The organism is Nostoc sp. (genome assembly GCF_036917455.1).
Lineage (GTDB): Bacteria > Cyanobacteriota > Cyanobacteriia > Cyanobacteriales > Nostocaceae > Nostoc.
In genome coordinates this window covers 1-49,067 of the sequence record NZ_JBALDK010000142.1, presented here as the reverse complement: position 1 = coordinate 49,067, position 49,067 = coordinate 1, and the positions used below count along the sequence as shown (strand labels likewise).

The following is a 49,067-nucleotide window of genomic DNA, read 5'->3' as shown; positions in this document are numbered from 1 at the left end:
GTTGGCTTTGGCTTTCGTATCCATGATCAAATTAGCTGCCCAATGGGGATAAGTAAAATTTACCATTTTTCCCTATTCACGCAACAACGCCGTTATAAATTATGAATTAGGAACGTGGATTAAATAAAGTGTAAAAGTAGGGTGTGTTAGTAAAGAGACTACCGCACCATTCTCCGTTCCATCAGAATTGCAGGTTATTAAGTTTGCATTCCTTATTACAAGTTTCATAGTTCATAATTTACCATCAGTCGCTCCTAACTCCTAACCCGCATTTCTCACAAGCTTCAGGGGGCGGAGGGGCAGAGGGGCAGAGGGGCAGAGGGGCGGAGGGGAAAGAACTTGGTATTTGAACTCTCCTCTGCTCCCCTGCTCCCCTGCTCCCCTGCTCCCCTGCTCCCCTGCTCCCCTGCTCCCCTGCTCCCCTACTCCCCTGCACAAGGTTTTGAGAAATGTGGTGAGAAATCCGGGCTAACTCCTGTAGAGACGCGATTAATCGCGTCTCTACTCCTAACTACTTGTTCACCACTTGTAGGCGCTGAGTTACCATCGTCATCCCATTACCCCGCAGGATGACAGCAGAAACCCATTGGCTACCAGGGGTAGATGGTGCTTGTGCCGTTTTAAATAGTCCGCCAGATGTCAGTAATTCCAAATCTACAGGTGTGGGGTTGAGAAACTTATCTGCTTGGACAGATTCTTCTAGGGCCGTTCCTAGTAGAAAATCATCACCAAGTGGCTCTTGAACGATCGCATCAAAGTTATACTTCTGACCAACTCGTACTTGCTCTGGTAATTTAATATCAATTTGGGGTGGCTTACTGCCAGAGGTAAGTAGGGTGCGTTCTGTCAAAACATCTTGGCGGACGATTTTGCCGCCTTCAATGCGCTGACGCGATTTAATGGTGGCATTGAGAGACAACTTATTCCCGTTACTGGAGGGTAAGCCAGTTATCTTCGTTTCTGTTTCAGCAATAATCCCATTCCCTTCAGATTTTGAAGATAGCAGTTTGGTACTGTATTGCAGTTTGGGATATCGTTGCCAAAGTGAAGTCAAAGACTTTTCCAGAGTTTGGAAGTTTAATCCATCGCCATGAGTGAAGGAAGGGCTGTAAAATTGCAACACCCCTTTGACATCGCCCCGACTGGCAGCTGCATCAACTTGTGTCAACAGGTTTTTTAGATCGGCTGGTGCATTTTGAATACCAGCTTGGGCTAATTGCTGTGGTATCGTCGCTTGAGTGCGTTGCCAACCACTTGTTAAACCAAGGGCGATCAGGAATGAAACCAACCAAATACTGGCTGGAAATCTGAGTTGACGTTTCACTAAGGCTGTAATAATTTTAGTCATTGAGAAGAGTTTACTGATTTGATGAGAGAAAGTCAGGAAATTGTTTTATCTTAGTTAAGCTAGACGCTAAACGGTAGAGGTTTGATGGCAAACGCACCGATACGATTATTAATAGCTGCCAGTGGGACTGGTGGACATTTGTTTCCAGCGATCGCACTGGCACAAAAACTTCCAGATTATCAAATTGAATGGCTGGGAGTACCCAATCGGCTAGAAACTCAACTTGTCCCTAAAGAGTATCCCTTGAATACTATTGCAGTTGAAGGGTTTCAGCAAGGGTTTGGACTCGCCTCGATTCGCATCTTTGGCAAACTCGCCCTTTCGATTCTAGAAGTCAGACAAATTCTCAAGCAGGGAAATTTTCAAGGGGTGTTTACCACAGGGGGTTACATTGCCGGGCCAGCCGTGATTGCGGCGCGTTCCCTCGGTTTACCCGTGATTTTCCACGAATCTAACGCCTTACCCGGTAAAGTAACTCGCTTTTTTGGCCCTTGGTGCAGTGCGGTAGCCTTGGGATTTGAAGTTGCTGCTAAGTATTTGCCCCGGGCCAAAAATGTCTGTGTTGGTACTCCCGTAAGAGCGCAATTTCTGGATGGGGCAATTAATGCACCCCTAGATTTAGCCATTCCTGATGGTGTTCCTTTAATTGTCGTCTTTGGTGGCAGCCAGGGTGCAGTTGCGATTAATAAGTTGGTGCGCGAATCTGCAAAAGCTTGGTTTGATGCTGGTGCTTATGTAGTACATTTAACTGGCGATCGCGACGAGGAAGCAGATACTCTCAAACATCCACAGTACATAGTCTTACCTTTTTACAACAATATGGCAGCGTTGTTACAACGAGCAACTCTTGCCATTAGTCGTTCTGGTGCAGGTAGCTTGACAGAATTGGCAGTGTGTGGAACACCAGCGATTTTGATTCCTTACCCCTTTGCCGCAGAAGACCATCAATCTTACAATGCAGACGTATTTACTTCATCTGGTGCGGCGTTAACGTTGAAGCAATCGGAGTTGACGGCCCAAATATTGCAAACTAATGTGTTGAATTTGTTGCAGTCACCGCAAGAGTTAGCAAAGATGAGGAAAAACGCAAAAGCGATCGCAGTTCCCGATAGTGCCGAAAAATTAGCGCAATTAGTGCGTGAGGTGGTAGAAACTTAAAAAATTCAAAATTCAAAATTGAAGATAGTAAGAGACAATAGGAATTTATTCTCTAGGTTATGAATATCTTATTTAACCAAAAATTCCGCCTCACAGTAGGTTGTGCTGCCTTATTACTTGTCGGTTTAGCCAGTAGCTATCTACTATATACTCAGCCAAAAACTAAACAGCTAGCCCAACAAAATCAGTCCTTGACTCAGCCCGACTTTACCCCACTTCAATCACAGATTTCCCTCACCTCAAAGTTTCAAAATTCTTTTGTAGCTCAAAAAATATCTTCTGATGAAATTATTGGGAAGCAAAATGCTATTTTATCTCGGCCAGATTTGATATCAGCTTCTGCACCTTATTCAGTTGTCGATGAATTCAAAAAATATAAATTTAGCATTAAAGGTAGCCAGGTTGTTACCCCAGGCAAACTACCAAGTAGTAAGGTTAACTTCGATCGAGAAGATTTATTAACTGTTCTTGTTAATACTAGAAAATATTTTCAAGACCACTCCTCAGAAGATCCAGATATTCTCCGTACAGGAATGCTTGGAACTCAAGGTGTAACTGTGCCAGATGTTCTCAATACTTTGAATTTCATGATTACTGTCTTAAAGGAGGATATTGCTAATAATCGAGCTACTCGGTTACAAGATCCTAAATTTATCAATACCAATTTTCGAGTTATTAAATGGTCTGCCTACAACCCAAAGAATAAACAGCAAAAACAATTACGAATTACTAAATATGCTGTTTTCACTCATCCCGGTTCTCGCAAGAAAACCTCTACTTTTAATACACCAATTTATAGCTTAAAAGAAAACGCCGATAAAAATAAATTCTACACCAAGTATACAAAGCAAGATGTTTTGTCAGGTATTTATGAACCAGGTGGTAGAGAATTTGGAAAAGTTACCAGTCTTGCTTATCTAACTAGAAATGGCTTAGAAGAAGCAATTATGGAAGGAACAATACTGATTAATTTTACCCATGGTTATAAGGCATTTTTTAATGTAGACAGAAATAATGGAATGGCTTATATTCGCGGATTGAAGGCAACAGCACAAAAGCGTTACTGGTATTTTAGAGAAGTTGATGCTATTAAAGGCTATGGATATAAAATAGATGCAAAAATTTCGATCAAACCAGGAGTCACTTTTGCTGGAGATGTTTTGAATATCGGTTTAGGTAAAGTGGTTGTAATTGAGCATACTCAAGGTGGTCGCAAATATTTGCGAATGGGAGTCATTGCTGATACAGGAGGAGCCTTTTTACCCAATCTTTATCAACTTGATTTTTTGGCAGGTATATTTAAGAATAAACAAGAATTTGGACAAAATATCGCGCAATTGCCTGAGTATGCTACAGCATATTTTTTAATCAAGAAATAATGTATTATTTTGATAGAAAATTGAAGAAGAATTTAGGTGTCAGAATGGAATGGCACGCTTGTAAAGGGAAAATCGTTGAGGCTCTTGGGTGCAGGGGAGCAGGGGAGCAGGGGAGCAGGGGAGAAAGAAGAAGTTTTAGGTATTGCGTTCGGATATTTAGAAATTCCCCTCTGCACCCCTGCCTCTCTGCAATCCTTACGCTGCAATACTCTTCAGCTTAACTTAGTGCCATTCGTGTCAGAATGGAATCATTCACTTAACTCTGACTCTTGATTGTTCCCAGACTCCTAGAGGTAGAGTTAGAGTATGGGAACGAGAGAATTAACCTTAGGGACTTCCAGAAATTAAATTATTCAATTTTGGAGCGAAGATGATCAATTAGATTCTTCCTCCCCTGCTTCGCCTGCGCCCCCTGCCTCCCCTGCTCGCCAAAGCGATGGGATATTTTTTTAGTTGGAAGTCCCTTACTAGGCGCAGAGAACGCAGAGAGGGAAATCAGAGATTTTCACGACTCATTTAGGATTGTTATATACAGGACAATACTTGGTCTACACCGTAGCCTTACCAAAGAGAGGGATTAAAGTCAGGAATTTGTGTTCAATGGGATATGATATTAGGCAAGTTTACCTTGTGGAAAACTTGTGGAAAAACCTATGTAGTTTTCCACAAGGTAATTATACTTAATTAAGTTTTATCAGCAAAATATCAAGTTTTTCCCAGATTTATCCACAAAAAGTAAGATTTTTTGCCCACTTTAAGTTAAATTTAATCAATTTTTAGACGTTACTTAATATTTCCGACTAATTATTTAGCCGTCAACCCTAGCGATCGCAGTACAGGTTGTGGAAAACTGAAAATACATCTTCAGGATGGTTTTTGAGAACGGCTAGTGAGATTGATGCGATCGCTCAGTTGGCGGAGAGTTTGTGCTAAAGTGCGATCGCTCTGGTGAAGTTGAGTAATTTTATCGCAACTATAGATTACCGTTGTATGGTCTTTACCACCAAACTCTTCCCCAATTCTCGGTAAACTCAGAGACGTATGTTGGCGCATGAGATACATTCCTAATTGACGCGCCCAGCTAATCTCTCTTCGTCGGGAGTTACTTTTGAGGTCATCTATTGAAACATCAAAATTATCTGCCACAACCTTTAAAATCGCTTCTGGGGTAGCTGCCATTTTTTCGTTAGGCGGTTCTAAAACTGGTGTGATATTTTCCACCGTCATTGGTAAGCCCCAAATAGAAATATAAGCCACCGCCCGAATTAAAGCTCCTTCTAATTCTCGAATATTAGAAGTATAGTTAGAAGCAATATACTCAATTACATCGCGGGGAAGACGAATATTTTCATCTTCGGCTTTTTTTTGCAAAATTGCCATCCTCGTTTCTAAATCAGGCTTTTGGATATCTGCAATTAACCCCATAGAAAACCGAGAACAAAGACGTTCTTGCAAACTAGGAATCTGGTTGGGAGGGCGATCGGAAGCAATCACAACTTGCTTACCAGCTTCATGTAAAGTATTAAAAGTATAGAAAAACTCTTCTTGGGTGTATTCCTTTCCTTCTAGAAACTGAATATCATCAACTAACAAAAGATCGGCAGCTCGATAATGTTCTCGAAAACTTTGCATACTATCTTTACGAATGGCTGTAATTAAATCATTAGTAAACTGCTCCGTAGAAACATAAAATATTTTACAATCAGGCGAAATTTCCCAGCGATAATGTCCAATAGCCTGCATGAGATGAGTTTTACCTAAACCCACCCCACCGCATAAAAATAAAGGATTAAACTCTTTCCCAGGAGATTCTGCAACTGCCAAAGAAGCAGCATGAGCCATCCGATTGTTAGCACCAACTACAAAGCGCGAAAAGACATATTTAGAGTTTAATTCAGTAGTTTTCTGATTGCGATGAGAAACAGCTTTAGGAATACTACTAGAATTTTGCGATTCCCAAGAAATCTCTCGTTCACTAAAATGAGAAACCTCATCACCTTGAACCACAGTAATGTAAATTCCTACAGGATGACCGAGAATATCTTGAACTACATGAGCAATGGTATTGATGTAATACTTCTGTAACCAATTACGGGCAAATGGGTTAGGAGTGCGGATTACCAAACAATTATTTTCTAATCGCTCTGCACTAGCGGTTTTGATCCAAGTTTCAAAGGTGGGTCGGGATAGTTCAAGCTGTAGGCGCTCTAGTACCTGACTCCACAGACTTTCTATGGGAATTTCCATTATCCACCACCTTTGCTGCTAATCGTCACAATAGAAGATAAAGCATCAATTTAGCATTGACACACGCTAGACCTAGAATAAGCTTTTAAGTTGTAATCATTTTGGGACATACCCAGTAGGCAAGATCCTAACATCCACTGACTGACACGGAGAAGCAACGACACATGAAGACAACAAACCATGATTTAGCACCCAAAAAGATAGATCCCAGGGGTTTACCCCAGAGGTTCTGGATGCTCTTATATGGGGTAGCAGTGGTGTTCTTGGGAAGCTGCTCTCTTGTACCAGCTAAGACCTTTGAGACTCGACAAAGCGACACTCAAGCCCCAAAAACAATAGAATCCAATCAACCCAATCCGGGAATTGTCCCCCCGCCGATTTTATCGTCATCTGAAGACCCTAATTTTGTGGTCAAAGTAGTCCAACAAGTAGGGCCTGCGGTAGTTCGCATTGATTCTTCCCGAACAATCACTTCTCGCGTACCAGACGAATTTAACGATCCATTTTTCCGGCGATTTTTTGGAGACGCAACGCCACAGCCTAGACAACGAGTAGAGCGGGGTAGTGGCTCTGGATTTATCATTAATTCTTCTGGTCAAATTGTGACCAATTCCCATGTGGTAGATGGTGCTGATAGAGTGACTGTCACCCTCAAAGATGGTCGGACTTTTGATGGGAAAGTACTGGGTGAAGATCCGGTAACTGATGTGGCTACGATTAAAATTGACGCTAATAATCTGCCAACCCTGTCTGTGGGTAACTCCGATGCTTTGCAGCCAGGAGAAGCGGTAATAGCCATTGGCAACCCGTTAGGCTTGAATAATACCGTTACTTCTGGAATTATTAGTGCTACAGGGCGTTCTAGTAGCGATATTGGTGCTAGTGATAAGCGGGTTGATTACATCCAAACAGATGCTGCGATTAACCCTGGTAATTCTGGTGGGCCATTGCTTAATGTTCGCGGACAAGTAATAGCGATGAACACAGCTATTATCCGAGGCGCTCAAGGTTTGGGATTTGCTATCCCCATTAATACCGTGCAAAAAATCGCCCAGCAATTAATTGCTACAGGCAAAGTCGATCATCCTTATTTGGGTGTTCAGATGGTGACACTGACACCAGAAAATAAAGAAAGAATAAAAAATATAGCAGGCGATCGCTTAAATATTACAGCAGATGACGGCGTTTTGCTCGTTGAGATTGTGCCGCGATCGCCTGCTTCTGTGGCTGGACTACGAGTCGGTGATGTGATTAAAAGCATTAATAGCCAGCCTGTTACTAAAATTGAAGAAGTGCAAAAGCTAGTCGAAAATAGCAAAATCGGTACTAAGTTACCAATACAGGTGGAACGCAATGGGCAAATTGTCCAACTAGGAATCCAACCTGCTGCTTTACCAGCAAGACGTGAAGGATAAAGTTGGTCATTGGTCATTGGTCATTGGTCATTTTAAAAGTAACTGACATACTTACTCTCCTCCCCATTTTCCATTCCCAATTCCCCATTTATTAAAGGAGTTCCCCAATGAATGAATTAGCGCCAATTATTCAATTAGGCAATCCAACATTGCGCCAAAAAGCTGCTTGGGTTGAGAATATTCAAGATGAGCATATCCAAAAATTAATTGAAGACTTAATCGCCACTGTTGCCAAGGCTAACGGCGTGGGAATTGCTGCACCTCAAGTAGCACAATCCTATCGTTTATTTATTGTGGCTTCCCATCCTAATGCTAGGTATCCCAACGCGCCGGAAATGGAACCTACTGCTATGATTAATCCCAAAATCATTGCTCATTCTAGCGAACTTGTCAAAGATTGGGAAGGTTGTTTAAGTGTTCCAGGAATTAGGGGGTTAGTTCCTCGATATAAATCTATTGAAGTGGAATATACTGACTATCAAGGCAATTTACAAAGGCAAGAATTAACCGATTTTATCGCTCGGATTTTTCAACACGAGTTCGATCATCTTGAGGGTATCGTATTTGTAGATCGGATAGAAAACACTCTCGATATGATTACCGAGCAAGAATATCAACAACGAGTAGTTAACAAATAAATGGGAGTGGGCAAGAGACGCGATTAATCGCGTCTCTAACCCGGATTTCTCACCACATGTCGATTAAGCCTGCGCTTGAGCAGGGGAGCAGGGGAGCAGGGGAGCAGGGGAGCAGGGGAGCAGGGGAGCAGAGGAGAGTTCAAATACCAAGTTCTTTCCCCTCTGCCCCTCCTTCGCCTCAAGCTTGTGATAAATGCGAGTATTAGTTTTTTCTTCCCTTGCTTCCCCTGCCTCCCCTGCCTCCCCTGCCCCTCTGCCCCTCTGCCCCTCCTTCCCCTCAAGCTTGTGAGAAATGCGGGTCTAAGGAGTGGGGAGTAGTGGATCAATTACGAATTACGAATTACGAATTATTTAAGCGTGTGTTTCGCAAACTCGCTCGTCTCGCCACAATTGATATAGCTGTGTTGCTGGCATTGTCATATATAAAACGTCACCAATACTAAGGTTAGTTTCTAGTAAATCCCAGCCATGAAGGGTTTGGTTGTTTGTTTCTACATACAAAGGTACACAGTCAGATGACATTGCTACATCTTTCACCCACTGCCCACAAAAGGCGTGTGAAGCTGTGATCGCGGTTGCAAAAGCTACCCAAAGACTATCGGCTGTGATGCCATTGCCAAGGATGCGGCCCCCTAGTGCAGCAGCAGCAAAAGCTGGGGCTGCTAGTTCAGCCGGACTCAACACGGCCTCGAAGCCAAATAGCTGTTGCGCTATGCCGGCAAAATCGGGATCGCCATAATGAACAATCACCGGAATGCTAGGTGTCAAGCCTTTGGCTTTGAGGGCAATTTCTAGATTGGTAGCATCATTGCTAGTAACGGCAAGCACGGCAGAGGCAGAGTCTATATTGCTGGCTTTAAGTATTGTACGGAAGCTGGCATCGCCCTGAATGACGGGAATACCGAGTTCACGAGCGGTATTAATATATTTATTGTTAGAGTCGGGTTCAACTACTACAACTTCATATCCACTGGCGTGGAGTTGCTGGACAATTCTCACCCCAATACCACTCAAGCCACAGACAATGTAGTGATATCGTTGGGGAATTCGGGCTGCATCCCAAAATTCCTTAAAGCGGCTTCCCAAGACAAAATCGGTAAGCATTGCATACCAAATACCAATCACTACTGCTCCAACCAGCATCATCACAACGGTAAATAACTTAATACTATTAGGAGCATTTTCTACTACTTTGTCATTACCACCCGCTCCAGTAATCATGCCTACAGAAAAATATAGAGCATCGACAGGAGACAAACTCAACTCAGCCGACATATAGGTAAATGTGGCAATTAGAATAACCGCCAATAGCGCAATAGCACCCACCAAGACTGAGCGCCCGTGTTGCTGAAACAGCCTAATATTAGTCAAGACTTTCAGCAATTTTCTAATCAACGATCGCCTAGGAGAACGAATGCGGGGTTGCGTACCAACAATTAAGCGATCGCCTACTTGGATCTCTTGGCCAGATATGATACCTGATATCAAATCCATTTCACCTTTTACTGGCAAGTAATAAATCAGCATCCGCGAGCGATCTTCCCACAATTCACTCAGCTTTAGACCTTTCCATAAGTGGTTTTCATCAATGTACTCTTCGTGAATTGGCCAAGTTTGCTGAAATAATTTGATTTGTCCAATCGCTCGGTTTCCCAATGCTGCAAAGGTGAATACAGGTGCTGCTAATCCTACAACACTCATACTCAAATGGTCTGGCAAACTTTGATCTAGGCGCTCACCCAAATTTGTATTATAAAAACGGTTGATAATCCGAATCTGGGGATTCAGCACCCGTGCTTGCATCATAATAGACAAATTCAAAGCATCTTTAGATCCGGCGATGACTAAAGTGTGTGCCTGTTGAATTCCTGCTGCTGTTAGGGTAGAAGCTGCTTGTAAATCGCCAACAATCACATCTCCTGCCGTTTCGCCAGGGATAGATTGGTGATGAATACCAACAACGAAGGTTCCCTGGTGTCTCAGCAAACGAAAGGTTTTATATCCGGTACGTCCTAAGCCACAAACAATAATTCTGGGTTTCATGAAACGGCAGCATCTTTTACAGGTGGGGCTGCATTTCTAGTTATTTATCAATATTGTTGCCCACTTTGCTGAAATATAACTGTAGCTGACAACACGATTGTTTTAATTGGGAGCAGGGGGCTAGGGACTGGAGAGAAAGGCAATAAAATAATCTAGAAAAATATGGCAATTTTTGTAGGTTGTGATACGCTATCTGCTTGAGAAGTGTGGAGGAACCGAAAATGACTAAGCTGCGCGTAGGGTTACTGTTTGGCGGTCGTTCGGGAGAACATGAAGTTTCAATCAAATCAGCACAGGCGATCGCTAAAGCCTTGAGTGCAGAGCAAAATGCTAGTAAGTACGAAATACTGCCTTTTTACATCCAAAAAGATGGACGCTGGCTAGCAGAAGAAGCACCCCAAAAGGTTTTAGGAACCGGCAGTCCGTTACTAGAATCTGAACAATCAACTTCTGAGGGAAATCTGACATCCAACCCTCAAGCCCAAACCTTAAGCAAGTGGCAATCTCCCTCTCAAGTTGCCCAAGTAGATGTTTGGTTTCCCATTCTCCACGGCCCCAACGGTGAAGACGGAACAATTCAAGGGTTACTAACTTTGATGCAAGTCCCCTTTGTTGGTTCTGGGGTGTTAGGTTCAGCAATGGGAATGGATAAAATTGCCATGAAAATTGCCTTTGAGCAAGCGGGGCTACCACAGGTAAAATATAAGGCGATAACTAGAGCGCAAGTTTGGTCTAATCCTTGCGTATTTCCGAAATTGTGTGATGAAATTGAGGCCGCATTAGGTTATCCCGCTTTTGTCAAGCCCGCTAATTTGGGTTCATCAGTGGGAATTGCCAAAGTGCGATCGCGTCAAGAATTAGAAGCCGCCTTAGATAATGCTGCCAGTTACGATCGAAGACTGGTTGTCGAAGCTGGTGTCGTCGCCAGGGAAGTTGAGTGTGCCGTTTTAGGCAACGATCGACCACAAGCCTCTGTCATTGGAGAGATTAGTTATGACAGCGAGTTTTATGATTATGAAACTAAATATACAGAGGGTCGGGCAGATTTACTGATTCCTGCATCGATTCCAGATGCGATCGCCCGTAAAATTCAGGACATGGCTTTGCAAGCCTTTGTAGCTGTTGACGCTGCGGGATTAGCAAGAGTGGATTTCTTCTATGTGGAAGCGACACAAGAAGTTTTAATTAATGAAATCAATACTTTACCAGGCTTTACGGCGACGAGCATGTATCCCCAACTCTGGGCCCATAGTGGAGTCTCCTTTCCAGAATTAGTCGATCGCTTAATTCAACTTGCTCTTGAAAGGCATTCTCCTAGCTGACGGAAGAAAATAAGCAAACTAATTTCAGATTATTAGGGCAAGAAGTCACAATAAATACACAACTTTGACAAAAGTTAGCCGGATTTAGTAGCCTCTGTTTTACAAAAAAGCTACTGGAATCGGAAATTTTGTTACGGATACCTGATGCTTGACTCCTCCAGTACAATTTATTGACTAGAGGGGTACAAATCTGAAAGTAATCATGGAAAAAAGTCAGAGTGTACAGCGCGAGCCAACCCGACTCAGAAGGGCTACTCCAGAGCTGACAAACAGGAAATCGAGATTAAAACAAAGCTCGAATGTTCTGATATATCTGGTTGCACACCATCCTTGGCTATTATTAACTGGGTGTTTAGCCATGTTTTTAGGAGGTGGTGCTTTTGCCGTGTATAGCTTAGGTAATGCTGGCCCGGTAGCACAAGAAGAACCAGAAAAAATCCCAGTTATCGTTGAAGAACCCATCAGTATACCCTCTGAGAATAGCAATCCTACGCCTTTATGGATGGTGGCTGCGATCGTCCTCAGTTGTGGTGGTGGTTCCTTGCTCATTTTCAAAATGCTCAACGGGAAAAAGCAACCGCAAAAAGTCCAAAAACAGGTTAACCGCCATCAGGTACGCTTGGCACAGAGCAATTACCAAAAATTGGAACCACGCCTTCCCAAGAACCAGCCAATTTTTGTGCCACAGCCACAACTGATGACAATGCCGATGATGCAGATGCAACCGAAAGCAAAACATCTAGTTACGGTTCTACCAGCAGAACACAAACACCACTTGGATACGCGCCCAGATTCTTTGGCAGACTTGATGGATCTTCGTAAAGATAGTTCATTGTCTGCAATTTTACGTCAGTATTAAATTTTCTGTAAAGCAAAAACCTTTCAAAATAATACTTTTTGCGAATTAGGGCACGGTTCTACCGTGCCTTTACTAATTATATATTTAGCATTTATATAGCACAAGCCTTGGTGGTTAGGACATCAACAGATAATGAAACTTAGACACAAGAAGACTTTTCACCCAGTCCCCAGTCCCTTGCTATAGGGAGCAACGCGAAAAAGTGAGATCCTGGTGAAATAGGCTCTTGAGGCAGGGGGAGCAGGGGGAGCAGGGGGAGTAAAGAGGCATTTCTAGTATTTTTTACTACCGAAACAGACTGCTTCTACACTTATTTCTTTCTCTTCCCTTGCCTCCCCTGCCTCCCCTGCTTACCCATCTCACTGTTAGAGCATTGCTCCCCTTGCTATATAGCATAGGACTTAGTTACTCGATGCTAAAAAAGTAGCAGTTCATCCGGTTAAACTGATAAAGAAGAAAATATCCGATTAGGCAGTGAATAAAATAGTGCGGTTAGTTTTGACAGCAATATTGCTGGTGCTAGTTACAGCTTGTGGCAGTATTGGACTGCTACCGACTAGCGAGTTAGTGCAAAAAGCGATCGCACTTGGGCTAGAGCAAACTCAACAAAAACTTAGCCAACAGTTGGATCTAGATTTTCAAGGATTTGAAATCAAGCGGCTATCAATTACCCAGCAACAACCCCTAACCATTGAAAACTTACCAGCTTTCCGCGTTCGCGGAACTTACGACTTAATTCTGAAGCTACCAAAACGGCGCTTAACGCAACCAAAACAACCCTTTGACGTTTACCTGCAAATTCAGCAAGAAGGTAAAACTTGGCGATCGCTAATTCCAAAAAAAGGTAGTAAAAATACTCAATCAGTTTGGCGCAGTTATTTAGTTGAGTAAACCTATGTCATCAAAATACTTTTTTTCGGTTGCGTAAGAATTGCAAACCAGTAGCGTAAACACCAAATGCCAGTAAACCTGACATAAAATCGGGTTCAGGAATACTATCAGTAGATATAGAATTGATACCTACAGCAAAATCCTTATTCAAGTCTACATTATCAGCAAATGAACTATCGGCAGCACCAATAAATATAAATTTTGCATCAATGGGAACTTGTACAACAGCACCATTAAAATCTCCACGTGAGATGTAAAAAATACTATTATCTAAACATTGAGACGGAAGACAACCGTTAGTAAAAATTGCATTAATAGCGCTAGGAACTCTATCAGTTGTTGCGCCTTCATACTCTCCGCTACTTGGTAGCAATCTATTGTCAGCGCTGAAAGTAGCCCACATTGAACCAAAGTATTCGTCAGTCGGATCGCCAAAGGGTGAAAAACTGCCAAACCGTTCCAGTTTAATTGTGTCTCCTGAATTAATTCCCAAGTCTGTTAGAGAAAAAGGTACGCTATCAGGACTAAATGTATATGAAGAAATAAAACTTGCGCTGGGGTCGATATTAAATTTAGCTGCCAAAGCTTGAGCCGAATCAATTTTGAATAGTAGTACTAAGTTGAAGGCAGTTTTAGCAGTTACAATTGATAACTTGGTGAATAATTTATAAATTTTTTGATTTTTCAAAAAGGCTGACATAATAATTTCCTCCAAATTGTTAATTACTGGATTCAGGCATAAAGTTATGTATCAAGTTATAAATTAGCTATCTTACTATTTTATTTATATTTGAGAGTATATTTAAATACTTAAGTCTTGAAAATATCTTATTAGAGATAAAATTGTCAATCTACCAGGAGCTAGTTGACAGTTGATAACAATACTGAAAAACGGATTTTTATCTACGTTTTGCTTGATGAATTGAAATCTTCTTTGTAATGTGTGCTACTAGAAAAACTATCACAAGCATTTCCGTATAACTGCTGGGATACAGTCACGATCAAGATGATGGTTTCACCGGAGACAGAGCAAAATGTATATTAACTTTTTCATCAGTTCCATTGCTGGAATTGTAGTTGTGGTGTTAGCAGCTTTTGGCTTACTGCAATGGTTGCACATCCCTGCTGGTAACTTTCTTGATTGGGTGATTGGTGGTGCGAGTTTTTGGTGGCTGTTAGTAATTGTTACCGTACCGTGGAATGTGCATTTTCAAGCCAAAGAAGTCTTAGCAGAAGCAGCACAATCAACTGAGAAAGGAATTCCAGTCGATGAGAAACAAGTGAAGTATGTCACATTGTTGGCAAAGCGATCGCTCTGGATTGCCATTGCTTTCCACTTATTCTCAGCCATTGGTCTTTATACCCTTGCTGCCACTGGTATTAGTACGGTGGGATATATTAGTTCTGGCGCAGCTTTGTTATTAACAATTCTGCGTCCAGCTATTCGAGCTTATGAGTATCTATATGCACGGTTAGCGATGATTCGCCAAGAATGGAAGTATCCGCGCGAAGATATTGTTGAACTGCGCGATCGCTTCTCGATATTGGAACAAAAAATCCAGTCGTTGGAAGATCAACTCAACCCCGAACAAGCTTATTCCTTATCTGCAACTCAACAACGCTTTGCCGAAGAGACTCGCAGAGATTTAGCCCGGATTGCAGCTAATTTTGAGGAATTACGGGCGACAAATCAAACTGAACATGAGCGTTTGGCAAGAGAAGCCCGAACTGCGATCGCGCAACTTTCCACTGATGGGCAATTTCTCGATCATGTCCGCGAAATTATTCGATTTTTTAAGACTGCTTAATTATTACTTTCATAGCTAACTTAACTTTAAATTTTGGATGATGGTATTGAATATTCATTATCCAAAATTTAAAAAGTATCTCCAAAGGGGATTGTTGAGGCGTGTACCTAACTAGAACAGGAAAGGCTATAGTGAACTCACAAAACTTCAGGAGTACTCACAATGAATCAGATACAACTTACTTTAACTATTGGTTATCTGTTAATGACAGGCTATTTTTTTAGCAATTGGTTAATATTTTCTCTCCGTCATCCTGTTTCCACTCCAGAAGATAAATTTTTATCTGTTGTGATGTTTATGGTGACAACTATCTTCTGGTCTCTGATGATTCCGACATCTTGTTTAGAAATAGTTCAAAAAAAGCGAATAGACTTTAGTCAAATTATTCCTGTTCTTTTAGCAATCTTTATATTTAGTATTTCATATTATTTTACCGAATAATTCATAACTAATCTTTGCCAATTAGCATCTATATGAAGAATTATTGGCTGCCTCAGAGAAGCTAGTACCACAAGGCGGAATTCAAAATTAAAAATCCAAATTTGGCATCAGACTTAGATGTAGATACTTTAAAAAAGATAACCTCCTGGCGGATTGAACCAGGAGATTTAAAAAAAATTGATTCATCTCTACAAGCGTTGTAGCAGGCTCAAACCGTGGGTATCAGTACCACAGGTATTGAAAAGAAAGTATTCATCAGCCAGCTTTTGCACTTGTTCTGATTCCAATATGCTGGGTTTCCAAGGGTTAGGGTTGTTGTAGGCATAGAAAGTTTCCACGCCATCGATCCCTTTGTGGGATGCAGCTGGAATTAACTCAAAATGCGATCGCTTGTAACGCGCTGGATGAGCCAGAACCGCCAATCCACCAGCTTCGTGAATAGCGGCAATCACGTTACTTGCCTGATATTCTTGGCCTGTAGTTGGCCTTCTTTGCAGATAGGGTTTCATACTAGAGTGTTCTGGAGCAAAAGCATAAGCCAAAATATGAACTTCTATATCTAGAAGGTTTGCATTGATTTCTACGCCACTCCACAGATAAGGAGTTGTTGCACCAGAATTACTCCACTTCCAATCTTCTAACCAAGCAAGGGCCGCTTGATAGCCAAGAATGCCATGATGGTCAGTGATCGCTAACCCTTTTAGTCCAATTGCGATCGCCTGTTCCATCAATCCACTCGGCTTTAACCTGCCATCCGAGTAGATAGTGTGCATGTGAAAGTTGAATAACCTTGGACAACTATATGCATCAATGTTCTGGAATACTTGCTTCAAAAGTTCTGCTGAAGCAGTAGTCTGGGCCAAATTTATAGCCATAACCCCCTCTGAATAAAAATATATATTTTTAACACACTAAAACGCCCCATCTACAGATGAGAAATTTCCAACACTGTAAATTAGTATTGGTGGCTACTTTCTCAGCTTTCTCAGCAAATTTTTCAATATGTTAAGACTACGTTAGCAAATCTTAACCTCAGTAGTCATGGGTGATTTGTACTACTTTAAATGTAAGTAGCAAAAAATATTACATATAAAATTTTGTAAATCCATTCATACTATTTGTGCAAAATGACTTATTTCAAGATATTTAGGAGGATAATTTTATCTAAGAAGCCTGAGACGTAAATAGATATCACGTGTCAAAAAAAATATTACTCAGTAATTACACTATTTTTTTGATTCAGTTAAGAAATTTAGCATAGGCATAGCCCGCCGCAGGCATCGCATGAGTGAGTTTATAATAGTTATCAAAAAACTAGCGATCGCTTGCGGCTGATTATACTCCCCGCGCAATCCCAAAAGAATCCCCCTTCAAAGTTACCCCAAGTGGTTCTATCACCACCTCGCGGCTAAGGGAGGCTTCAACCTTTCCAGCAATCACAGCCGTTAACTTATGTTCTCTCGCCAGGATGACAATCCTTTCTGCATCCTCCTTTGATTCTGTATAAAATGCAAATCCGGCTCCGTAATTGAACACCGAAAGCATCGTTTCTGCCCCGCCCTCAAGATGACCCTCGACAAACGTAAATATCTCCGGTACTGGGAGCATCGTTTCGACAACATATCGGAGTGGCTTCACCGACCGCATCAGCTTTTGCCATCCATGTCCAGTGATATTCTCCATTGCGGTGGGGCGAATTCCTTCGCCAAGTACCGCCTGTACAAGCGGCGTGTAGAGATATGAAGCAGCATTCATCGCTTCCCAGAACTCCTGCCCACTTGGAAGCTTTGTTCTATACCCATCAGGAAGGGATTCAGCAAGCTTTCGCAGTGGGGTAAAGCCGTTCTCATGGGGGCCAGAACTCTCGACGAGAACAATAGTATTTCCGGCATCCAGACGCGAGCTATCAATCGGAGCAACACTAGGCGGCATAACCCCAAAAACCGAACCTGCAATGTCGAGCCGACCTGAAATCATCTTAGTTTTAAGTTGAGGAGTTTCCCCTGAGAGATAGACACACCCCACTCGTTTGCACCCTTCAACGACTCCATCCAGAAACCCATCAAGGAAAGTCGGGGTAAAAATTGTTTCAGGAGTACTTGATGGCAGATAAAGACCAAGAAGTAGAGTCTGCATCCCTGAAGTTGCTGCATCGTTTGTCAGACACGAAATGATCTTGATACCGATGTTCCACCAGAATCGCCGAAGTTCTTCTTCGGAAAGGTCATCAGGGCGGGTATCGTCTGCCGTTCCTAGTCCTTCAGGGACAAGTGTTAGAGAAATTTCTGGAGCGCCCGCTTGAATAAATGGAGCGAGGTTGAAGCTGAAAGCGTTAGCACTTGCTCCAAGACCCGATGCGGGGACGGTTCCATAGGCGCTTGCAAAGGTAAGCGTGCGTTTTGCAGCTTCGATGAAGCGTCTTTTTGCGGCATCGAGAGTATCGTAATCGACTTGATCGAGAGCTTGAGCCATCAGGTTGCGTTTTAAGTTAGGAGTAGAGACGCGATTAATCGCGTCTGTGCAAGAGTTAAAAGTTAGGAAAAGTCATAACTCCTCACTTTAAAATACCTCATCTTCAATACCGCGCCACCATTCACCCAAATTCATCAAGTCTTGGTAAATATCTTCTAATTCTTTGGTATACACATCGTTTGTAAGGGTTGTTCGACGCTCTTGCAATTTCTTGAGGCGCAGTTGTACCAATACCCAAGGTTTAGTAATGCTATTCGTCGCTTCGATGTATTGCGCTAGTTCTTTGCTATCCATATAATATTTTAATTTTTATGCTACTACTTTTAAGATACAGGAGGCAGTTAAGGCTGATGAAAAAGGTTTTTGAAAAAGTCACTACCAACCTGCATATCCCAGAAAAGAGCTTTTCCCAGAGCGATCGCTTTACTCTTATCTTTTACGTAGCCTGTATAGTCTGGCCGGGAGCAATGCTCTAACAGTGAGATGGGTAAGCAGGGGAAGCAGGGGAGGCAGGGGAGGCAGGGGAGGCAGGGGAGGCAGGGGAAGAGAAAGAAATAAGTGTAGAAGCAGTCTGTTTCGGTAGTAAAAAATACTAAAAATGCCTCTTTGCTCCCCCTGCCTCCCCTGCCTATTTCACGAGGATCTCACTTTTTCGCGTTGCTCCCAGTCTGGCCCTGGAATCGGTACAGTCTTTAGTGAAGCTAGTGAAGGCGGCGTTATCTGTGCTGATACAGTGTGTCCGGCTAGTACTGCGATCGCAGCATTTGTGGCGATCGTCACACTGCTTTTCATTCTCCTTGAAAATCTTGATGCCAGATCGCGAAGTCTGCCTACCACAGCAGCCACAAAAGTGAGGGTAAATTGAATTTTCCCCATGTTTTATATAAACGTTAATTTTGTCAAAAGTTGAAGCATTAATGCTCCCCTCTCAAATCTGAAAATTTTTTGTATCTCATGACACATAAATGTTAAAATATTAGTTTTTTATACTTAAGTGAGTAGGTAAAAATAAGTCAAACTAGATTACGTAATATAAAATCATTAAATTAGCTCATAGTAAGGATTGAAGCGGCTTGCTGTAACCTTTAATTATTCATGCCCACTTACTTTTTTAAGTATAATTTTTCTTAATTAATATAATTTTTTGATGAATTAAGCCAGTGTTGCTGTGGATATGCTTAGAATATTCCACCACATGTACCCAGCAAATTAAAAACAGCCACGAATACTACTCGTGACTGCAATTATTGATATAGCTAACAGGTTGTTTTTGCTTTACATATCTGGTAAAAGCTACTGTTACAACCGATTCAACACTGGTAGATGATTAAGCTTTGGCCAAGTTTTCAGCAGCAAAGTCCCAGTTTACCAAGTTATCTAAGAAATTCTTGATGAACGCTGGACGAGCGTTTCTATAGTCAATGTAGTAGGCATGTTCCCAAACATCTAAGGTTAGGAGTGCTTTCTTACCATGAGCTAGAGGGTTTTCTGCATTTGGTGTTTTGATCACCTTCAGCGTACCACCATCATCAATGAGCCAAGACCAACCACTGCCAAATTGAGTTGCAGCCGCGTTAGAGAACTCTTCCTTGAACTTGTCGAAGCTACCAAAATCTTTATCGATCTTGGCTGCGAGTTCACCTGTGGGTGTACCACCACCTTGTGGTTTCAAAGAATTCCAGAAGAAGGTGTGGTTCCAAACTTGAGCAGCGTTGTTGAAGATTCCCGCCTTAGAGGAGTCTTGGAAGGAAGTTTTGATTACCTCTTCCAAAGACTTATCAGCAAGTTCTGTACCTTCAGTGAGCTTGTTGAGGTTGTCTACATAAGCTTTATGATGCTTACCGTAGTGATACTCGAAAGTTTCAGCTTTCATGCCATTTGGCTCTAAAGCATTAATGTCGAAGGGTAGCGGAGCCTGTACAAATGCCATTGTGTCATCCTCTCTTTATCGGTTTCCAGTTTTAAGCTATTGTAGAAGCTTGGAAATTAATAGCTTTTATTTTCAGGAGTTTTATGTCTTTAATCGTGGAACATAAAACTTAACATCGTTATTTTACTACCAAAGTGAAACGAAAAACAAAGTCTTTCTCTAATAAGTAAAATAAGTTAAATTGCTCGTATGCAATCACTATAAATAAACATGGCTAATATTTCATATTTAAATACATATATTACAATCTGATTTGAAACACATCAATCGGAAAGCTTATATTTTGGAATTCTCTTATAAGTGGGAGACTTCTTAGTTCAGAAATAATTCAGGAGTGCTATGAAAATTGGTATTAAGTAATTAAAAGCAGAAATTAAAGCTTTGCAACTTCTACCTTTAGTAAGATTAATTGTTATTTAGATAATCAGTCTAAGGCTGGATGAATTAATTTTAAAAGAAGTTATTATTTAAAATAATCGATTAAAATTATTTAAATAAAAAATAATCAAAAATAAATAACTATCTAATATCTGTCTAAGTTTTGGCACTGTCTCTGGGTGCAGGAGATCTAGAGTTAAGGAGGCAGGGCAGGGCAGCCACATCATGTCAATAAGGTTGTTTCATTATCAATAAACTCCAAAACCATCTGATTAATCTCTGCTTATTGACAAAGATTTTAGAGATTGTCTTGAGGCTTAGAAAATTAAATCAAACAGTAAATGCTGTTTTTTTCGTTGATTCTTAACCTTGGTTATGAGAAAAAAGTAAAATTTGGATGCGTTTGCCTTAGAGTCTGCCCTCTTTACAAAGTACAAAAAGAAACTAATGAAACATTTTACCCTGTTTACTTTTCTGTATCTAGTAGCGGGAGTTTGCTTAACGGCGATCGCACTTGGGCATCCTGACATCACTCCAAACCATAAAATAACCCTGCTAATTAATGCTGGACTGCTATACCTTGTCGCTGTCCTCAGTACCTTTCGATTTTGGCGACAACGCTTAATAGACCGCCAAGAGAGACTGCGCGATAAACCTGCTTGGGATCGGAATTTTTTCATGATCTTACTTTCACTCATCATTGGATTTACGCTTTTTACAGCGATCCCTGATTTGGTGAATCACAACTGGGCAATAGAGGTGATCGCCAGAGTATCTGTCGCGCCACTGCTCATCCTGACAAGTACAGAACAACTCTTAATTAGAAGCCAAAATCGGCAATAATCCCGATTACAGGTATTTTCTTTATTAGTGACCAGAAGAGTACAACAAAAGTGGGAGATAAAGTGGCAGTAGCAGAGATTGATTACATGGTTGTTCCCTTGTCTCCTTGCTCTCTTCGATAACTACTACTCAGATAGACGTTGCTGGTAGTAGTTAACTATTTGTGCAGTGACTTCAGACACGTCCAAACCATCAGTTTGAAGTTCGATCGCATCTGCTGCTTTCTGCAAAGGAGAAACTTTGCGTGTACTATCTTTCCAGTCACGTTCGGCAATATCCCGTTCCAGCTGTTCTAAATTGATTTCGGATTTACCTTGTTTATTAAAGTCTTCCTGACGGCGACGGGCGCGTTCGCCCACAGAAGCGGTTAAAAAGATTTTTACTTCGGCATCGGGGAACACGTGAGTACCGATGTCTCGTCCTTCAGCGACTAAACCACCTTTTTTACCCCAGCTTTGCTGTTGTTTAACCAGTGCTTGACGGACAGCGCTTTGGGCTGCGATCGCAGATACAAGAGATGTTACCTCAGTGGTGCGAATTACCTGGGTAACATCAGTACCATTAATCCAAACCCGCACGGACGATTGTAAATCCTGGTTAGGAGTAAGTTCAATTTTAGACTGGTTAGTTAATTCAGCGATCGCACACTCATCATCAATAGCAATCCCCTTTTCCAATACTAACCAAGTGACAGCACGGTACATTGCTCCTGTATCTAAATAGACTAAACCCAGGTTTGCTGCCACTTGTCGCGCCACAGTGGATTTTCCAGCCCCAGCGGGGCCATCAATGGCGATAATCGGTTGACGATCGTGCAATATCGTATTGTCAATCAAACGTGTAGCACCAAGACGAGCTGCGATCGCCAACATTCCTTCCTCCTCAACTTTTTCTAAAGACATCAACGTAGTCGGTTCAACTAATTCAATATATTCCACTAAAATTGTGCTGACCATTGCCACTTCTTGCTGTACCACTGCTATCAACTTGTTGCTATTGCGATCGCCTGCAATGAATGCAGCTTCAGCTCGTCGCAAGCCGCGATATAATGCTGCTGCTTGCTCTTTTGCCGTTGCAGTCAAATATTGATTGCGAGAACTGAAGGCAAGACCCGACGCTTCACGCACTGTTGGACAACCAACAATTTCTACTGGCAAATTCAAGTCAGCTACTAAGCGTTTAATAATTGCCAGTTGCTGACCATCCTTTTGACCAAAGTAGGCACGGTCAGGCTGTACCAAGTTTAAAAGCTTGGCAACAATCGTAGCGACACCTTGAAAGTGACCCAGCCGAGAACGACCACACAAGCCTGTCATCATAGCAGATGGTGGTATGACTTGTGTAACCTTTGATTCTTGTATACTCTTCTGGGGAACCGCCATCTCTTCAGGACTCGGTGCAAAAATTGCATCTACCCCAGCTTGTTCGCAAAGTTGTTGGTCTTGCTCTAAAGTGCGCGGGTAGCGTTGATAATCTTCATTGGGAGCAAATTGCAGGGGATTGACGAAAATACTCACAATCACCGTAGAATTTTCTTGCCGCGCCCGTTGAATCAAGCTTAAATGACCTTGATGCAAATTCCCCATCGTTGGCACTAAACCAACTGCCGTCTGATACCAGCCAGTCATCTCATCTAGTCTCAGATCCTCAGTAACTGCAATTAGCTTGTTTTCTGAGCAGCGTTTAGTTAAATAGCAGCGTAAAGCTGCGACTGTTGTCAGCAGGCGCACAAAAATACCCCTAGTTCTTATCGATCCCTCCCCCGCTAGTTTATATCTGAAATAGAGGGAAGAGTTGATTGAACTAGGGGAATTAAGTGATACGGAACTGGAATTGGGGATTGGGTATTAGGGATTGGGAATTGGGGATTGGGTATTAGGGATTGGCGATTGGGTATTGGGTATTGGGTATGGTTGTTCTCCTTGTCTTTCCAGTCCCCAGTCCCCAGTCCCCAGTCCCCAGTCCCTAGATTATTTCCCCAAAACTTCAATATGTACTGGTGCAACGCCACTGCCCATCATTCCTAAAATCCGAGCTGCGCCAGCAGATACATCAATGATTCGACCCCGAATGTATGGGCCTCGGTCATTAATCCGCAGCACTACAGAACGACCATTACGGGTGTTGGTTACACGCACTTGTGTACCAAAGGGTAAACTGCGATGGGCGGCAGTCATTTCTTCTGGGTTAAATCTCTGACCGCTAGCAGTACGAGTACCAGAACCGTCATAGCCGTAATAAGAAGCCATGCCTCTCAAGGTGGCTTGCACTATTCCGACGGCAATTTGCCGGGGTAGCTTTGGTATTGATACTGGTAAATTCGCTATTTCTTTTAGGGGAGATGCATTGCCTAGTAGTCTCCGTAGGCGATTGGTTGCTTGCAATGCATCTTGCGCCAGATTGTTGGTGGAACCTGCTAGTCGTGTACCTTCGTTAATTTCGACCAATTCTTCGCCATTAATTTTGATTACATAGCGATCGCCATCTTGCTGGGGGGGAGCGCTTTTGTTTTGCGCTTGATTGGCATTAGATTTTTCCCCTGCTTTCCAACTGACGGTAATCTTACTGCCGTCAACATTTTCCCGATTCAACTGGTTGATCTTGGCTGCTATTACACCAGCTATCTGAACCGGGTCATTGTCATCGGAGCTAATCTGGTTACTCACATCTGTTAAGTTGCCAGTATTCAATGTATTTGATGAATTGCTAGCAATAAGGGCGTACGATTGTACGCCCCCAGTATTTCCAATTTCACCAACTTTTTTAGTTTCAAGATTCGTATTTGATACAGAACTCAAAAAGGTGAGAACAGGTATATTTCGGATAAAAAGGGTTGCCGCCTTACGTCCTCTAATGTTGTGAGGATGAATTTCTGTAATCACAGCATCCAAGGTTTGTTTCCCTGCTCTGGATTGGTACTCTCCCACCTTAACCACTTCAGGGTTAGGTGATTTTTGGGAAGCTAGCGCATTTCCCTTGGTGGTTTGAGTGGTGGTTTGAGTACAACCGACTGAAGGTATGCCCAAAACAGCCATAGACAGGGCAACAATAATCCACAAATGTCTTTGATTCATGCGTCCGTTTTTGAAAGCGACTGTAGAACTTAAGTTTTATAAATTGCGGGATTTTTCTACTAGTGAATTTAGTTGAAAGTTACTTCCCTTCTGAAAAACTCGAACTCGTTCCGTTTTCACTTTGTTCTTAATAACTGCAACAGACTAACACGAACCTTTTAGCTTGGGGATCAGGGTTTTAGCGTAATTATCGACAGCTTAATCAAATTAAAGTTCCAAATTTAAGGGTGAAACCTTTCTCAAGGGCGGACTTTGGCTATGTAACGCTTTTTTATGCAAGTCAAAAGTTTCTTAAAAAAACTTTACACTTATTGCAAGCCAAACCAACGATACCCTATTGATTTATCTTCTAAAGGCTCGCAACCATGCGTGTATTCTATATTACATTTATCTGGCTATTTCCTATAAGAAGATAATATAACCTCAATTAAATAGCATCGGCATAAATACTTAAAATCACTTATTTAATTAAATATTTAGATTTACCTATGAATAAGTCGTGATAAGAGTTACATCTGAAATAATTAAGCAAATTAGTTTGAGTTTAAGATGTTTTTTCTACTTAGATTAATGATGACTTTTATTCCCAATGACTAAACGGATACAAGTACGAAATACAACTAATGATATCAGTATTGCTGAGTATAAAATAAAGAAATATACTCAACCCAATATTTTTTGTAATTAACGATGGAAAAATTAAGAAATCTTCGCGATCGCTTGCACAAAGAATATTAAATGTATTAAAAATAACAACTTTTTCTTTGAAACTTCAGTAATTGCTCAAGGATGATTTTTGACAGCAAGCTGTCTTTGACAAAATCTTTGTGGTTGTAAATATGTACGGCTGCACCCCTACTATATATAGTGAGTATTTTGGGGAATACTATCAGTCTGATGACAAGCCAAGTAAATCAAAGAGATTTAGAAATAGATTCATCGCCATTATTAGCTGTTCTTAAGGAATTGCATTCCCAGTACAAGTTACTGCAAGAGGGTACAGTAGCTAAATATATTCCAGAACTGGCGAAGGCAAACCCGGATTTGTTCAGTATTTGCATTGTCACAGTAGATGGTCAGATTTACAAAGTTGGCGATTATGACCAACTCTTTACCATTCAGTCTATTTCCAAAGTCTTTGCTTATGGACTTGCCTTAGAAGATCATGGACTGGATTATGTTTTAACTAGAGTTGGGGTGGAACCGACGGGGGATGCATTCAACGCAATTGTTTTGGATGAGCAATCGAAGCGACCTTATAATCCAATGGTAAACGCTGGAGCGATCGCAACCACCAGCTTAATTAAAGGTTCCGGTCCAACGGAACGTCTTAACCGAACGCTGGAGATGTTCAAGCGATATATTGGCCGGGATGTGTTCGTTGACATTTCAGTTTTTACCTCAGAACGCAGTACCGGACATCGCAACCGCGCAATGGCGCATCTGATGCTCAACTTTGGGATGATTGACCGGAATATTGAAGAGTCGCTGGATCTTTATTTCCAGCAGTGTGCTGTGATGGTGAATTGCCAAGACTTAGCAGTGATGGCGGCTACCCTGGCTAACAAAGGTATGAACCCCATTACCAAAGAACAGGCGGTAGATAAGCGTTACATCAAAGATATTCTGAGTGTGATGTACACCTGTGGAATGTACAACTTTGCAGGTGAGTGGGCTTATAAAATTGGGATTCCAGCGAAAAGTGGTATTTGTGGCGGGATTATCGCCGTTGTACCCAATAAGATGGGCATTGGAGTTTTTTCGCCCCTACTAGATGCCCGTGGTAATAGTGTGCGGGGGGTGAAGGTGTGTGAAGAACTTTCCCAACGCTTAGGTTTACATCTATTTGATTGCTCAGGTCAAGAGGCTAAATTTGAGTAAATTATAAGAGCTAAAAACTAGAATAATTGGTGTATGTAGATGCAATATAAATTAGTTAGCCGCATTAAAAATCTGCTGTGCAGTTAAATTTAATTGAGGAAAAATAGGTGATGAAATCGCGGTGTTACCTCCCTACCCCTCTACAATCTATACGCTGCATACTCTTCAGCTTAACTTAGTGCCATTCACTCTTAACCAATGACAAATGACACCCAATAGGTGATTAGTAGAATTTTATTCTCTGTAGAGACGTTACAATGCAAGGTCTCTACAAGCGTTATCAATAGGTAACTTATCTTATCCTAACCGGATTGAAATGATTTATTCTCATAACTCTTCTGCTTGGGGAAGCGGGAAAATTTCACCAGCTAAGTAAGCTGGAAAGTGCTTTTGAAAGTACAACCAGGAAGTCATATCTTCGCCATCTATCAATGCTTTTGGGGCTTGTTTATATAGAGGAATACGGTTATTAATTTCGTCTTGCAGCAGGGGGGGCAGTTCTGTTAAACCATTGACTTTGCTGCCAACAGCACTGTAGATTAGTTGACCGGGGCGATCGCCCATTTTCATCCAGGGAAGCCATTGACCAATCCGATCCCAACTAAGTTTGAGTTCAGAAACTGATTTAAGTGCTGGGTTGAATAAATCTGCGGTTGGCACAGTTAATTTAAACAACTCCGCTGCCTGATAAATTGGATTTGGGCTGTATTCGGCAAATTTGCGATCGTCTACTAAAGGATTGGGGTAATAAGGAAATATATCAAAAACGAAGGTTGTGCTGTCACCGTCTACTTGTGCAGGAAAATTCCCCTCAAACTTACCCTGCACAGGATTATTGGCAACGTGAATCACCGGAACTGTCTCGCCTGTCCAAGGATTCTCCCATTTGGATAAAACCTCATCTGTTTTTGGGTTGAGGTAGTAAGTTAGTTCCCTAGAAGTAAAATCCCAGCTACCCTCTGCTGTGGGAATACATCGGCTAACGCTTAATCCCAGCATCTTAAACAGGAGTTGTCTTTTCTCACCGGGGATAAAGGCGTAAATTTTACCTTTCCAAATCAGGAAAGTGGATTCGGTAGGGTCAAGGGAAGAACGAGTTTTAACCCAGTGCTGCGCTTCAAGTTCTTGAATTTGGGCAACCATCTAAAGCATCCTTAGTATTTGGATAACAAAAGGATAAGCTAACCAGCATTCAAGTTGCATCTTTGTTATTAGTCATTTGTCAAAAACTAATGCCCCATTACCAATACCTTCATCAATTAAACTGGTTCAGAAAGTTGCTTATCCAGACGACGAAACAAAAACAGCCAAAGCGGCAGAGAACTATTAATCGCAATTAGTCGCACCAAATGACCAGTTGTGACAATTTCAACATTATGATTCAATGTTAGGGAAACTAGGATCATTTCTGCCGATCCTCCTGGTGCTGTGACTAAGAGACAGGTTAACCAGTCCCAAGAGGTTAATTGCATGGCAAGTATAGCAGCGATCGCTCCGGCGATGAGGGTCATTCCCACAGACATCAAGGCATAGCCGACAGTCCGCTTCTTAAAGTTGGGTTTGTCTCCCCAATATTCACCAATGGTAATTCCCAGAAGCATTTGACCCAATAAGTTAATTAAAGGCGGCGGACTAAAACTAATATCGCCCACAAAAGGCAGCCAATGTAGCAAAGGATTAAACCCCATACCAATCAACAATGCACCAAAGAAATCGCCGGCGGGAATTTTAAATAATATAGCTGGATAAACTACTAATCCAGTGATTAGGAGTGCTAACAAGAGTAATTCTAGTTGAGATGGATCGAGATTGAGCCAAACGCCGTTGATTGGGAGTGGTTGGGGATAGTAATTACCAGCTGATGTCCTAGCGATGAAGGGAATCAAAACAACTACTGAAGTGACGCGAATCGCCTGAACTAGAGCAACTAAGCTGACATTTTTATTGTAATCGGCTGCGATCGCAGCCATAATTCCGACACCACCAGGAACTGTCGCCAGCATTGCTGTCAATAGGTTGGTTTTGCTGAGGCGGGCGTAAATATAACCAATACAGGTTCCACTCAGCAGCAAAAACAAGGTCAGAAAAATAAATATGGGGATACCAGAAGCAATACTAGCTAGATTACCGTGGGTATTGGAAGCACCGACAGTTAAGCCTATAAGTGCCATTCCCACTTTTCTAGCAGTGCGGTTAGGTTGGGGGGAATATTGATAAAAAATTCGACACCCTTGAAGAACTACTGTACCAGCAGCAATCCCGCCAAATATCCAGGCAATTCTACCAATCTGGAACTTGGCGAGGAGTAAACCCAGAGGTAATGCTAGAAGCATTTCTAAGACAAGGACAATTAGTTGCTTCGTAAATAGCTGTTGTTTGGTAACAACAGCATTTTCATGAGTGTGTTCTTCCAGGCTGGAAGCAACACTTAGGCTTTGATTCATCAATAGAAAGCTTTTTTATTAATTTAACTTATGTACTTAAGCTAACGCGATCGCCTAGCCCGGATTTCTCTCCACATGTCGATTAAGCCTGCGCTTGAGCAGGGGAAGGGGAGCGGGGGAGCAGGGGAGCAGGGGAGGCAGGGGAGGCAGGGGGAGCAGGGGGAGCAGAGGAGCAGGGGAGGCAGGGGAGCAGAGGAGCAGAGGAGCAGAGGAGCAGAGGAGCAGAGGAGAGTTCAAATACCAAGTTCTTTCCCCTCTTGCCCATCCTTCGCCTCAAGCTTGTGAGAAATGCGAGTATTAGTTTTTCTTCCCTTGCTTCCCCTCCCTCCCCTGCCTCCCCTGCCTCCCCTGCTCCCCTCAAGCTTGTGAGAAATGCGGGCTAGGGTGGTCGCTTGCGCCATCGCATAAATCTACTTACACAAGAATCGCTATAGAGACAGGATAGGGGCACAACAATTATTATGCCCCTACAAATAATTTATATTCCTTTCTAATGGTTCAGCCGTTTAATCTTCATCAAGGGCTGGGAAAGCTTCTTCAAGCTGCCACAACCTATCTTTGTTTTGAACGAACCAAATACGAGTTTCGGGAGTTAATTTACTCCAAATGACTTCAACAGGGATGTGAGGAGATGCATATTGGTACTGTTGACCAAGGGATCTGAGATTGTCCGCCACATCATGGGGAATTCCGAATTGTTCCCAGTCAACTGTTATATGTCTTCCCGAAACACCTGCTGTGGGATCGAAAATCAATTGTGCCGATCTGACTAAATCAGCAAAGTGTTTCGGTTTGAGTTTGGTGATCTCTTGAATTTGAAGTGATTCGTTATACTCTTGAGACATTATCGCCGCAGTGGTAAAGATTAGTGGTGTATTGAACTTACTGCCAGAGATTTTGATCCCAATATTTTTACTTTAGCGCAGAGCCGCTAACTCGATTGTGACTTAGATTTATAGATTAGGGATTAAGTGTTGAGAATAATTCTGATTCCAATCCCCAATCTCCAGTCGCCAGTCTTTAGTTCCTATTTTAATGATGAGTGTAGGAACGCTCAAAGTGAGTTTTGAGTCTTTGTGCCATACGGAGTTCTCGTTCGCGCGGCTCATAACCGCAGTTTACAATTCTGCGGCGATTGAAGTCCTCAATCCCCTTCACATTCACGTTTTAAAAGCCAAATTACTAAAACTACTCAAGGTGTTAACAGTTAGTTAGGCGCTTGGTTGCGTAGGCGTAGCCCATCGGAGATATCGCTCGTTTAGGCGGTTACTTAGAACATCGACGTAATACTTTTATTGGCATCCAGGTACTGTGGCAAGGCGAGTTGAAATTGCACGATCTCTGTGTTCCCATAGCGTCTCGTAGAGAGGGTTAACAGCTTGCTAGAGAGACTTAACGGCAAAAGTCAGATCGAGCGTCCTGATGCTGCCCAGCGCGGACTGAAATAACAGGCTGCACACAAGTGAAACTGCTCCTTAGCAGCAAAAAGAACCTTTAGCAAACAGCCAAAATATTTGTATAGTAATTATGTATACATTAAAAATAAGTAATAAGCATCAAGAAATTTCAAAATTTCAAACTGCAAATAAATGTAGGAAGTATTCTACATAATTACTTAACGATAATTGGCAGTTAGCATTCAAAACATAGTTTATTTATACTCTTGTACGGAATTAGCAATGAAAGTTGGGTAAACCTTAATTAGAATTGATACTTTTCTACTTTGTTGAAAATAAATTTTCATCTAGAGTAGGACAAAGATACATGCTGTTTACCACATAGAAAAAATCTAGCTGAAGCCTCTGGCTCATAGCTATGGGAAACCAAGCTTGATGCTTGAGAGTCTGGTTTCAAAATGGGTAACAGCAACATCCCCTATCCGCTCGATCACCTATGCTAAAAGTTATGCACTCGGCCGCCAACTCAGCCACTCCAAATTCCCAGTGGGAGGATTTAATCAAGCTTCCAGCCCCAAACACAGTTCAATGGGACAATATCAAAACCCAATTAGACTTGGTGCTGTTGGCGCTAGAAACCTTAACTGGGATTGGCTCAGAGGCTATGCTTTCGGCGGCAACCGATCTGAATTTAGAGTCAAGAGTGCCAGACCGCGTAGCTTTATGGCGACTGCGCCAATCAAATCCCCTACGCAAAGGTCAAGGAGGGCGAAAAAAGCTAGATGTCGAAGAAGCGCGATCGCTTGTTCTGATTATCTGCTACCTAGCCAAACAGCACCAGGAATTGATTCGCCGCGCTGTCGGTCTGTTGGAACAAATGGCAGAAAATAACCGGGAACCTCACCAGGCTGCTTTACTTGGAGACTATATTGATGCTTTTTGCAACACCTACCAAGAACGGATGGAAGAGGACGAGAAAATCTCAACGGATTTACTTACCAACCTGGCACTAAAACTGCTTGTAGATTTACTTTTTTACAGCGCCCCTGGTGGGCATCGCCGTCTCTGGCTAGCACTTATAGACCGTTCGACAAAATTTTAGATTTGAAATTTGAAATTCCTCAATCAAAATTCGCTTGTGATTTGTTTGCTAGATAGGGAAACCTTTTTGATAGTGCATCGCCCAAGGCTAACCACTATCAGTACTGCTTCCTCCTGGCACAAGACTACACAACGGAAGAAACTTGACAAACTTCCTTGTGAGTAAAGGAATCCACCGTTTCAACTTTTCTTTGCAAGCAACTGACTTAACTTTTTGCAAAATCCCAAATAGTCTTCCTCGCAGTTCCTGCCATGCCTCTATCAAATTCTGTAATTCGTCGCTACACACCCCCTACTTGCACGCTAGAAGTATTCGCGCAAAGCTCGCCTCTGTCCCGTTGGATGGGGAAAACTGTCCTCAAACACCTAAGCTTTGAGCTACGTTTTGACGATCCCCGACTACCAGAAGAACACAGAATCCCAATTCGGGGCGATCGCGATCAACTTGAAGCTTTGTGTGATGCAGTCACAAACTACGTACAGCAATTCCTCCAACAGTCTCCAGAAAACTTTTGGGTCAGTTTCTCTAATACCCAAGAGTCAAGTACAGCACTCGGTGAGCCGGAATTAAAGTCCTCAATAAAAACCTTAAATTCTTTTAGTACCCAAATTCCTGGGGCAAATATCCACTTAGAACCAAGCAGCTATTTAACTCACAACCTTTTTCTTGGTTCTCTCGCCAACCACTCATCCGGCCCTGTAATTCAACTCACTCTGCTGCAATTATTCGATTTGGCTAGTGCTTTAGATGAATACTCAACTGATGTCATGGCACTTCCAACTCTCAACAGCACGAGTTCGACTCTGAGGTTCCCAGCTTGGGCACCTGTTGCCGCAGTATTAGTCTTAGGTGTAGGTTTCTTACCAGTTACTTGGCAATATGCTAATAGCATTAGAGAAAAAGAACAGCAGACAGCCAAAACATCTGATTCAGCAGCAGTAAAGACTGCTTTAGAACCTTCAACTTCACTAAACTTCCCGACACCTGAACCTGGACTTACCACTCCATCAGATAATTTGTTAGGTTCCACTCCTCCACTTCCCACCTCGACTTTGCCCCAAGCACCTCTAATAGCCCCAGCCCCTAGTTCTAGTTTCGCTGCACCGCCACCTCTATTTCCAAATAGTGCAGTGACAACAACCCAGGGCAGGACTTCAACCCTTCCCACCAATCGAGCTAACGCACCATTTAGCAAAAACCCAGGCCAGGAGATTGCCATAACACCAAATTTGGGACAGAACTCTACAGGGTCAAATCCCCAAGCTGGTAATCTCCCTCAACTGCGGAATTTGCCACCCAGACTATCTTCTAACGCAGGCAGCTTACCAACTAATATCTCACCAATCTCCCCCCCGTCTCTTAGCACCATTCCCAATAATGGTGGCAATACTCGTACCCAAGCCTCGCCATTAACCTCACAACAGCTAGACGAAAGAATCAATTCCCTACAGCAATCTTCTCCCGGCGAAAAACCTGTTTCACAACTTCCCTCCTCTAGAACTGCGGATAACAATCCATTCATCGATCAATTAGGGGACACACCCAAAACCCCTAAATCCAGAGAAGTGGCTACTGGTACATTATTTGATACACCTCAAGTAGCAGAAGCTAGAGAATACCTCAAAAAGCGTTGGCAACCACCTACTGGACTAGGACAAACATTAGAGTACAGTTTAATAGTCAGTGTTGATGGCACAGTTGAACGAATTTTTCCTCTCAATAAGGCAGCAAGAGAATTCGTTGATAACGCTGGGATGCCCGAAGTTGGCAAACCTTTTGTTTCCGCCAATACACGCGGACAAAATGTCAGAATTCGAGTTGTTCTCAGTCCTGATGGCAAAGTGCAGACTTTTCCAGATGAATAATTAAATTACTTCCTTTAATGCCACTTATAAAACTGGTACAAACTTTGTGCCAGTTTTTATTTGCTTAAATTGCTCTTAAGCTTCCCTTTTAGAGTCCAGTTACCAAACTGGTCTTACTATTAATACTAGTAAACCTACCAATTAATACAATCCTTTTAACACCATTTTTCCAACATTAAACGATAGATACAAGTCTGGAAACCCAGATCAAGTCTAATGGCTCTTAGTTATGAATTAGTATAAATCACTTATATCAAAGGTAACGAGATATGCAAACAATTGGTACTCAAAAAGACAGTCCAGCTTGGGTTATTCAAACTTGGGCAGCTTTTGTGATTTCTATTTCTATGACCACCTTCGGCATTGTAAACTTACCTGTAAATGGCTGGGTGAAGGGCTTTATGGGTATGGGTATGGCTTTTTCTGTTGGCTCAACTTTTACTTTGGCGAAAACTACTAGAGACTTGCATGAAAATACAAGATTAACCGCTAGGTTAGATGAGGCGAAAGTAGAAAAATTGCTTTCACAACACGATCCTCTAAATTCAAAATGAAGGCAACCATAACAATTTTGAATTAAAAGACTTTCCCCAAAACCTGTCAGAAATTAACTATATTACGAAAAACAAAAGGACTGGATATACCAGTCCTTTATTATATTGATTTAACGTTTTTATCTTAATAACGGGACTTTTTGGTCTTTAACTTTTGCTTTTTACGCCGACGTTCGCTAGCAGCAACTGCGTGTTCCACCGGATAACCCACCACGGGAATTACCTGATATTTGCGCTCTTCTTCTAACTTTTTCAGTTCAGTGTAATCAACCCAGTGAATGCAATCAACCGGACAAGTGTCAATTGCTTCTTGGATAATTTCTTCAGCATCCCCATCTTGGCGAACTACGCGCGATCGCCCATAATCTGGTTCAATGTAAAAGGTGTTACGCGCAACATGAGCGCAATGCTTGCAACCAATACAGGTGATTTCATCAACATAAACACCATTTTGTCGCAGCAAACCACCCAATTCCGGTTCCAAACCAGAACGTTCTGGGGCATCGCGTAAAAAACCCCCTAATTCTGGTTCCAAACCCGAACGATTGTCAACTTCTTCTTCCGGCGACGGCAGAAAATCAGCCATTACGCACTCCAGCGCTGTACTACCAGGCGAATTGAACCATCTTCATTTTTTTGTTGCTCAGAGACTTGAAAACCAACACGAGTGGTTTCTTTCACAACTGTTTGATAAGCATAGCGCTGTGTTACCTGGCGCAAGAATCCGTCCACAGACAGGTTTTGCTGCCAATATTGCAAGTCAGCCACCAATTCATATTCCTTGCCATTCCATCTAAAACCGATGTCATAGCCATTTTCCTGCTCAATACTAACTTCCGCAGGATGGGTTTGACCGCGATAGCCACGGACTTCGCGCGGGCCGGGTTTCCAGTCTATGCCCAATTCAGTCAGAGCATCTTTTAAAGAATCAAGGTTACGGATTTGAGTCTTAATTTGGCTAAAGTGTGACATGGTGGTTGTGAATTAATTACACTAAACTACTGTGAAAACTTACCAATCGCTGTAAGTGGTGTGTGTATTCGCCACATTAGATTGCTGCACCTTCGCGGCGAAATATTCTGAGGTTGGCTCATGATTAAGTACTTGCCCCAGCTGTGCCTCTATCGCTGCTGTAACCTCAGCGCAAGAAGCACCCACAATGCCAGTGACTTTTTCTTGTACCCGACCGTCTGGATAGATTATGAACTCTAATGTCTCCATGCTCTTGGCCAACCACGATAAGTACGCTTAAATTTTACTGCCTTAGCAGAAGGCTATAAATATAGCCGTAGGAACATTTTTACTTAGATACAAATTTGCCATTTGTTAACTAATGTTCCATCTATCAACATATATATCTCAGAATCTTTACAAAACTTATTAATTTTATAAGTGTGCACATCAGTATTTAGTTAGTTTCTCTTAACCTCATCGATTAGTCAAGGTAAAAACTGAGCTTGCTAGGTAAGCGGCAAAAGTCCTAAAAATCAGCATTAGAGCTAACTATAGCCAGCTAGGTGGTTAAAAAAATATAGAAATTATTGAAAAAATTTATCTTTATTATTTAGATTTACCTTATTTCCTGAAAGCTTTCTAAGTAAGTTGAGTGCAGTGCAGTGTCAGCTTAGAGCCAGAGGATGGGTTATACGTAGAAATAACTTTATTTAAAATCGTATATCAACGGATTTTCAGACTGCGATCGCCAGAATATAAAAAATAAATATAATCATAGGTTCGGTTTTCTTGCATCAACCCAACCTATGATTAGGCGATCGCTTGATGGTAGATTTGTAATATACGTAAGCGTAGCCAGGCGTAGGAATCGCTTTAAGACATATTTAGATTTTTGCTGCTACTTCGCGTGAAAATTTGCTCAAGCCGAAATCACTCAGCAAGAATTCCTGGTGAAAAAACTGATTTGGTTGGGGAAGAAACCAGGATAATGAAGCATAATTAACCTTTATAGCTAAAAGCTGTCAGCCATTAGCCACAAGCTGAGATGCTAAAGTTTGAAGGCAAGTGATTCAACTTAAGTAATTGACTATGAGTACAGCAAATATTTCGTCAGCGATACGCATAGGAGTATTAGGTTTCGGTGGACTTGGACAAGCCGCCGCCAAGGTACTTGCTGCTAAACAGGAAATGATTTTAGTCGCAGCAGCAGATCAAAAAGGTTACGCTTACGCTGCTGAAGGTTTAAATACTCAACAATGCATTGCAACCTACCAGTCCCAAGGTTCTGTAGGTTATTTAGAACCAGTTGGTACATTAACAAATCAAAGTATTCAGGATGTAATTGCAATAGCTCAATCTGTGGATGGGTATTTTCTGGCTTTACCCAACCTACCAAACGATTTTATTCCCTCTGTAGCCAAAGAGTTTATTAAATCTGGTTGGCGTGGGGTGCTAGTTGATGCAATTAAGCGCACCACTGCTGTAGAACAACTACTGGCCATGAAAGAAGAACTCCTTGCAGCCGGGATTACCTACATGACAGGCTGTGGTGCTACACCCGGACTGTTAACCGCCGCCGCCGCATTAGCCGCCCAAAGCTACGCCGAAATTCATCAAGTCGAAATTACCTTTGGGGTAGGAATTGCCAACTGGGAAGCTTACCGCGCCACTGTTCGGGAAGACATTGGACACATGCCTGGTTACACAGTGGAAACCGCTAGGGCGATGACTGACGCAGAAGTAGAAGCACTACTAGATAAAACTAATGGCGTGCTTACCTTGAAGGATATGGAACACGCTGATGATGTGATGCTAGAGGTAGCGGGAATAGTCGGGCGCGATCGCGTTACAGTTGGTGGTGTAGTCGATACTCGCAATCCTAAAAAGCCCCTCAGCACTAACGTTAAGGTAACAGGGCGCACTTTTGAAGGCAAGATTTCCACCCATACCTTTACTCTGGGAGATGAAACCAGTATGGCAGCCAATGTCTGCGGCCCTGCCTTTGGCTATCTCAAAGCTGGTAAGCAATTGCACCAACGTGGCATCTACGGAATATTCACTGCTGCTGAAATTATGCCCCAATTTGTTAGGTAATAATTAGGAAAGACGCAATTAATCGCGTCTGTACAGGAGTTAGGAGTTAGAGTTAAAAAACTAAACTTGAGACTTAAAAATCTCTGGTTTTGTTTAAAACTTGCAATTGAAAACTCTTAACTCCTAATTTTTCTAAGCTGGTGGAATTTCTGGACAAAAAGTGTCTGTGAAATTTTCCTCAAGGAGCAAATCTGGCGTTTGGATAATAAATGGAAGTTCGGCTCCTACTAGTCCTCGTTGAATGCGTTCTAAGGTATCACTAAAAACGACAAACAGAGGATATATTGTATTAGCTCCCTCACTCAAAATATGACTGTGGCGCAGAGGCATCAACCACTCATAATCATTGTCTAGGAAAACTTGGGTTTGTCGCCAACGTCCTAACAAATCAGAAAAGTCTTCGTGAGCGCGATGAATAAAGACTAAAATTTCGGCTCCGGTTTTGATTTTCCATTCTGGATCGCACATCAAAATTGCCACATCACAGGGTAAACAGATTGTTTGTGGAGTTGTTGTAACTGTGTTGCGAAGACGGACAATTGGCAAAGGGATAGTGATGACACTTTCATCGGGACGGCGCAAACTGGGAATCATCTCTAAGTATGGCCGATATTGCTTTAGTAAGGCGATCGCAGCTAGATGATTGCTGTACTCTGCCAAACTCGCTTCGTAGTGAGATTTTTGCACAGTCATAGTTTATTAAATAGTTAGGAGTTAGAAAAAAATTAAGTAGTCAAGAGCTAAAAATGAGGATGAAAAGTAAAAAGTTTAAACTCTTAATTCCTAACTCTTAACTCTTTATCCCCTATCCCAGCTTTTCAAATACCGCAAACATCGGCAAATACATTGCTAGCAAAATGGTTCCAACCATTCCCCCTAAAACTACAATCATCACTGGTTCCAAAATACTGGTCATTGCTTTTACTGCTTGCTCGACTTCATCTTCATAGAAATCAGCAACTTTCATCAACATTCCATCTAATTCTCCAGTTTCTTCTCCGATACTAATCATTTGAATTGCCATAGCTGGAAAAACAGCATCTTTTTGTAAAGCGATACTAATCATACCTCCCTGTTGAATCTCCATCCGGGCTGCGTCTATGGCATTAGCAATTACTTGGTTTCCTGATGTATCTCGGACAATTTCCAGACAAGTTAAAATTGGTACGCCTGAACGAGTCAAAGAGCCAAAAGTCCGGCTAAAGCGGGCGACTGAAGATTTTTGAATTAAGTCACCAAATAAGGGCATTTTTAGGGAAAGACGATCGATTGTTATGCGACCAACAGGAGTCTTCCCATATTGTGTAAAGGCAAATTTCAATCCTATAAGAATACCTAAAAGGACGAAAGCACCAGGACTTCTCAGGAATTTACTAGCATCCATCAAAAATTGCGTTAGAGGCGGTAATGAGATTCCAATTTGTGTAAAAATCGTGGCAAAAATAGGAATGAGAAAAATAGTCATCCCAAGAAAGATTGCAACTGCGATAAAACCCACAACAGTTGGATAAGACAATGCTGATTTAATTTGGTTTTGTAGGCGAGCAACATCTTCTAGCAACTTAGCTAAACGATTCAATACTTCGTCTAGAACACCACCCACTTCACCGGCTTGAATCATACTCACATATAACCCATCAAAGCAGTCAGGATGCTTCCGCATTGCCTCTGAAAGGTTCATTCCACTTTGAACATCAGTGCTAATCTCAACTAGGGCTTGTTTGAGTTTAGTATTACTACACTGTTCAGAAAGTACCCCCAGACTTCTAACGATCGCAACCCCCGCATTCATCAAAACGGCAAATTGACGGGAAAAAACAGCTTTGTCTTTCACAGAAACCTTAACTAAGGAATTCTGGAATTTTTTTAAGGCAACATCTGGCTGAAATCCTTGAGATTGTTTGAGTTCTTGGATTACAAAACCTTGATCTCTAAGATTGGTCCGAGCTTGTACCAAAGATTCAGCAGTAATTTTTTCTGTTCGGGATTTTCCTTGAGAATCGCGAACACGAGCAACAAAGTTTGGCATAAATAAATTCAAAATAGTTGTTATTTATTAGGTACAAGGGAAAGACTTACTTAAATATCCTCTCCCTCATCTCCCTACTTTTAATGCGCTTTAGCAGTAGCACCGGGTTTCGCACCTGCCGCCTGTGGTGGTGTAGCATTACCGATCAGACGTTGGATTTCATCTGGCTTAGAAGTCTTAGACATCGCCGCTTCAAAGGAAATCGTTCCTGCTTTGTAAAAATCAGCTAAAACCTTCTCCAGAGTTTGCATCCCCAACTTACCGCCCGTTTGAATAGCTGAGTAAATTTGCGATGTTTTACCTTCTCGAATCAAGTTGGAAATAGCAGGAGTGACAATCAGAATTTCTTGTGCCATCACCCGACCATATTCACCAGGTTTAGGGCTTTTCTTGGACACCAAAGTTTGGCTAAATACTGCCACCAACGAGTTAGACAACTGCACCCGCACCTGGGTTTGTCTTTCATGGGGGAAAACGTCAATAATCCGGTCAACTGTCTGGGCGGCAGAACTGGTGTGGAGAGTACCAAATACCAAGTGTCCTGTTTCTGCTGCGGAAATCGCCAAAGAAATCGTTTCCAAATCGCGCATTTCTCCCACCAGAACAATATCTGGATCTTCCCGCAAAGCTGCTTTCAAAGCATTAGCAAAGCTCTTAGTATCTTCACCCAATTGTCGTTGGTGAACCAAACTTTTAATTGGTTCGTAGACAAATTCAATTGGATCTTCTACTGTTAAAATATGCTCTGCTTTAGTGCGGTTAATCAAGTCAATCATGGCCGCTAGGGTAGTTGTCTTGCCGGAACCTGTAGGCCCTGTCACCAGAATTAGTCCTCTGGGCTTATCTGTCATTTCCCGTACAATATCTGGCAGACCTAATTTTTCAAAGTTAGGAATCTTAGAACTTAATGCCCGTAAGCAAGCAGCATAAGAACCACGTTCTTTATAGACATTGACCCGGAAACGTGCCAAACCCTTAACGCCATAAGAACAATCCAACTCCCAGTTCTGCTCTAAGGTTTTACGTTGGGTGTTATTGAGCATACTAAAAATTAGCCTTTGACATTGATCGGCTGTCAATACATGCTCACCGATGGGGGTCAGTTTGCCACTGATGCGGAAGTACGGAGGCAAACCTGCCGATAAATGCATATCCGAACCACCCAGTTCAATCAACTGTTCCATCAAGTCTTCAATCATCATTTCCATAGTTCTGCTTCCTTTTAATGTTTTTTATTTGTCATTTGTCATTTGTTTAAAGTTACTAACCATCGACCAATGACTAATGACTAGTCTCAAAACCGAGATGTCATACAGTAGGGACAATCCAGCCATTCTTGTTTCAATGTGGCCTTGCAACTCTGGCAAGTAAGACCAGTCTTGCGTTTGGCTTTTAATTCTGCTTCTAAGCCAGTATCAGTAAACGTCACTCGTTCGACTTCTTCTAGGGTGGTAGAACCAAGGCGCACTAAGTCCAAACTGTAAGCTAGCAAGGTTTTCATGCCCTCTTCTATTGCCACTTCCTTGATGCGTTCCGTGGGTGCATCTTCGTTGATGAGAGTTTGCAGGTTTTCGGTAACTCGCATGACTTCATAGACACCACAACGCCCTTTGTAGCCGACACCATTACATTTTGGGCAAAGCTGATTTTTGGTTTTAGCTTCTGCGATCGCATCTAATGTCAAGGTGTTAGCTTTATAGAAAGTAACTCCCACATCCGAAGAAGCTGATAAACCATACCGAGCCAGTTCTTCGGTTGTAGGAGTGTAGGGAATACGACATTCAGAACATACGCGCCGCACCAAACGTTGAGCTAGAACGCCAATTAGGGAACTAGAAACCATGAAAGGTTCAATGCCCATTTCTCCCAAACGAGCGATCGCACCTGGGGCATCATTGGTATGTAAGGTAGTTAATACTAAGTGACCGGTCAAGGCAGCTTCAATTGCTGTTTTTGCTGTTTCCTTATCCCGCGTTTCACCCACCAGTAGCACATCTGGATCTTGTCGCAAGAAAGCCCGCAAAGCGGTAGCAAAATCCAGCCCTTTTTCTCGAATCACCTGTACTTGAGTAATCCCTGGAAGACTATACTCAATTGGGTCTTCCACAGTACTGATATTAATTCCGGGATCGTTCTTTTCTGATAGTGCAGAATACAGCGAGGTTGTTTTCCCAGAACCAGTTGGCCCAGTTACCAAAATTAGCCCAAAAGGACGGCTGACCATATCCTGGACAATATGTAAAGTCTCTGGATCGGTAATTAACTTATCTAATCCCAGTTGGGTAGAGGAGTTATCCAAAATCCGCAGTACCACCTTTTCCCCGTAGCGACTGGGCAAGGTATTCACCCGGAAATCTACTTTGCGTCCCTCAAACATCCGCCGGATACGTCCATCTTGGGGCATACGGCGTTCAGCAATGTCTAGATTGGAGATGATTTTAAATCGGGCTGTCACTGCCGGGATGATTTTTTTCGGTAGGGGATCGAAAGCTTCCTTCAGTACGCCATCCTTCCGAAAACGAATGCGTAAGTTTTCTTCTTGCGGTTCGATATGAATGTCAGAAACGCCCTCATGCAAGGCTTTAGCCAGAATTCTGTTCACTAGGTTGATGACTGGGGCATCCTCTGCACCCTTCATCGCAGCCCCTAGATCGGCCTCCATTTCTTCAGGAGCATCGGAAATATCGAGATTTCCGAGGTTTTCTAAATCCTGATTAATATCTGTAAACTTTTCTTGTTCCAGATGCTTTTGCTTAACAGCCATTTCATCCAGATATTGGTTGATTAGCTGCTGGTAGTCTTCCTGTGTAATCACCATGCGCTGCAATGCCAAGCCTTGGGGGCGCAAGATGCGGTTCAGGTCATCAGAAGCCTCTAGATTATCTGGAGCGACCATCGCCACTAAAACTGAGGGTGGGGTTTGGTCTTCGTGTTTCGACAGTGGTACTAAACGATGGCGACGGCAGATATCAACTGGGATGAGGGTTTCAATCAGGTTCCCCATCATCGTGTTGCCAACAGAGCTGACTTCCGGATCGAGGAATTCAACACCGTATAGTATTTTAAGTTCAAATAGCTGCTGTTTTTTGTATTGCCTGAGCAACTCAGGTGATAGTTGTTGTCCAGTAAGGGACTCTAGTACTTCCGTTAAGGGTCGGCCAGATTTGCGGCTTTCAATTAGTGCCTGCCTCATCTGTTCGGTATTGACATAGCCAGATTGCACTAGCTTGTTGCCAAAAGGCGAAAACTCTGTTCTGGTAGTTAGAGCGGTACTGCGCCGTTGTGGTGACGAGTAAGTCATAAATGAGCGAATGAGTAGGGGAACCTCTGCTTAAAGTATTCCCAGCCTGTGAGATAGAATTCTCATTTCCCAAAAAAGTCACTCAACTTCTGAGCAACGAAAACCTTCACTTAGAGTTATCGCTAAATGCTGAGTGAAAAATAAGTAATAGTAGAGAAAATATAGATTCCTGACTCACTCAATCAACAAATTTTTCGTCAGAGGGGCGAATGAGATTAAACGCCGCCCTTCCAAATTACTTACAACTAGAGGTACACTACTCGTTCGGGTTCCCGCCTTGATGGTGTCTACGCTAAGGTGTTCACCATTTGTCACAATAGGAAAACGGTTACATCACTTCCAGAATACTTGTCGGCAACAAAATCAGCCTCAATTGCAAGTCGTGAATGACGACGGTTGCAAGCTATGGAGATACACTGCCATAAATAGCAAGCATCTGGAATGAGTAGACAATAATGGATGAAAATAAACAGATAAACAATCTAGCCAGCAATTGGGTGAACCAACAGAGGTAAAGCAAGCAATGAAGAGTGACTTCCCAGCCCAAATTAATTTCAATGAATCTGGTGGCGAGGCGACAGAGCAAGTGGCAGCCCAAACTAATGTATCGGGAGATGCAGCTACTACAAATTCAGAAACTGGTGTCGCTGCAACCGATAACACCGGAGTGGAAACGGCAGCTTTGGCAGAACTGACTCAACAAATTGAGTCTCTGAAAGTGCAATTAGAAGAGCGTAGTACTCAATATATGCGGATTGCCGCTGATTTTGAGAATTACCGCAAACGCACTAGCAAAGAAAAAGAAGAGCTAGAGACGCTGATGAAGCGGAACACGATTCTAGAATTGCTGCCAGTGGTCGATAATTTTGAGCGGGCGCGATCGCACCTCAAACCACAATCCGATGGCGAAATGACCATGCACAAAAGCTACCAAGGCGTTTACAAACAATTAGTCGATAGCCTGAAGCGCTTGGGTGTATCACCAATGCGTCCTGAAGGTCAAGAATTCGATCCTAACCTCCATGAAGCAGTAATGCGGGAACCTACGGATGAACATCCTGAAGGAACAGTGTTAGAAGAGTTAGTGCGCGGATATTACTTGGGCGATCGCGTGCTACGCCATGCAATGGTCAAAGTAGCTGCTCCAAAGGAAGATACACCTTCTACGGAGGAAGATCAGTCGAGTCAAGCCTTCAGTTAAGCTGTAGTCGCTCGTCTCGCTGACCAAAAGTGCCTGGGTTATAGCAGGGACGAGCATCGCGTGCCTAAAACTTGGACAAGGCTTTGGATAACTCTCTGTGTTTCAACTTCTCTCTTGCTACCAGCAATATGGGTTCCACAGATGTTATCCGCTAGCCTTGGTTCATAAAAAAAGTCAGTCCGCGACATACTAAAGCAGAAAGACTCAGTAAAAATACTGGCTAATATGGGAAAAGTTATTGGAATCGATTTAGGCACTACCAACAGTTGCGTCGCAGTTCTGGAGGGCGGTCAACCACTGGTGATCTCCAATTCTGAAGGCGGACGAACTACTCCAAGTATTGTGGGATTTGGCAAGAGTGGCGATCGCTTGGTTGGTCAATTGGCAAAGCGCCAAGCCGTAACTAATGCCGAAAACACAATTTACAGTATTAAACGATTTATCGGGCGACGTTGGGAAGACACTGACATAGAACGCGATCGCGTCCCCTACAACTGTGTCAAAGGTCGAGACGATACCGTTGATGTTCAAATTCGCTCAAAAAACTACACCCCACAAGAACTATCCGCGATGATCCTGCAAAAGCTCAAGCAGGATGCGGAAAACTTTTTGGGTGAAGAAGTCACTCAGGTAGTGATCACGGTACCCGCATATTTTACAGATGCTCAAAGACAAGCCACTAAAGATGCTGGCACAATTGCCGGATTAGAAGTCCTGCGAATTATCAATGAACCAACAGCTGCGGCTTTAGCTTTCGGATTGGACAAGCAAGACCAAGAGCAGTTAATTTTAGTATTTGACTTGGGAGGCGGTACTTTTGACGTATCGATCTTGCAACTTGGAGATGGCGTTTTTGAAGTTAAGGCAACCTGTGGTAATAACCACTTGGGTGGAGACGACTTTGATAATGCGATCGTGCGTTGGATGATGGAACGCTTCCAGCAAGATGAGAAAATCGACCTTTCCAAAGATAAGATGGCACTGCAACGCCTACGGGAAGCAGCAGAAAAGGCCAAAATTGAACTCTCTAACATGGTCAATACCTCCATTAACTTGCCATTCATCACAGCTGATGAAACCGGCCCAAAGCATTTAGAGATGGAACTCAGCCGCTCTAAATTTGAGGAACTGGCAGGAAAATTAATTGAAGGTACTATCGAACCAATGATCCAAGCGCTCAAAGATGCGGATCTCAAACCAGAAGCGATAGATCGGATTATTTTGGTAGGTGGTTCTACCCGTATTCCCGCAGTCCAAAACGCGCTGATTAAATTTTTCAATGGCAAAGCTCCCGATCGCTCTATCAACCCTGATGAAGCGGTAGCATTGGGAGCAGCAATCCAAGCAGGGGTATTGGGTGGTGAAGTCGATAATCTCTTACTATTGGATGTCACACCCTTGTCTTTGGGAATTGAAACCTTGGGTGAAGTGTTCACCAAAATTATTGAACGCAACACCACAATTCCTACAAGTAAGTCACAAATCTTTTCCACAGCCGTTGATGGGCAAACCTCGGTAGAAATTCACATTCTCCAAGGTGAACGGGCAATGTCACGAGATAACAAAAGTCTCGGTAAGTTTCTGTTAGCAGGAATTCCCCCGTCGCCCCGTGGCGTGCCGCAAATTGAAGTATCCTTTGAAATCGATGTCAACGGCATCCTGAAGGTTTCTGCCCAAGACAAAGGCACAGGTAGAGAACAGAGTATCAGGATTACCAATACAGGTGGTTTAAGTATCAACGAAGTCGAACGGATGCGCCAAGAAGCTGAACTGTTTTCCGAAGAAGATAGAAGACGTAAAGAACTGGTTGAACTCAGAAACCAAGCAGATAATCTCTTGTTTAGTTACGAATCCACCATTAAGGATAATAGCAGCTTTATCGGCGACCAGATAAAAACCTTGGCTAGTGAAAAAGTTTCACAACTCCAAGCTGCAATGATTGACTCTAGCATCTCCACGGTGGAATTTAAGCAGCGTTTAGACGATTTCCAACAAACTTTGTTTGCCATTGGTGCGGATGTCTACAATCGAGCTAACAGCCAAAGTGATGAGATTGAGGAGGCTTCAGCTAGTGCTTTTACTCCAGAAGGAGACTCACCAATGAACGGTACATTAATACCACAATTCAACTTTGATTTTGACGAAGAAAGTACCGCCCAGGCTGATTATGAGGCTATAGATTAGGGATTGGGGATTGGGGAACTCCGGGCCCCCTTTGGGGATTAGGGGCGATGGGGATTGGGAAAGAAGCAGGAAAACAGAGCGAAAATCCCTCTGAACCCTTCTCCACTAAACCTCTAACCTCCAGATACTTTGCCCAGTCCCCACTCCCCTAAGTTGCAGATTTTTATTAAGACATTTTAATATATTTAATATTTATTATGGATTTAGCGAAGTTTCACAAGACCCCAGGGGTTTGCTAGATTGTAGAAACAAATTACTGCTAGGCAGTATGTCGGTTCAGATACGATCCAAAGCATAAGGGTGGTTTTCCACACCTAATGGTGCGGCTAGCCCCTCTGGTTGATGGGCGGGGTTTTCCTCTCCTACGTAGCACAATTGTAAAAGAGACAGCCGACTCGGCAGTGAGAAGTCAGAGCAAAGGCTTCCTCTGCTCATAACTTCTGTGGCTTTTGTCGTCTTCCACGAGGAAAGCACCTGTTGCTCGAAATTTGTCGGTGATTTTTGTAAAAGGTAAAGGGTAAAATCAGTTATTAACAAAAATTAATTTTATCTTCTGCCTCACCTTCGGCAAGCCACCCTCTGAAGGCCACTGCGTTGCTCTTCAAGAGTTATAGGCAAAATGCTTTTCTGTAGGGTAGCAAGTGACCGTGACGTTCTGCTGACTTCTGCTTTCTTCCTTCTAACTTTTACCTTTGCTATATGGCCCGCGACTATTATGAAATCCTGGGTGTCTCTCGTGACACCGACAAAGAAGAAATTAAACAAGCCTATCGCCGTTTAGCCCGAAAGTTTCACCCAGATGTGAACAAAGAACCGGGAGCGGAGGATCGCTTTAAAGAGATTAACCGTGCTTATGAGGTACTCTCAGAACCCGAAACCCGCGCTCGTTACGATCGCTTTGGGCCAGAGGGTGTCTCAGGTGCTGCTGGCGGGGGCTTCCAAGATGTCGGTGATATGGGCGGTTTTGCCGATATCTTTGAAAGCATTTTTAGTGGCTTTGGTGGCGGTATGGGTAGTCCTACGCAACAAAGACGGCGCAGTGGGCCTGCAAGAGGCGACGATCTACGGCTAGACCTGAAGTTAGACTTTCGGGAAGCAGTATTTGGCGGCGAAAAAGAAATTCGCATCTCACATTTAGAAAATTGTGAAGTCTGTAGCGGTTCTGGTGCTAAACCTGGAACTCGCCCCCGCACTTGTTCGACTTGTAGCGGATCTGGTCAAGTCCGCCGTGTTACTAGAACACCCTTTGGCAGTTTCACCCAAGTTTCGACTTGTCCCACCTGCAATGGCACAGGGATGGTAATAGAAGATAAGTGTGATGCTTGTGATGGCAAGGGCGCAAATCAAGTCACCAAGAAACTCAAAATTACCATTCCGGCTGGGGTAGATAATGGTACTCGTTTGCGGATTTCTAGTGAAGGAGATGCCGGTCAGCGCGGTGGCCCTCCTGGAGATTTATACGTTTACTTGTTCGTAAATGAGGACGAAGAATTCCAACGGGATGGCATTAATATTCTTTCGGAAATCAAAGTTAGCTACCTGCAAGCTATTTTAGGTTGTCGGTTAGAGGTAGATACGGTAGATGGCCCTGTAGAATTGATTATTCCAGCCGGAACTCAACCAAATACGGTGATGAAGCTGGAAAATCGCGGCGTACCCCGTTTGGGTAATCCTGTAAGTCGTGGGGATCACATGCTGAACGTATTAATTGATATTCCCAACAAAGTCACCCCAGAGGAGAGGGAACTGTTAGAGAAGCTGGCTAAAATTAAGGGCGATCGCACTGGTAAAGGCGGTCTAGAAGGATTCTTGGGAAATTTATTTAAGTAATGATGCCCTCTTCTCTTTTAACTCCCGATGCTCAACTTGATTTACGCGGCACCCCTTGCCCAATTAATTTTGTGCGGACAAAATTACGTTTGGAGAAAATGCCATTGGGAGGTTTGCTAGAAGTCTGGCTAGACCCTGGTGAGCCGATTGAGCAGGTTCCTGATAGTCTGACAATGGCAGGTTATCAGGTTGAAGAAATTATAGACTGCACTAGTTATTTTTCTCTGTTAGTGCGCCGTCCAGTTGCTAGCCAATGACAGATTTTGCCGCAACTGGACAGTTATTGGGTACGGTGGTCGCTGTACAGGCTAATTTTTACCGAGTACAGCTGGATCAAAAACAGGGGGAGATCAGGGAGATGGGGGATCAAAATTCTCATCTTCCTTATCCCCCTCTCCTCCTCTGTACTCGCCGGACACGCCTGAAAAAAATCGGCCAACAGGTGATGGTAGGCGATCGCGTTATGGTTGAAGAGCCAGATTGGGCTGGGGGAAGGGGAGCGATCGCTGATGTCTTACCCCGTCACAGCGAATTAGATCGTCCGGCGATCGCTAATGTCAACCAAATCCTCTTGGTATTTGCCGTAGCCGATCCACCTTTGGAACCTTATCAACTGAGTCGATTTTTAATTAAAGCTGAGTCTACTAGCTTGGATGTACTTTTATGCTTGAATAAAAGTGATTTAATTTCAGAGCAAGAACAGCAACAAGTAAGCGATCGCCTACTTGGTTGGGGCTATCAACCAATCTTTATCAGTGTCAAAGATGGCATAAATACCGACCAAGCAGGCAGATATTTGAGCAATAAAATTACTGTAATTGCTGGGCCTTCCGGCGTTGGCAAATCCAGCCTGATTAATACGCTGATTGATTCGGCCAAGCTGCGAGTAGGAGAAGTTTCTGGTAAATTAGCTCGCGGTCGTCATACCACTCGCCATATAGAATTATTTGAGTTGCCTAGCGGTGGTTTACTGGCAGACACTCCTGGCTTTAATCAGCCGGATATGGATTGTATCCCAGAAGAATTAATCCATTATTTTCCAGAAGCCAGAAAGCGGTTAGCAGTTGCTAGCTGTCGGTTTAGTGATTGTCTACATCGAGACGAGCCTGAGTGTGCGGTGCGGGGAGACTGGGAACGATATGAACATTATTTAGAATTTTTGGATGCTGCGATCGCACATCAAACTCAGCTGCACCAACAAGCCGATCCAGAATCTACCATGAAGTTAAAAAGCAAAAGCAAAGGCAAAGGGCAGAGTCAATACGAACCCAAGTTAGAAAGTAAAAAATATCGGCGAATTTCCCGCAAGACTCAGTTACAAGACTTGCAGGAATTATATCGAGACGAAGAATAAGGAGTGCGATGTCTACGACGGACTGCGCCTACGCATTTCTATCTATAAACAAAATGTTTACCGATGTTGTTGGTTCCTCCTAGTCGCTCCATTTGTTTCAAATTGAGCGATATTCCGAATCTTTGTCATCCATATCACCTAAATATAGGACTAATATTTGATTTCTGAAAAAGCTCCGTACATTTGAAGAGTCGCAAAATCAAAGGTAGTGTGTCGGAGAAACCACTCAAACATCCATTTGAGATGCGAGAACGAAGGAATCAAAGCACAGAAACGCCGCACCCAGGTTTTAGCTTGTAACCAAATATCCTCAATTGGATTTTGTGATGGGCAATTAGGAGCAAAGCGGACGCAGTGAATTCTCCACTGCTCTTGAGACAAATCTTGGTTTACCTCGCCTAAAAAGTTTTGAACCAGATGTGAACGATGGTAAGAAGCACCATCCCAAAAAAGAAGCAATCTTTGGTTGGGGGACTGATCTAATAAATAACGTAGATAATCAATTGTATTTTCTGAATTACCTGCATTATATGCTTTAGACATCTCCAAAATAGTAATATTCTGTGGTAAAAGAAGATTGCGATAAGTTTTTGACACAAAAATATGAGTGACATACTGAAGCACATTGAAG

Annotated in this window: 42 protein-coding genes and 2 pseudogenes; 21 read left to right on the top strand and 23 right to left on the bottom strand. The window is 42.7% G+C overall.

Features of this window, described 5'->3' with window-relative positions; all coding sequences use genetic code 11:
• Window positions 1-511 precede the first annotated feature (511 nt).
• Entirely contained in the window at window positions 512-1,348 is an 837-nt protein-coding gene (locus V7K42_RS15240) for a nuclear transport factor 2 family protein (protein ID WP_334917432.1), read from the bottom strand.
• An 84-nt stretch (window positions 1,349-1,432) separates the two neighbouring features.
• Between V7K42_RS15240 and murG the strand changes: the two genes are divergently transcribed.
• Together murG and V7K42_RS15230 are read left to right on the top strand one after the other, a co-directional pair.
• Window positions 1,433-2,506: an undecaprenyldiphospho-muramoylpentapeptide beta-N-acetylglucosaminyltransferase gene (gene murG, locus V7K42_RS15235; RefSeq protein WP_334892015.1), complete on the top strand. Its 1,074-nt coding sequence runs from the start codon at window positions 1,433-1,435 to the stop codon at window positions 2,504-2,506.
• A 59-nt stretch (window positions 2,507-2,565) separates the two neighbouring features.
• On the top strand, window positions 2,566-3,885 hold the full coding sequence (locus V7K42_RS15230; RefSeq protein ID WP_334917430.1) for a hypothetical protein: 1,320 nt from the start codon (window positions 2,566-2,568) through the stop codon (window positions 3,883-3,885).
• Between the two features lie 864 nt (window positions 3,886-4,749).
• Here V7K42_RS15230 and dnaA read toward each other — a convergent pair.
• A complete protein-coding gene (gene dnaA, locus V7K42_RS15225; RefSeq protein ID WP_334917428.1) occupies window positions 4,750-6,132 on the bottom strand; it encodes a chromosomal replication initiator protein DnaA in 1,383 nt (460 codons plus the stop codon).
• A gap of 164 nt (window positions 6,133-6,296) precedes the next feature.
• Here dnaA and V7K42_RS15220 point away from each other — a divergent pair, with 164 nt between their 5' ends.
• Both V7K42_RS15220 and def read left to right on the top strand, forming a co-directional pair.
• The gene (locus V7K42_RS15220) at window positions 6,297-7,547 is read left to right on the top strand and encodes an HhoA/HhoB/HtrA family serine endopeptidase (protein ID WP_334917426.1); all 1,251 of its coding nucleotides are present in this window, start codon (window positions 6,297-6,299) and stop codon (window positions 7,545-7,547) included.
• 107 nt (window positions 7,548-7,654) lie between these two features.
• Complete coding sequence (gene def, locus V7K42_RS15215) at window positions 7,655-8,185, top strand: peptide deformylase (RefSeq protein ID WP_334917425.1); 531 nt, start codon at window positions 7,655-7,657, stop codon at window positions 8,183-8,185.
• A gap of 351 nt (window positions 8,186-8,536) precedes the next feature.
• Here def and V7K42_RS15210 read toward each other — a convergent pair whose 3' ends face one another.
• Complete coding sequence (locus V7K42_RS15210) at window positions 8,537-10,228, bottom strand: NAD-binding protein (protein ID WP_334917423.1); 1,692 nt, start codon at window positions 10,226-10,228, stop codon at window positions 8,537-8,539.
• A gap of 221 nt (window positions 10,229-10,449) precedes the next feature.
• Here V7K42_RS15210 and V7K42_RS15205 point away from each other — a divergent pair, with 221 nt between their 5' ends.
• From V7K42_RS15205 to V7K42_RS15195, 3 genes are all read left to right on the top strand, one after another.
• Window positions 10,450-11,550 carry a D-alanine--D-alanine ligase family protein gene (locus tag V7K42_RS15205; protein ID WP_334917421.1) on the top strand — a complete coding sequence of 367 codons (1,101 nt, stop codon included), beginning with the start codon at window positions 10,450-10,452 and terminating at the stop codon, window positions 11,548-11,550.
• A gap of 202 nt (window positions 11,551-11,752) precedes the next feature.
• On the top strand, window positions 11,753-12,409 hold the full coding sequence (locus V7K42_RS15200; protein WP_334917419.1) for a hypothetical protein: 657 nt from the start codon (window positions 11,753-11,755) through the stop codon (window positions 12,407-12,409).
• Window positions 12,410-12,892: 483 nt separating this feature from the next.
• Complete coding sequence (locus V7K42_RS15195; protein ID WP_334917434.1) at window positions 12,893-13,300, top strand: hypothetical protein; 408 nt, start codon at window positions 12,893-12,895, stop codon at window positions 13,298-13,300.
• A 10-nt stretch (window positions 13,301-13,310) separates the two neighbouring features.
• Here the strand turns inward: V7K42_RS15195 and V7K42_RS15190 are convergent, their stop codons facing one another.
• Window positions 13,311-14,000 (bottom strand): hypothetical protein, encoded by a 690-nt coding sequence (locus V7K42_RS15190; protein ID WP_334917417.1) that lies wholly within the window; start codon window positions 13,998-14,000, stop codon window positions 13,311-13,313.
• A gap of 334 nt (window positions 14,001-14,334) precedes the next feature.
• On the opposite strand from V7K42_RS15190, the gene V7K42_RS15185 reads away from it, so the two are divergent.
• Window positions 14,335-15,108 carry a hypothetical protein gene (locus V7K42_RS15185; RefSeq protein ID WP_334889296.1) on the top strand — a complete coding sequence of 258 codons (774 nt, stop codon included), beginning with the start codon at window positions 14,335-14,337 and terminating at the stop codon, window positions 15,106-15,108.
• Window positions 15,109-15,270: 162 nt separating this feature from the next.
• On the top strand, window positions 15,271-15,549 hold the full coding sequence (locus tag V7K42_RS15180) for a hypothetical protein (RefSeq protein ID WP_334917415.1): 279 nt from the start codon (window positions 15,271-15,273) through the stop codon (window positions 15,547-15,549).
• A 188-nt stretch (window positions 15,550-15,737) separates the two neighbouring features.
• On the opposite strand, the gene V7K42_RS15175 is transcribed toward V7K42_RS15180, so the two are convergent.
• The 3 genes from V7K42_RS15175 to V7K42_RS15165 all read right to left on the bottom strand — a co-directional run bounded on the left by V7K42_RS15175 (window position 15,738) and on the right by V7K42_RS15165 (window position 18,315).
• Window positions 15,738-16,424 (bottom strand): PHP domain-containing protein, encoded by a 687-nt coding sequence (locus V7K42_RS15175; protein WP_334917413.1) that lies wholly within the window; start codon window positions 16,422-16,424, stop codon window positions 15,738-15,740.
• Window positions 16,425-16,884: 460 nt separating this feature from the next.
• Complete coding sequence (locus V7K42_RS15170; protein WP_334917412.1) at window positions 16,885-18,021, bottom strand: AIR synthase related protein; 1,137 nt, start codon at window positions 18,019-18,021, stop codon at window positions 16,885-16,887.
• Window positions 18,022-18,108: 87 nt separating this feature from the next.
• Window positions 18,109-18,315 (bottom strand): hypothetical protein, encoded by a 207-nt coding sequence (locus V7K42_RS15165; protein ID WP_334917410.1) that lies wholly within the window; start codon window positions 18,313-18,315, stop codon window positions 18,109-18,111.
• A gap of 56 nt (window positions 18,316-18,371) precedes the next feature.
• Here V7K42_RS15165 and V7K42_RS15160 point away from each other — a divergent pair, with 56 nt between their 5' ends.
• A complete protein-coding gene (locus V7K42_RS15160) occupies window positions 18,372-18,497 on the top strand; it encodes a hypothetical protein (protein ID WP_334917408.1) in 126 nt (41 codons plus the stop codon).
• Between the two features lie 157 nt (window positions 18,498-18,654).
• On the opposite strand, the gene V7K42_RS15155 is transcribed toward V7K42_RS15160, so the two are convergent.
• A complete protein-coding gene (locus V7K42_RS15155) occupies window positions 18,655-18,897 on the bottom strand; it encodes a hypothetical protein (protein ID WP_334917406.1) in 243 nt (80 codons plus the stop codon).
• A gap of 451 nt (window positions 18,898-19,348) precedes the next feature.
• Entirely contained in the window at window positions 19,349-19,951 is a 603-nt protein-coding gene (locus V7K42_RS15150; protein ID WP_334917405.1) for a superoxide dismutase, read from the bottom strand.
• 825 nt (window positions 19,952-20,776) lie between these two features.
• Here V7K42_RS15150 and V7K42_RS15145 point away from each other — a divergent pair.
• The gene (locus V7K42_RS15145; protein WP_334917403.1) at window positions 20,777-21,172 is read left to right on the top strand and encodes a hypothetical protein; all 396 of its coding nucleotides are present in this window, start codon (window positions 20,777-20,779) and stop codon (window positions 21,170-21,172) included.
• A gap of 125 nt (window positions 21,173-21,297) precedes the next feature.
• On the opposite strand, the gene V7K42_RS15140 is transcribed toward V7K42_RS15145, so the two are convergent.
• The gene (locus tag V7K42_RS15140) at window positions 21,298-22,902 is read right to left on the bottom strand and encodes a bifunctional pantoate--beta-alanine ligase/(d)CMP kinase (RefSeq protein WP_334917401.1); all 1,605 of its coding nucleotides are present in this window, start codon (window positions 22,900-22,902) and stop codon (window positions 21,298-21,300) included.
• Between the two features lie 240 nt (window positions 22,903-23,142).
• Complete coding sequence (locus tag V7K42_RS15135; protein WP_334917399.1) at window positions 23,143-24,246, bottom strand: septal ring lytic transglycosylase RlpA family protein; 1,104 nt, start codon at window positions 24,244-24,246, stop codon at window positions 23,143-23,145.
• Window positions 24,247-25,143: 897 nt separating this feature from the next.
• Here V7K42_RS15135 and glsA point away from each other — a divergent pair.
• A complete protein-coding gene (gene glsA, locus V7K42_RS15130) occupies window positions 25,144-26,127 on the top strand; it encodes a glutaminase A (RefSeq protein WP_334917397.1) in 984 nt (327 codons plus the stop codon).
• A gap of 327 nt (window positions 26,128-26,454) precedes the next feature.
• On the opposite strand, the gene V7K42_RS15125 is transcribed toward glsA, so the two are convergent.
• The 3 genes from V7K42_RS15125 to V7K42_RS15115 form a co-directional block, all read right to left on the bottom strand.
• Window positions 26,455-27,270 carry a DUF1838 domain-containing protein gene (locus V7K42_RS15125; protein ID WP_334917395.1) on the bottom strand — a complete coding sequence of 272 codons (816 nt, stop codon included), beginning with the start codon at window positions 27,268-27,270 and terminating at the stop codon, window positions 26,455-26,457.
• Window positions 27,271-27,386: 116 nt separating this feature from the next.
• Window positions 27,387-28,571 (bottom strand): AbrB family transcriptional regulator, encoded by a 1,185-nt coding sequence (locus V7K42_RS15120; RefSeq protein ID WP_334917394.1) that lies wholly within the window; start codon window positions 28,569-28,571, stop codon window positions 27,387-27,389.
• Window positions 28,572-29,077: 506 nt separating this feature from the next.
• A complete protein-coding gene (locus tag V7K42_RS15115; RefSeq protein ID WP_334917392.1) occupies window positions 29,078-29,416 on the bottom strand; it encodes a hypothetical protein in 339 nt (112 codons plus the stop codon).
• 1,048 nt (window positions 29,417-30,464) lie between these two features.
• Between V7K42_RS15115 and V7K42_RS15105 the strand changes: the two genes are divergently transcribed.
• From V7K42_RS15105 to V7K42_RS15095, 3 genes are all read left to right on the top strand, one after another.
• The gene (locus V7K42_RS15105) at window positions 30,465-31,070 is read left to right on the top strand and encodes a DUF3038 domain-containing protein (RefSeq protein ID WP_012406938.1); all 606 of its coding nucleotides are present in this window, start codon (window positions 30,465-30,467) and stop codon (window positions 31,068-31,070) included.
• 251 nt (window positions 31,071-31,321) lie between these two features.
• Complete coding sequence (locus tag V7K42_RS15100; protein WP_334917390.1) at window positions 31,322-32,935, top strand: DUF4335 domain-containing protein; 1,614 nt, start codon at window positions 31,322-31,324, stop codon at window positions 32,933-32,935.
• A 269-nt stretch (window positions 32,936-33,204) separates the two neighbouring features.
• On the top strand, window positions 33,205-33,489 hold the full coding sequence (locus V7K42_RS15095) for a YiaA/YiaB family inner membrane protein (protein ID WP_334889278.1): 285 nt from the start codon (window positions 33,205-33,207) through the stop codon (window positions 33,487-33,489).
• A gap of 124 nt (window positions 33,490-33,613) precedes the next feature.
• Here the strand turns inward: V7K42_RS15095 and V7K42_RS15090 are convergent, their stop codons facing one another.
• From V7K42_RS15090 to V7K42_RS15080, 3 genes are read right to left on the bottom strand one after another with little or no spacing between them, the layout of a single operon-like run.
• Entirely contained in the window at window positions 33,614-34,075 is a 462-nt protein-coding gene (locus V7K42_RS15090) for a ferredoxin (RefSeq protein ID WP_334917388.1), read from the bottom strand.
• Window positions 34,075-34,461, bottom strand: coding sequence for a DUF1257 domain-containing protein (locus V7K42_RS15085; protein ID WP_334889274.1), 387 nt, complete (start codon window positions 34,459-34,461; stop codon window positions 34,075-34,077). Before V7K42_RS15085 ends, V7K42_RS15090 begins: the two co-directional genes overlap by 1 nt.
• Before the next feature lie 39 nt (window positions 34,462-34,500).
• Window positions 34,501-34,710, bottom strand: a complete 210-nt coding sequence (locus tag V7K42_RS15080; RefSeq protein ID WP_012406943.1) for a DUF2997 domain-containing protein — start codon at window positions 34,708-34,710, stop codon at window positions 34,501-34,503.
• A gap of 822 nt (window positions 34,711-35,532) precedes the next feature.
• Between V7K42_RS15080 and bioU the strand changes: the two genes are divergently transcribed.
• A complete protein-coding gene (gene bioU / locus V7K42_RS15075; RefSeq protein ID WP_334917386.1) occupies window positions 35,533-36,537 on the top strand; it encodes a (S)-8-amino-7-oxononanoate synthase BioU in 1,005 nt (334 codons plus the stop codon).
• A gap of 132 nt (window positions 36,538-36,669) precedes the next feature.
• On the opposite strand, the gene V7K42_RS15070 is transcribed toward bioU, so the two are convergent.
• From V7K42_RS15070 to V7K42_RS15055, 4 genes and pseudogenes are all read right to left on the bottom strand, one after another.
• Window positions 36,670-37,230 carry a hypothetical protein gene (locus V7K42_RS15070; RefSeq protein ID WP_334917384.1) on the bottom strand — a complete coding sequence of 187 codons (561 nt, stop codon included), beginning with the start codon at window positions 37,228-37,230 and terminating at the stop codon, window positions 36,670-36,672.
• 112 nt (window positions 37,231-37,342) lie between these two features.
• The gene (locus V7K42_RS15065) at window positions 37,343-38,566 is read right to left on the bottom strand and encodes a type II secretion system F family protein (protein ID WP_334917382.1); all 1,224 of its coding nucleotides are present in this window, start codon (window positions 38,564-38,566) and stop codon (window positions 37,343-37,345) included.
• Window positions 38,567-38,646: 80 nt separating this feature from the next.
• Window positions 38,647-39,777, bottom strand: a pseudogene (locus V7K42_RS15060) (type IV pilus twitching motility protein PilT); the annotation flags it as partial.
• A gap of 83 nt (window positions 39,778-39,860) precedes the next feature.
• Window positions 39,861-41,867: a GspE/PulE family protein gene (locus V7K42_RS15055; RefSeq protein ID WP_334917378.1), complete on the bottom strand. Its 2,007-nt coding sequence runs from the start codon at window positions 41,865-41,867 to the stop codon at window positions 39,861-39,863.
• A 452-nt stretch (window positions 41,868-42,319) separates the two neighbouring features.
• On the opposite strand from V7K42_RS15055, the pseudogene grpE reads away from it, so the two are divergent.
• A pseudogene (grpE, locus tag V7K42_RS15050) lies at window positions 42,320-43,068 on the top strand (nucleotide exchange factor GrpE).
• A gap of 225 nt (window positions 43,069-43,293) precedes the next feature.
• Window positions 43,294-45,252, top strand: a complete 1,959-nt coding sequence (gene dnaK / locus V7K42_RS15045; RefSeq protein WP_334917376.1) for a molecular chaperone DnaK — start codon at window positions 43,294-43,296, stop codon at window positions 45,250-45,252.
• 276 nt (window positions 45,253-45,528) lie between these two features.
• Here dnaK and V7K42_RS15040 read toward each other — a convergent pair whose 3' ends face one another.
• A complete protein-coding gene (locus V7K42_RS15040) occupies window positions 45,529-45,789 on the bottom strand; it encodes a hypothetical protein (RefSeq protein ID WP_143855454.1) in 261 nt (86 codons plus the stop codon).
• 162 nt (window positions 45,790-45,951) lie between these two features.
• Between V7K42_RS15040 and dnaJ the strand changes: the two genes are divergently transcribed.
• Genes dnaJ through rsgA form a run of 3 tightly spaced genes read left to right on the top strand, consistent with a single transcriptional unit; the run spans window position 45,952 to window position 48,436 of the window.
• Entirely contained in the window at window positions 45,952-47,082 is a 1,131-nt protein-coding gene (gene dnaJ / locus V7K42_RS15035) for a molecular chaperone DnaJ (RefSeq protein WP_334917374.1), read from the top strand.
• Complete coding sequence (locus V7K42_RS15030; protein WP_265273881.1) at window positions 47,082-47,339, top strand: sulfurtransferase TusA family protein; 258 nt, start codon at window positions 47,082-47,084, stop codon at window positions 47,337-47,339. The genes dnaJ and V7K42_RS15030 overlap by 1 nt, the downstream gene beginning before the upstream one ends.
• Window positions 47,336-48,436: a small ribosomal subunit biogenesis GTPase RsgA gene (gene rsgA, locus V7K42_RS15025; RefSeq protein WP_334917370.1), complete on the top strand. Its 1,101-nt coding sequence runs from the start codon at window positions 47,336-47,338 to the stop codon at window positions 48,434-48,436. Before V7K42_RS15030 ends, rsgA begins: the two co-directional genes overlap by 4 nt.
• Window positions 48,437-48,586: 150 nt before the next feature.
• Here the strand turns inward: rsgA and V7K42_RS15020 are convergent.
• Window positions 48,587-49,067 (bottom strand): transposase (locus tag V7K42_RS15020; RefSeq protein WP_334917368.1); only part of this gene is annotated, 481 nt, incomplete at its 5' end.

Bases quoted from the DNA above. Each gene is read 5' to 3' on its own strand.
- V7K42_RS15080 (WP_012406943.1), bottom strand. From the start codon at position 34,710: ATGGAGACATTAGAGTTCATAATCTATCCAGACGGTCGGGTACAAGAA.
- V7K42_RS15135 (WP_334917399.1), bottom strand. From the start codon at position 24,246: ATGAATCAAAGACATTTGTGGATTATTGTTGCCCTGTCTATGGCTGTT.
- dnaK (WP_334917376.1), top strand. From the start codon at position 43,294: ATGGGAAAAGTTATTGGAATCGATTTAGGCACTACCAACAGTTGCGTC.
- V7K42_RS15100 (WP_334917390.1), top strand. From the start codon at position 31,322: ATGCCTCTATCAAATTCTGTAATTCGTCGCTACACACCCCCTACTTGC.
- V7K42_RS15240 (WP_334917432.1), bottom strand. From the start codon at position 1,348: ATGACTAAAATTATTACAGCCTTAGTGAAACGTCAACTCAGATTTCCA.
- V7K42_RS15105 (WP_012406938.1), top strand. From the start codon at position 30,465: ATGCTAAAAGTTATGCACTCGGCCGCCAACTCAGCCACTCCAAATTCC.
- V7K42_RS15090 (WP_334917388.1), bottom strand. From the start codon at position 34,075: ATGGCTGATTTTCTGCCGTCGCCGGAAGAAGAAGTTGACAATCGTTCG.
- V7K42_RS15155 (WP_334917406.1), bottom strand. From the start codon at position 18,897: ATGGGGAAAATTCAATTTACCCTCACTTTTGTGGCTGCTGTGGTAGGC.
- V7K42_RS15150 (WP_334917405.1), bottom strand. From the start codon at position 19,951: ATGGCATTTGTACAGGCTCCGCTACCCTTCGACATTAATGCTTTAGAG.
- V7K42_RS15145 (WP_334917403.1), top strand. From the start codon at position 20,777: ATGAAACATTTTACCCTGTTTACTTTTCTGTATCTAGTAGCGGGAGTT.
- V7K42_RS15055 (WP_334917378.1), bottom strand. From the start codon at position 41,867: ATGACTTACTCGTCACCACAACGGCGCAGTACCGCTCTAACTACCAGA.
- V7K42_RS15030 (WP_265273881.1), top strand. From the start codon at position 47,082: ATGATGCCCTCTTCTCTTTTAACTCCCGATGCTCAACTTGATTTACGC.
- murG (WP_334892015.1), top strand. From the start codon at position 1,433: ATGGCAAACGCACCGATACGATTATTAATAGCTGCCAGTGGGACTGGT.
- V7K42_RS15085 (WP_334889274.1), bottom strand. From the start codon at position 34,461: ATGTCACACTTTAGCCAAATTAAGACTCAAATCCGTAACCTTGATTCT.
- V7K42_RS15095 (WP_334889278.1), top strand. From the start codon at position 33,205: ATGCAAACAATTGGTACTCAAAAAGACAGTCCAGCTTGGGTTATTCAA.
- V7K42_RS15160 (WP_334917408.1), top strand. From the start codon at position 18,372: ATGAAAAAGGTTTTTGAAAAAGTCACTACCAACCTGCATATCCCAGAA.
- V7K42_RS15165 (WP_334917410.1), bottom strand. From the start codon at position 18,315: ATGGATAGCAAAGAACTAGCGCAATACATCGAAGCGACGAATAGCATT.
- V7K42_RS15210 (WP_334917423.1), bottom strand. From the start codon at position 10,228: ATGAAACCCAGAATTATTGTTTGTGGCTTAGGACGTACCGGATATAAA.
- V7K42_RS15180 (WP_334917415.1), top strand. From the start codon at position 15,271: ATGAATCAGATACAACTTACTTTAACTATTGGTTATCTGTTAATGACA.
- V7K42_RS15125 (WP_334917395.1), bottom strand. From the start codon at position 27,270: ATGGTTGCCCAAATTCAAGAACTTGAAGCGCAGCACTGGGTTAAAACT.
- V7K42_RS15070 (WP_334917384.1), bottom strand. From the start codon at position 37,230: ATGACTGTGCAAAAATCTCACTACGAAGCGAGTTTGGCAGAGTACAGC.
- rsgA (WP_334917370.1), top strand. From the start codon at position 47,336: ATGACAGATTTTGCCGCAACTGGACAGTTATTGGGTACGGTGGTCGCT.
- V7K42_RS15120 (WP_334917394.1), bottom strand. From the start codon at position 28,571: ATGAATCAAAGCCTAAGTGTTGCTTCCAGCCTGGAAGAACACACTCAT.
- def (WP_334917425.1), top strand. From the start codon at position 7,655: ATGAATGAATTAGCGCCAATTATTCAATTAGGCAATCCAACATTGCGC.
- V7K42_RS15065 (WP_334917382.1), bottom strand. From the start codon at position 38,566: ATGCCAAACTTTGTTGCTCGTGTTCGCGATTCTCAAGGAAAATCCCGA.
- V7K42_RS15175 (WP_334917413.1), bottom strand. From the start codon at position 16,424: ATGGCTATAAATTTGGCCCAGACTACTGCTTCAGCAGAACTTTTGAAG.
- glsA (WP_334917397.1), top strand. From the start codon at position 25,144: ATGACAAGCCAAGTAAATCAAAGAGATTTAGAAATAGATTCATCGCCA.
- dnaJ (WP_334917374.1), top strand. From the start codon at position 45,952: ATGGCCCGCGACTATTATGAAATCCTGGGTGTCTCTCGTGACACCGAC.
- V7K42_RS15185 (WP_334889296.1), top strand. From the start codon at position 14,335: ATGTATATTAACTTTTTCATCAGTTCCATTGCTGGAATTGTAGTTGTG.
- V7K42_RS15115 (WP_334917392.1), bottom strand. From the start codon at position 29,416: ATGTCTCAAGAGTATAACGAATCACTTCAAATTCAAGAGATCACCAAA.
- dnaA (WP_334917428.1), bottom strand. From the start codon at position 6,132: ATGGAAATTCCCATAGAAAGTCTGTGGAGTCAGGTACTAGAGCGCCTA.
- V7K42_RS15200 (WP_334917419.1), top strand. From the start codon at position 11,753: ATGGAAAAAAGTCAGAGTGTACAGCGCGAGCCAACCCGACTCAGAAGG.
- V7K42_RS15170 (WP_334917412.1), bottom strand. From the start codon at position 18,021: ATGGCTCAAGCTCTCGATCAAGTCGATTACGATACTCTCGATGCCGCA.
- V7K42_RS15205 (WP_334917421.1), top strand. From the start codon at position 10,450: ATGACTAAGCTGCGCGTAGGGTTACTGTTTGGCGGTCGTTCGGGAGAA.
- bioU (WP_334917386.1), top strand. From the start codon at position 35,533: ATGAGTACAGCAAATATTTCGTCAGCGATACGCATAGGAGTATTAGGT.
- V7K42_RS15230 (WP_334917430.1), top strand. From the start codon at position 2,566: ATGAATATCTTATTTAACCAAAAATTCCGCCTCACAGTAGGTTGTGCT.
- V7K42_RS15190 (WP_334917417.1), bottom strand. From the start codon at position 14,000: ATGTCAGCCTTTTTGAAAAATCAAAAAATTTATAAATTATTCACCAAG.
- V7K42_RS15220 (WP_334917426.1), top strand. From the start codon at position 6,297: ATGAAGACAACAAACCATGATTTAGCACCCAAAAAGATAGATCCCAGG.